Source organism: Lactobacillus sp. X-49 (assembly GCF_057063645.1).
This window is the reverse complement of sequence record NZ_JBXSQM010000008.1, coordinates 1-57,671: the sequence shown is the minus strand read 5'-3', so window position 1 is coordinate 57,671 and position 57,671 is coordinate 1. Positions and strand designations below refer to the sequence as shown.

Genomic DNA, 57,671 nt, shown 5'->3' with positions numbered 1-57,671 from the left:
TAGATCATATTCATTGATTAAACCGCCTCGGGCAGTGTTAATGACAATGACGCCAGCTCTCATTTTGGTAATGGCAACAGCATTAATCATTTCAGTGGTTTGTGGAACATGGCCCGTATAACTCTTCTAAATTTACCTGTTTAACATAGTCAGGGAGATCAGTTTTTATTCGATGATTATAAAAAATAATTTTCGGAAAAAAGTAATTGTAAAAAGATTTAAAGATATCTTTATTTTATAGATCAAAATATTAATATTATAATAAAATAACTTTTTTTACGATTTTAATACTGCTAAAATAATTATAAATATTTATATTAGAGGGAGATCTTATGAAATATAAAAAATTTTTAATTATTTTAACTAGTGTAATGCTACTAGCAGTTAGTGCAATTACAGTAATAAATTGTTCACTGCAAGCACCAATTTTTGCAGCTAAAAATACTGATTTCAGCACCATATACTATCTTGAACAAACTAAAGATACAAAGGCATGTGACAAAAATGGCAAACCACAAAATAATCAAATTTTTCGACTAGGTAAAAAGTTTATTGCTTATAGTTATTTCATGATTAATGGTAAAAAATACTACTACACTGATAAGGATTATGAAACTCATCAGGAACGTTATATCCCAGCAAATACGGTCAAAATTATTACCAAATATAAGGCTAAGTATATTTGGCGAGGTGTGGTTTTAACTAAAGACTCTTATGTTTACGACTTAACTGGTAAAAGGACTAATCATGTACTAATTAAAAAGGGCACCCCGCATATTGCATATTCAATTTTAAAAATTAACGGTAAAAAATATTATCAACTCGATAATTTAAATGGGCATCGTATGAATAAATTTGTTAGAGTTGCTAACACCAAGCCTGGCTTGCGTGGAACCGTCGACAATGTATCTGATGATCCTAACGAAGCAAGCAAATGGGGCAATCCCGATGCCAAGCAAGTCAAGTGGCTGTTTAAACATGGTGCTGTCTACTTCACTAACGAGCAAATTAATCAAATTCAAACTGTACTTTGGCAAAAAATTCAAGACTATCGTATTCAGAACGGCTATCAGGCTTACAAGAAGAGTCCGGAGCTAGATGATTTTGCTAAAGACAATATCAGCAATTCAATGAATGGTATGTATAAATACCAAGAGCCAATTGATTCTTGGTTTTCTGATAAAATGGCACCATATCTGCCTACTTTGGCTAAAGCAGGCATGGATAGCGAAAAAGGCTTCGCATTGCCTGAATTTTATGGTCCTAATAGTCCTTATAATCTAGATTTTACTTTGACAGACCGCAATCCTGATCACGTTGCTAAGCAAATTTTTTCTGCATTATTAAAAAATGATACCACCCGACGTTCACTTGTCGGTAAAAATGATGATGAAGCTTATGGTACGCTCGCATTGCATTATTTTTTTGATGGATTAGATTCAGCTCTTGGTGTTGCCTTTATTCAAGTGTCTGGCCATAGTAAAGATTGGCATAACTATTACGTAGCTAATTAATATAAAAAATTTTATATAAATTATTTTTGATTCACTATAATAAACTTTTTTAATACGCCTTACATTCTAAATATTAGAATAAGTAGTTTCAATTTAATTACCTACAAATACTTTATGCTAAAGCGCTTGCTTATAAGATAAAATTATGTATCATACTGCTTAGAAGCGGATCTGTTAGAAATAGCTTTGAGTTAGACAGATTAGATTTAATTGCACTTATTCAAGGAGTCTTTGAAGTGTTGGATGTAAACACTTCAAGCCAATAGAAAACATTCTTATTGTAAATAAGTATAAGAACTCTTAAGAGTTCCTATTTTTTTAAAATTAATAATAGTTGCAGAATCCGTAAATGACTTATTAATAGCAGGCTGGCAAGAGCATATCAGTAAATATTAGCTTTGATTAATAATAGTATAATTATAATAAAAATTAAATATGATAAAATTTATATACCTGTTAAATTATGTGTATTAATTTTAGAGATCAAATAAATTCCTTAAATATAAGCTTTATCTTTGCTCTTTAATGTTGAATACTAATAACACTTAGCATAAAGTATTAATTTATTAGCCAAAAAAACTCAGTTATTAGTTTAACTGAGTTTTTATTTTGTCTATTGCAGTTATTTAGTTAACCACGTTCTCTTCACGGCCGTTTAAAAAGGCTTGTAAGTTAGCCATTACAATTTTAAGTAGGCGGGCGCGCGTTTCGCGTGGTGCCCAGGCAGTATGGGGCGTAATGTAACAGTTTTTGGCAGTGAGCAAGGGACTATTAGCTGCAATTGGTTCAGTTGTGGCCACGTTGATGCCAGCAGCGGCGATTTTGCCATCATTTAAGGCATTAGCAACTGCGGCATCATTGATTAATCCGCCCCGTGCAGTATTAAGTAGAATAACTCCATCTTTCATTTGGGCAATTGCTTGTTGGTTAATCATCTTTGTCGTTTCAGGTGTTTGCGGCACGTGCAGGCTGATAATGTCTGCTTTTTGGTAGAGCTCACTTAAGGTAACCTGCTTGACATAATTTGGTACACCCTCTTTGGGGCGATGATTATAAAAAATCACCTTCATTGAAAAGGCGTGGCCGATCTCTGCGACCTTTTGCGCAATGCGGCCAATGCCGATTAGGCCTAGTGTCTTATCTTGCAGCTCCATCAATGGCTTAGCCCAAAAAGTAAAATCGGGATTAGTCGTCCAGCGACCTTGATGAACTAATTGGTTATGTAGACCAACGTGGCTAGTGATTTCGAGTAGCAGTGCGAAGGTAAATTGTGCAACCGCATCGGTGCCGTAAGTGGGGATATTGGTAACAGGGATATTATATTTACGGGCTGCTTTGGTATCGACAACGTTGTAGCCAGTCGCAGTTACGCCGATGTATTTTAAGTTGGGTGCTTTACTTAAAACAAATTGGTCTAGCGGAGTCTTATTGGTCAAGACAATTTCAGCATTACCAATCCGTTTCAAAATTTCACTATCATCATCAACAGGCGTGCGATCATAAAAGGTGCAATTGCCCAATTTTTCTAACGGCGACCAGTCTAAGTCGCCGGGATTTAGGGCGTAACTATCTAGATTTACTATTCTCATTTTTGGATAACCTCATTAATTAATTGTTAGTTATTTTTAAGTTCAGTGTACTACAGACTAAGCGAAGTAGTACTTTATAAAATTATAGCCGCTGCTTGACAATATATAGTTATGAGAATATTTGACACTGTTTTTATTTAAATTTACAATTGATAAGTATTCTGTTTTTTTAAGTCAAATAATTTGTGACTTAAAAAACGTAGAATCTTGAGTGGGAGTTTATTTATTGTTCTGCTAAAAGTTATTATATAAGAAGCTGTAACTTTTTAATTTTGCAGAGCGATAAATAATAATGGAAAATTTGGATAATGAAGAGGGAGTATTGATGAAAAAATGTCCTAATTGTGGCGCCTTAATGGAGGAAGACGTCAATTTTTGCACGAAGTGCGGTCAAGACTTGGCCACTATTGCTACCGAAGTAAAACAAGAAGCTTCAAATCAAACTCAGGTAGTCCAAAAGGAAAGTATTGATAGTCAATTTAAACGTTATTGGCAATGGTGCACTGAATCATGGAAGCATCCAGCTACGAGTACAGTGGAGGCTGAACAGTGGTATGGCTATTTAACGTTAATAATTGAAGATATCTTGCTTGTATTAAGCCTTTATTACTTTGCTAAATCAATTTTAGCAGATGCCATGGGAATAGCAGGTCATATGGGTGTTAATACTGGCAATTTAAGTGGTGTTGATATTCCTTTTAATGTTGTTTTAACGGCGCTACTATTCATAATCGTTTTTCAAGTTATTGTTATTGGCAGCCATTATTTAGCTTATAAATTTATTTACGATCGTCAACCTAAGCTACTTGACTTTGTTAATCGCGGTGTTCATGCTAGCAACTTTAATTTGATTTTTGTTACATTGTTCTTCTTATTAATGCTAATGGGGTTAAACAGTATTAGGTTTGCGACAATTCTGTTAGTTTTAATAATTGCCTTATTCTTCATGGGTCAACAAGTTATTTTACTTGCTGATAAAGATGCTAAGCGCGACCGGATTTATGGCTTTTTAATTGCCTTTGGCATTATTTTTGTTTGTATGATGGTGTTAAATTCAATTATCTATAATTCTGTGCTTCACACAGTTATTAACGAAGCCTTTTCAGCAATACATTAAGGGTGATTTAAAATGAATGAAAGAAAATTTTGCCCTAATTGTGGCGCTAAAATCAAGGCTGATGCAACTTTTTGTCCGAGTTGTGGTACTAAATTAACTAAGCAAGAGCAGAGTAAGCAAGAATATCGGACAAAATCTTTGCAGGCGTCAGCGCCCAAAACTGTTCCAGTTAAGCAGCAAGTACAGGTTAGACAAAGACGCGCACCAATGAAGAAAAGAAATAAAATTATCCTTATTTCTTTACTCGTAATCGTGGCTTTGGGCGGGGCTTTTTATGCCTGGGGCTCTAACCACTTCCAACGCAACAATCAGGTTGCTCAACTAACGGCTTATTTAAAAAATCCGCAGCAAAATTTAGCCAATTATGCTATGGGTGATAATCCTGATGTGAAGATAACTGCAGCTGCACTCAAACCAACGCAGAAGTATTATGCCGAACACAGTAACGAGGCGGATAAAATAGCAGATGCACTTAAATATAGCGATAATTACAATAATGTTAAACTAGTTGAATCAGGCCATTATTTGTTGATTTTTCCTAAATATAAGTTGCAGTTTAAGACGTTTGCGCCACATATAGAGACCAATCACGCTAACTCAACTATTTTTGTTAATGGTAAAAAGATTGGCGGTGTTGATGGTAGTGGTGAAGATTACTATAAAAAAGTAACGCCACTATTTCCAGGTAAGTACCATATTGCGGTTAAGTCGATTGCTTCTGGGCATAAGTTGGCTGCTAATAAGAATGTTGACATTTTTTCTAACCAAGCAATCAATATGGACATCAAGACGGTCAACTTTATGATTAAGAGTATACCTAAAGCTACGGTTTATATTAATGATGAGCAAGTTGGCGTTCTCAATAACAATGGAACTAAGACCTTTAACGACTATCCAGTTATTAATGATATGAAAATCTACGTTGAGACTAAAGTTGACGGCAAAATGATCAGATCAGAAACGATTAATTATGATGACTTAGGTTTTGCAGATGATGATGATAGTGAAGATAATGTTGTTAAGCCAAGTTGGAAAGGTCTGATTGATAAGAAAGAAGCCGAACAGATCTTGGAAGATAATTTCAACTCACCAGATGAAGATAATTTTGTCGGTGGTGCCGAAAATAAGAGCTACCAAGACTTGCACACGCAAAGTTCCAATTTTGCAGACGATGATGATATCATCGATACATCGATGGAGTGCAGCGTTGTTTCTATCATGCCAGCGCCAAACAATAGCAGCAGCGTAACTTATAAGATAACTTATACCTTTGAACATGAGGATTTTGAACACAAGCAGGTGTTGCTATATACTGGTGGTCTTTTCCACCGTGTGGGTGATGAGGATGACGACGATGCCCAAAAGATAAGATCGATTGGTAATGGTAAAGTAATTAGTGACAAGAAGTACAACAATTAATGTTTTTATCAGAGCGAACTCATTTGAGCTTGTTTTTTGTTAATTATCTTTCGCAAACAAAATATTTGTGCTATTATTTTTCTTGGTTAAATGATAGTAGAAGGGAGTTAGTAAGATGAAAAATTTGGTCGGTTTAAAAACAATTTTTTCATTACTAACTTTTACTTTTATCCAAGTCATACAATCGTTTTTATTTTTAATTGTTGGATTCAATAAAAGACTTAATTTTTCACTTTCGTGTTAAACATTAAGTCTTTTTTATTGGTCAATTTTTTGCAAAGCTCGGGAGGAAATTATGTCAAAAATAAGAAAAGTGCTCGTCACTATAGTTGCGATGCTCAGCGTGGTTGCCTTAGCAGGTTGTTCGAATTCAAACAAGAAAGAGAACGCAAGTGGCACACCCAAGTCATTGAACGTTCAATTCGTGCCAAGTGTTGCAGCCGACAAGATGGAAGGTCAGGCTAAGCCGATTGAAAAAATGCTTTCAAAGCGTCTCGGCATTCCAGTTCATGTCACCGTGTCGACTGATTATAATGCGGTCATCGAAGCAATGAAATCTAAGAAGGTTGATGCAGGTTTCTTGCCAGCCGATGCTTACGTGCAAGCACATAAGCAAGGTGCAGCTGATGTTTTATTGCAATCAGAACGTTACGGCTTGAAGGCGCCCGAAGGTACTTGGACCAAGGAGTTAGTTCATACTTTGCGCTCAGAAATCTTAGTTAGAAAAGGTTCGCCGATCAAGAGCTGGAAGGATCTGAAGGGGAAATCAATTTCAATTCAGAGCCCAACTTCGACCACGGGTTATATCTTCCCAGTAGCAGAATTGAAGCAAAAAGGATTTGACATTAAGCGTAATTGTAAGTTGGTCACAGTTACCGGACATGACCAAGGCGTGCTTAATGTCTTAAATAAAGATACCGATGCCGCGTTTGTTTTTGAAGATGCGCGTAACAATGTTTTGAAAGATAATCCGAAGATTAAGTCACAAGTTATTCCAATTTATTACACGCGTCCGGTTCCTAATGACACGATTTCGGTTGTACCAAGTATGTCCAAGTCTTTTCGTGAAAAATTGGCTAACGCTTTCATAGAAATTGGTAAGTCTAAGGAAGGTAGAAAAGTGATTGAGAGCGTTTATGATCAAGAGGGCTACATTCGAGCTAAGGATAGCGACTATAATATAGTTCGTAAGTACCAAAAAATTGCCGAAGAAGTCAAAAATTAGTTAGGTTGTATGCAATATTATAGTAACTGACAAAGCTAGTTTGGTGAAAATCAGGCTAGTTTTTTGTTTGTAAACTAATTTCGTGTAAGACAAATGTAAGATAAACTAGTGGTATATTTTTGTAAATATTCGTTTTTACCTATTAAAAAGTTTGAAAATGCATTATATTTTTACTTAAGGTAAACAAAATTAAATAAATGTAGTAACCACTACTAGTCTTCTTATGTTTATCAAACATGTTCAAACATTGACAAACAAAATAGAACAATTATACTAAAAGATGAACTAAGTTAGTTGCTTAATCTAGTTTAAAAAGTAGGTAACCATGTTAAAAAGTGAAAGATTAAAGACGATTTTACAGATAGTAAACACGCAAAAGTTTGTAACAGTCGATGAATTGGCTCAAGCACTCAAGGTGTCTGATATGACAATCAGGCGGGATTTAAATGAATTGCATAAGTCCAACAAGATTATGCGTATTCACGGTGGCGCGCAGCTTTTGTCAGACCAAAGCCGTATTGAAAAAAGTTACAAACAAAAAAGAGAGATTCATAGTAAGGAAAAGATTGAAGTTGCCAAGCGCGCCTGCAATCTAATTCATGAAAATGATTCAATATATGTTGGTCCGGGCACTACTTTAGAATTAATGGTTGCTAACCTTAAAGTTAAGCATCTCAGGATAGTGACTAATTCACTGCCAGTTTTTGAAGTAGCTAAAAACAGTCCTAATAATTATGATCTGATCATGATTGGCGGTTCTTATCGGAGAATCAGTGGTGCTTTTTTAGGAGCTCTTGCTAATAGTGAACTTGCAACAATGTCTTTTTCAGTCGGCTTTGTAGGTGTTAATGGCATTAAAGATACTTCTATGACAACAGCTAACTTAGAAGAGGGTCAAACCGAAGGAATCGGATTGGATCATTCACAAATTAAATTGATAGTGGCTGATTATTCTAAATTGGATCACAGCGATTTTCATCAATTTTATGACTTGCGCAATGTTGATGGTTTGATTACTAATCGTGGTATCGATCCTGAATTGGAAAAACATTATAGTCAATTTACAACTATTTATAAGTAGTTGTTTTGAGAGGAGTTTTAGCTATGAAAGTTGTTATTGGTAGCGATCAAGCTGGCTTTGACTTAAAGGAAAAAGTCAAGCAGTACTTGGAGGATCACAATTATGAGGTCTTGGACGTTACACCAAAAGCAGCAGCAGATTTTGTTGAATCTAGCTTGCTTGTTACACGTGAAGTGCTGAATAACGGTATTAAAAAAGCCATCATGTTTGATGAATATGGTGTAGGATCAGCAATGGCCTCTAACAAGGTCAAAGGGATGGTCACTGCAAATGTAAACGAGGAAAGAACTGCTCACATGACAGCAATGCACAATGGTGCTAAGGCGATCGCTTTGGGTAGTGGTATTGTTGGTGAAAAGTTAGCTTATTCGATTGTGCAGCACTATCTTGATACTGACTATGCTGGCGGACGGCATCAAATTCGACTAAATATGTTAGAAGAAATGATCTAAAGGAGGGCTAGAAATGTTAGATAATGATCGACCACAACCAGAATTTGTTGATCCTAAAATTGATAAGCATATGGTGATTGCCTTGGGTAATGACCATATTGTGACTGCCGTAAAAATGGCAATTTCTGATCATCTTAAGGATGAAGGCTATCGTGTAATTGATGAGGGTACACATGACAACACACGAACCCACTATCCAATGTATGGTAAGCGTGTGGCAGAGGATGTTGCTGATGGTCGCGCTGATCTTGGCATCGTTCTTTGCGGAACGGGCATCGGTATTTCAACGGCTGCTGATAAAAATGAGGACATTCGAGCAGCGATGGTTGGCGACGCTACCCAAGCTGAATATGCCCGCCGTGAATTAAATGCAAATGTTATTGGCTTCGGCGGTATTGTGCTTGGACGTGATTTCATTTTTGATATTGTAGATTCATTTTTGAACGCTAAGTATGTCCCAACTGACGATAACCGCAAATTAATTACCAAAATTGATGGTATTGCAAAGCCAAATCCTGATCAAAAGGATAATGTTCACTTCTTTGATGAAGAAAATAAGAAGTGGGCCGAAGGCGTATACCACGACTAATAAAAGTAAATAAAAAACAAAATTTAATCGCACACAAAAGTCCATGGTCAAACAGAATCATGGGCTTTTTTAATTAAAGCGGTAAAGTTAAGTAAACCACTAACTCATGAAGTTTTTGACATTCTTATTTACTGAAATTTGTAAAATTTGTTGCAATTTTGAATCCGATTACATATAATAGCAATAGACAAGCAAACAAAATAAAACATTTTCAAACAAAAACGAAAGTGCTTGCCTAGTATGGAAAAGGAGTCTGAGCTGTGAAAGTAGATAGCTTGTTTTCACCAAAAGCTGTATTTGTCAGCGATGCGATTGATTCAACCGCGGTTTTAAAGGAAGTTTCAGAGAATTTGCTGCAACAAGATCTTGTTAAGGCTGATTTCTTTACTGAAATCGCCAAACGAGAGGCCGATTACCCGACTGGAATTGACACGTCACCGATTGCAAAAGAACTGCCTAATATTGCAGTACCGCACACTGAAGGAGAATTTGTTAATACGCGTTTAGTAATTCCGGTTGCCTTGAAGTCGACGGTTGGATTTAAAAATATGATTGCGCCTGATCAAGAATTACCAGTGAAATTCTTATTTATGATTTTAAATAATGATCCGGAAGGACAGGCAAATATCTTGGCACAAATCATGGACTTTCTTCGACTTACGTCTGTTTCAAAACTACAAGAGTTATTCAGTCTTACTGACCCTGATAAAATTTATCAGTTTTTAAGTGAGTATTTTAAGCAATAGGGGGTATTTTTATGAGTAGAGAAGTTAAATTTATTGCTGCATGTGGGGCAGGGGTTAACTCATCGCACCAAATTAAAGATGCAGTTGAGGAAGAAATGAAAAAGCGTGGCTATAACGTTAAGGTTGATGCTTACATGGTTAAAGATGTCAATGAGGAATTATTGTCACACTATGATGGCTACCTAACAATCGCCAAGACTGATCTTTCATTTACACCGAAGATTCCGCTGATTGATGCCGGTGCTATTTTGTACCGGATACCAACAATGGCCAAACCGGTTTATGACAATGTAGAAAAAGTAGTTAAGGAAATTAATGCAAAATAGTTTTATTTGAAAGGAACTAATAATGAACGGAATAATTAATTTCGCTAATTCACTTTTTAAACCACTGATTGATATGGGTGCAGCCACGATAATGCTAATCGTGTTAACACTTATTGCTTTACTCTTTCGGGTTAAATTTTCTAAAGCGCTCGAAGGTGGTATGAAATTAGCGATTGCGATTACGGCGATCGGTAATATTATGAATATGCTAACTACGGCATTTCAAAAGCCAATGATGCAGTTTGTTAAGCACACTGGAATTCATATGGATATGCAGGATATGGGTTGGGCACCATTAGCAACAATTACTTGGGGTTCGCCTTATACCCTTTTTTACCTCTTAGTATTAATCATTTTGAACGTTGTTTTACTAGTAATGAACAAAACCAACACTTTGGACGTTGATATTTTTGACGTTTGGCATTTAGCCTTTATCGGCTTATTCTGTGTTTATGTCGGAGCACCATTATGGCTTTCGACTCTACTGGTTATCTTTATTGGAACAATGAAGATCATCAACTCTGATTTGATGAAACCAACTTTCAATGACTTACTTGATGCGCCTGAAGGTAACCCAATGACGACCACGCACATGAATTACATGATGAACCCTATTATCATGGTCTTTAACAAGTTCTTTGATAAGTGTCTTCCGTGGCTTGATAAATTCGACTTTGACTCAACTAAGTTGAATGAAAAAATTGGCTTTTGGGGCAGCAGATTTGCCATTGGTGTTTACCTTGGTGTCTTTGTTTCCTTACTTGCAGGCAACAACTTTGCCACTGAACAGGGATGGAAAGATATGTTTACGCTATCCTTTGTTGGTGGTTCATGTATTGAACTCTTCTCCGTTATTGGCTCATGGTTTATTGCTTCGGTTGAGCCGCTATCACAAGGAATTGCAGACTTCGCTACCAAGAAATTTTCCGGTAGGTCATTTAACATTGGTCTTGACTGGCCATTTCTTGCTGGTCGGTCTGAAATTTGGGCAGCTGCCAATGTCTTGGCACCAATTATGATGCTTGAAGCAATGGTTTTGCCAGGTAACAGATTAATGCCACTCGGTGGTATTATTGCTATGGGAGTTACGCCAGCTTTGTTAGTTGTTACTCGCGGTAAAATCATTCGGATGATTATTATCGGTACGGTTGAACTACCAATCTTCCTTTGGGCAGGCACAATGGTTGGTCCATTTGTAACCAACATGGCTCACTCAGTTGGTGCAGCAATTCCGGCCCACACATTGGTTTCTGATACCACGATGGAAGGCCCAGTTGAAAAATTCTTGGCTTATCTAGTTGGTAATGCATGGAAGCAACACGGTATGTTTATTGTTTATGCAATTGCCGCTTTGGCAGTTTATCTTCTATTATTCTGGTGGTATGCACGTGAAATGAAGAAGAGGAATGTAGAATATGCCGCAGCTAAAAAGCATAGTTAATTACAATGATTCTGGTAAGGATGATTTGAATGAAAAAAGAAAAGGTTACACCAAAAGAAGTAGCTAGACGTAATGGTCTTTTTATGTGGACTGTGTTTGTAATCGTGATTAATCTTGTGCAAGTACTTTTCAAAAATTGGTTAACCAGTTTAGTTGCAATGGTGGGAACAATTTATGCATTGTATCGGGTAGTAGTTTATAATAACCCAAAAAATCGCCTCAGCCAAAAGTATTACGATTGGCGCGGTAATAAAATAAATAAATAAAATCATAACGAAAGTCAGTAAGGTGAACAATCTTACTGGTCTTTTTTATGACTAAAATGTTGCGAATGCTGTTAAAAGTGAGTGCATTTCAAATAAGTACTGATGAAAAGATAAAATAAGCTAAAATTAGATTGCAATTAACCGCTTTCTTTGCTACACTCAAATCATAAGTGGTATCAACCAGTTAGAAAGGAAGAAAGACAATGCAAAAACCGCTTTATCAGCGGGTGATTACTGATTTAGAAAAACAAATCAAAAAGATGAAGCCAAATGCCCGCTTACCAAGTGAGCGTCAACTTTTAATTAAATACGGTATTAGTCGTAATACTATTAGATTAGCGTTGCAAAATCTAGAAGAGCGCGGATTAATTTATCGTCTTCATGGCAAAGGAACTTTTGTTGCGAGTGTCGTTCTTGATCAACCTAATATCGGCGGGATGTATTCTTTTTCTGAGGAATTGAAACGGGCTGGTCAAAAAGCCTCGACTCAGAATCGAAGTTTAGAATTAGTTACTCCGAATCAGCATATCATCGAACAACTGAATTTAACCGAAGATGAACAAGTTTATGAGTTGGTACGCATACGTTTAGCCAATAACCAGCCACGGATTTTTAGTAAAAGCTACTTACCAGCCAGGCTTTTTCCAGATCTTAAGATTACTGACCTGCAAGATCAGCAGCTGTACGGCGTTTTCAAACAAAAGTACAACCAAATTGGTGTAATGGCGTTTGAGGACGTGCAGGCTGTTAGTTTAAGCAAGCAAGAGGGTCAGTATTTAGATGAAAAAGCTGGTTTACCGTGTTTGAAAATTTTCCGTAAAACTATCAATGAAAAAAATATTCCGATCGAGTTTACGATATCACTAGCCCGCGGTGACAAGTTTATTTATCGTTCGCGCCAATACAATAAGTTATTTTGATTTTTAATAGAAGGGGAAAATAAATGTTTACTAAAACAGATGCAGAATTAGAACAAATGAATGCTAAAATCACGGCTCGTGAAATTGAGCAACAACCTAAATTATGGCTGGAAACATGGGAAATATACCAGGATAAAAAAGATGAAATCTCGGCTTTTTTAGCCAAAATTAACCAACAATGGAGTAAGGTACGGGTTATTTTCACTGGCGCTGGAACTAGTGCCTATGTTGGCAATACCGTGATGCCATACTTGCAAAAGCACGGCGATCGCAGCAAGTATAACTTCGAAGCTATCGATACCACTAAAATTGTATCTACGCCAGAAGATTACCTTGAACCAGAAACACCAACGATTTTAGTTTCGTTTGCACGCAGTGGTAATTCGCCTGAATCGGTGGCAACGGTTGAATTAGCCAAAAAAATGGTCAAGCACTTGTATCAAATTGCCATTACCTGTGCGCCTGCTGGCCAGTTAGCCCAAGACCTGATTGGTGATCCATGCGGACTAGTATTGCTAATGCCGGAAAAATCGCTCGACCAAGGCTTTGCGATGACCGGCTCATTTACGTGTATGAGTCTTGCAACCCTGCTCGTTTTTGACCAAATGGCTGATAAGCAAAAGGGTAAGATAATTGAACAGATTGCCCAAATGGGCGAAAGTGTCATTGAACGGGAAAGTGAAATACAAACGATCGTTGATACTAATTTTAACCGTATCACTTATATCGGAAGTGGTAGTCTTGGTGGCCTTGCCGAAGAAGCACGGCTGAAAATTTTGGAATTATCTGCTGGTAAAGTAGCTGCCCTCTTTGACACGTCAATGGGGCTTCGTCATGGTCCAAAGTCATTTTTGGACAAAAAGACAATTGTTTTTGATTTTGTCTCAAATAATTCTTATACCAGACAATACGACTTGGATATCTTAAATGAGATCAAAGATGATCAAATTGTGCCGCTTGTCATGGCAGTTGGTCAAGAAAAAGAGGGCCAAAACTTTGACGGACAATCATTCACTTTTGCTGAAAAAAATTTGCTACCCAATGCCTATTTGGCCTTGCCAGATATAATGTTTGGTCAGACGCTAGCACTGTTGACCTCAATTAAAGTGGGTAATAAGCCAGATACGCCATCGCCAACTGGCACAGTTAACCGAGTCGTTAAAGGGGTGACAATCCACCAATTTTAAAAGGCACTTCAATGAGTGATTGTAAGAATTTTTTAACCAGTAAAATGTTAAGACTTTAATTATTATAAATTATTTGTTGACAGAAACTGGTTGGTACCTTATTATGTAATTGTGGAAGCGCTTTATAATAATGTGAGGGTTTACTTAGTATAGATGGAGGTATATATGAATATTGTGGGTGCAAGAGTTGATGAGCGCTTGGTTCATGGTCAAGTAGCCAATCTTTGGACTCCTAAGTTGCAGGTAGAACGAATTATCGTTCTTGATGAAGCGGCGGCAAAGGATGACATTCAAAAAAGTGGTTTAAGAATGGCGACGCCAATGACAACTAGATTAAGCGTTTTACCAACTGAGGTTGCGGCGGATCATTTAAATAAGGATCGTTATGGTAATCAGCGAATTTTCATTGTTGCAAAAAAGCCACAAAAATTTCTCAATCTTCTTAACTTAGGTGTTAATCTTGAAACGATTAATGTTGGGAATATGTCTAAAAAAGAGGACACTACTGAGTTAACCAAACAGGTTAATATCAGTTCAAATGATGTTGAAATTTTTAAACAAATTGCCGCTAAAGGAGTAAATTTAATAGCTCAAGTTAATCCAAGCGTTGATGCGCATGATTTAATGAAACTGATTGATGAAAAAATGAAGTAGGAGGAAGAAAATGGTTTGGTGGCAAATATTACTGCTTACAATATACGCAGGTTTAGAAATTCTTGACGAGTTGCAGATTTATTCATCATTGAACACTCCTGTTGGTGCAGGTTTGATTGCAGGAATAATTATGGGCGATTTACAAACTGGATTAATCATTGGAGCATCAATGCAGTTAATGGTTTTAGGAGTAGGTACTTTTGGTGGTGCTTCAAAGATAGATGCAACAACAGGAACAGTTTTAGCGACTGCATTTTCAACTAGCGTTAAGGGCATGAGCCCCCAAACGGCTATTTCATCAATTGCAGTACCAGTTGCAGCAATTATGGTTGAGTTGGATGTTTTGGCAAGATTTGCTAATACATATTTTGCGCATAGAATTGACCATTTGATCGACCAGGATAAAATAAATTATAGTGCGGTTGAAAGAAATGTTTTATACGGTGCAATCCCATGGTCATTATCTCGTGCAGTACCAGTATTCATTGCCTTGGCGTTTGGACGTGGTTTAGTTCAAACAATTGCTAATGCACTAAATGGTGATTTAATGTGGTTAGGTACTGGGTTAACTGTTGCAGGTGCCACACTTCCAGCAGTTGGATTTGCGATATTGCTACGCTATCTTCCAGTTAAAAAGCATATTGCTTATTTAATACTAGGATTTACCATTACGACTTTGTTCTCTGTTATTTTCTCTAACATTCAAGCTTTAGGTGCTGGAGTTGCTGCTGCAAATAAATCATTCACTGCCACTTTCAATGGACTTCCAATGTTAGCAATAGCCATGATAGGATTAGCTTTAGCAATTCTGCACTATAAGAGTATTCCAATTAATAAAGCGGCTGCTAAGAATGTCGTGGCCTCAAGTGATAATGCAAGCTCAAAAATTGATGATAATAAAGGAGAGATCACTGATGACGAACTCTAAACCAAAGTATCAGTTAACGGATAAAGATTTTAAGCAAATTAACCGTAGGTCATTATTCGGTTTTCAGCTGGGGTGGAATTATGAAAGAATGCAAAATAGTGGTTATTTGTACACAATTTTACCGCAGCTAAGAAAAATTTATGGTGATGATAGTCCAGAATTGAAAGAAATGATGAAAACTCATATGCAGTTCTTCAATACCTCTAACTTTTTTAATACAATTGTCACTGGTATTGATTTGGCTGTAGAAGAGAATGAAGGAATTGAGGGTAAGGATACAGTTACAAGTTTGAAAGTTGGATTGATGGGTCCGTTTGCTGCTATTGGGGACTCGATCTTTGCTTCCCTTGTTCCAACTATCTTTGGTGCTTTGGCAGCTTCAATGGCTGCGCAAGGCAATCCCATCGGTGTTGTTATCTGGGTAATTGCCAGTTTATTAATCTGTGTTTTCCGGTGGAAACAGCTACATTTTGCTTATGATAAGGGAGTATCCCTCGTTACTGATATGCGTGATAGTTTAAATGCTTTAACTGATTCTGCTACCGTATTGGGAGTATTTATGGTCGGTGCGCTAGTGGCTACAATGGTTAATATCAAGTTTGCTTGGGTGCCACAAATAGGCAAGGTTACCATGAATGTTCAAAATAATCTTGATATGATTATTCCGAAACTTTTGCCAGCGGCTGTGGTAGCCTTTGTATATTGGCTGCTTGGAAAGAAAGGGATGACTTCAACTAAGGCAATTTTAATTGTATTAGTACTTTGTGTCATTTTAGGCGGTATTGGTGTTATTGCAAAAATTTAATTATTAAGGAAAAAGAATATAAATGGCAAAAAATGAATTGATTTTAATTAGTCATGGAAACATGGCCGAGGGAGTAAAAGCTAGTGCTGAGTTAATTATGGGCGAACAAGAACATGTTCACGCTGTATGTTTACTTCCATCAGAAGGACCAGATGATTTTAAGCAAAAATTTGAAAAGGAAATTGCTGGTGTCAATCCAGAAAATATTACGGTATTTGCTGATTTAATGGGTGGTACACCAGCTAATGTGATTAGCCAGCTGATTATGGCTGGTGAACAGTTTCATTTGATTGCAGGAATGAATTTACCCCTAGTTATTGAATGGCTGGATAGCCAAATGAACGGTATGGATTCTGATTATATTACGGCTGGAAAAGCTGGTATGGTCGACATTTCCAAAATGTTAGCAAAAATGAAAAAATAAAAACTTAAATAAAAATAAAACCTGATTTGAAAAGAAAATCAGGTTTTATTTTTACACAAATTAGAACAATAATTGAATTGTTTCGAGTGGATTAAGTTTGGTGGAAATAGTAGCAATATTATTTTCGACTTTAATTGATAACATTTTACAAATAAAGGATTTTCCTTTTCGTTTAATAACGGTTACCTTATCTTCAGATAAAGGATGAGACAAGTGCCATCTAATTTCTTTGTAACTGTCTAAAGTAAAGTTAGCTAACCACGCAATTTTACCATCATCTTGAATATTTAATTTAACATTGGGCATATCAATTAAATAATCAACGGAATGAATCTGATTAATCATTTGCTGCAAAAGTTCTTGCTTATAAGTAGTATATTGAGATTCCCAACCGTATTTAGGATCTTGATCCATCGGTAAAATGATTGTTCTCTTGTTAACTATAGTCATAAAATTACCCAGTTTTTCTCCTACTGAATTGTATGCATTAGAGCAGATTTCAACAGGAGAGTTTTTTTCATAGTCAAGTTTTAAGTAATTACCAGTATGTTGAAGCATCGTGATTCGTGGATTGGCAACATTATTAATTCGATATCCGTCTGCTTGTTCGTATGATTGATAAGCTGTTCTACATTTGTGCCATCTTGCTTTTTTAATATGTAATAAACTATTTAAGCCTCGATCTAAAAGTACTTGTACGCTTTCGCCATCAAGTAAAACAAAGTTATTGCGTAATAGATCAATAATTTTTTCATTAGAAAAGTTACGCAGCAGTTGTCCAGATATAGCAATAGTTTCATTATTTAGTTGACTTTCCGAATTAACGGTAGTGATTGTTGTGGCGAAACCAAAAGATCCAAGCAAACTGGCCCAGTTTTTTTCATGGGGCAAAAGCTCAGTGATGTCTTTACCTGTTGGGGTTTGAAGACTGTAACTAGAATCTTGATCGACTAATACCTTAATGCCGCGTAAATGGTTTATGGACAAGCGGTTATTTGAAAGCTCAGTTATAAACGGCTTGATTTCAGATAGCATTTCAGCATAATGCCAAGAGTCGTTAATACCATTGCCCATCATATCAAATAGGTTGAGCAAAATACCTTTGCTACCCACTAAAATAGATGTGATAATCTGAAACTTTGTAAAAGATAGTGATTTGACTAGTGGTGAGTACATATAGTTTTCTAGTTCAGGATAAAGGTCAGTTTCTTCTCCTAAAAAAGCCGCAGTAATTCGAGTATATGCTTCAAAATCACGCCCATATTTTAATGGTGCTACTTCGTTATAAGCTGGCAGATGAGGACGAGCAATTGGAGTATGTCCTGAGCCAGCTTGTGTAATAAACAATTTTTGCCAATCACGTCCTTCAAGCGCGTGCCAGTCAGGATAGGAAGTCATTTGAGCCAAATCGGTTTCTGGACTAACTCTATGCACTGCCTGTTCAATTAAATGCTCATTTTCAATCATTTCTTGGCGAGCTTGGTCAAGATAAACTTGTCGCTCTTTGGTAACTTTTCCTGGTTGGAGAAGTTTTTTAACGAAATCTGTGCGTGATTCTGTAAAACCTAATCTTTGTTTGTATAACTTCATATGGTATGGACAAAAGCACATCAAACCGAGTGGTGAGTGATTGTAATGACGAAAATCGTCTTCAAGCCAAAGACGATGGGGATGGATACTGGCATATTGAGCGTAAATTTTACAAATATATTTGCGCCAATGGGGGTCAGCAGGACAAGCCATATCTTTTGCTTTATTACCATTAAGATCAACAAAAGTCTTGAATCCAATTGTTGGATTGACCTGATAACCTCTATCTGAATGCATAATTGTAGTCCAAGGATTTAAACTAGTTGTGACGCCTAATCTCGTTAACTCTTTTTGCATAGGTTTAATTGCATCAAGCCATACTTGAGTCTCATTTGTAGTTAGGTGACTATGGTTCAACTCTTCTCCATTAATAAAAAACGCAACATCATCAATTTTTGCTTTTTTAACAAAATTTAGTAACTTTTGCCTCTTTTCTGATGTATTTGTTTGTGGATCCAACATGTATCTTAGCGTATAGGTAAATGTCATAAGAAACACCTCAATCTTGTTTGTGTTAACTTTTTATTAGTTAAATTCTAACACAAAATAAATATTCAAGTCTTGTAAATTTTAGGAATAAAAATGTTGAAATTCAAATAGATTAGATACAGTATTGAGTAAAGTTTTTCTAAAATAATAAATCATCTGTAAAGCTTTACACAAAGATTGGTACCGCTTTTAAAGCTAGCAATTTGAGTATATAATAATTGTGTGCGATTAAAAAATTATCAAAGGAGATATATAATGAGAACAATTACTTCTACTGTTGCTAAGCATATGGCTAATTTATCAACTAAAGATGGTGTAATTAGTGCCTTAGCTATTGATCAACGGGGATCACTAAAAAAAATGTTGGCTGCTGCGGCTAATAAGCCAGCAGATGAAACAACAATCGTTGATTTTAAAAAGGCAGTTTCAAGTGAACTAACGCCTTATGCTTCTTCAATATTGACAGATCCTGAGTATGGTCTTCCGGCTACTAAAGTTAGAGATAAGAATTGTGGATTGCTTTTATCATATGAAAAGACTGGATATGACACTACTGAACCTGGTAGAATGCCAGATTTAATTGCCAACCAGTCAGGGCTGCGCATAAAAAATGAAGACGGTGATGCTATAAAGTTCTTGGTTTACTACGATCCTGATGAGGGTGCGGAAATTAATGACAAGAAGAAAGCATTCGTTGAAAGAGTTGGTGCAGAAGCCAAGGCCAACGAATTGCCATTATTTTTGGAATTATTAACTTATGATTCCAAGATTACTGATGCTAAGAGTGAAGATTTTGCTAAAGTTAAGGCTGCTAAAGTTATTGCAACCATGCAAGAATTCTCAAAACCTCAATATAATGTGACGGTTTTAAAGGTGGAAATTCCCTTTAATCTTAAGTATGTTGAAGGCTTTAATGGCAATAACAACGTTATTTATACTCAAGATGAAGCTAAAAAATTATTGAAAAAACAATCCGAAGCAACCGATCTACCTTATATCTTTTTATCAGCTGGTGTAACAAGCGAGGAATTTATTGCTGAGATTAAAATGGCTGAGGATGTGGGGGCAAAATTTAATGGTGTTCTTTGTGGCCGAGCTACATGGAAACCAGCAATTACACCATTTGCAGGCGAAAGTGAAGAAGCAGGGCGCAAATGGCTTGCAACTAAAGGCAAAGAAAATATCGAAAATTTAAACAAAGCACTCAAAGGAGCAAAGTCTTGGCATGATAAGTTAGAAGTTGAATAATGTTATAAAAGCTTCTAGTTAAGAACAGATATTTTGAAATTTACTATATAAATTACTAGCACGAAGTTATTTAAATAGCTTCGTGTTTTTTTATTTGTTTTTATAAAAGTCAGTTCTAACAGAATAAGCGTCACTAAAAATACGTGTCATAATTTGCAAAGGTAAACGTGAACGCACCTCATATTCAGGAAAGTAATTTGTTTTTGATATATATCCGATAAATGACAGGGTGGAATAAGACATGATACTTCCAGCTGGATTGGTAGTAAAAGTTAAAATTGGTATTTCATTTTTATTCAAAATGGCTGCTGCCGCAACTAACTCTTCGGTTTCGCCATTTAGGGTAATAAAAATGGCAAGTGCATTAGGCTTAATTTTACTAGCCATAGTTTTAATAATATTTGGGTCAGAATGAAATTCACAATATTTCCCAGTTAACTGCAACTTAACCATTAATTCATTGGCAATTGATTCTGAGAGACCGCGAGCAAAAATAAAGACAATTTTTGCTTGTTTAGTCAATGAAATACTGTCTTCAATTGTGCTATAGCTGAGATTATGGAGAGTATTGTTCATCTCAATTTCGTTTTTAGTAATAACATGACGGATTTTATCGTCAGCGTCATTTAAGACGCTAAAGGCAGAGTTTGATTTACTCTTTAGTTTCAAAGATTCACGGTAAGAAGTATAACCGCTATAACCCATTTTTTGCATTGTGCGTACGATTGTAGCAGTAGATACATTTGCGAATTGACTTAATTTAACTATTGACATTTTTGCAATTTGTTCAGGATTATTTTCGACAATATTCCATAAGTGAAGTTCAGCAGAACTGAGTTCTTTAGTTGGCATTGATTTACCTCATTTGTAAAACTTTTTCTGTTTATTATAGTAAACGCTATCATTTAAGAAAATCGTTACACTAAATTATCTTTATAATAAAGCAAAAGGCAAGAAAAAGGAGAAGAGAGCTTTGATTTATACAGTAACTTTAAATCCTGCAATTGATTTAGTAATTGTGACAAGGAAGTTAAAACCTCAAGTTGTTAATCGAACAGAAAAATTCGAGTTACAACCTAATGGTAAAGGAGTTAATGTTTCATTTGTTTTAAAAAAGTTGGGTATCACTAGTGTTGCTACTGGTATTGGCGGTGGTTTTACATTGGATTATATCGTTTCTGGATTAAAAGAAAAAGGTATACAAACTAATTTTTTTAAAGTTAAGGAACCAACTAGAGTTAATGTTTTTACAAATGTCATTGACGAAAATACTGAATATAAAGAGGTAAATCCAGGACCTGTAATTAATCAAACCGTTCAGAATAAATTTTTGCAGTATCTAACCACTAATTTAGTAACTAATGATATTGTAGTGATTTCTGGAAGTTTTTCCAAGGGAATTAAACCCAATATTTTGGTTAAGATTGCTAAAATTGCTAAGAATAAGAGAGCTAAGTTGGTTATTGATAGTAGTTACCCGGCAATTCTTGATACTTTGCAATTTCAGCCATTTTTGCTAAAACCGAATGATGCAGAATTAGCAAAACTTTTTAACTGCAAAGAAAAATTAACTAAAAAGAAGATCGTAGAATTGTCACAAAAATTATTGGCGGGTGGTTGCAAAAATGTTTTGGTTTCTTTAGGGGCGCAAGGAGCAGCATTGATTAATAATAATCGTATTTTATTTGCCAATGCGCCCAAAATCAAAGTAGTCAATTCGGCTTGTGCAGGCGATACAATGCTGGGAACTTTTATTGCTCTATTAGAAAAAAACAAACCAGTTGAAGAAGCTTTAAAGATGGCGGTGGCGGCAGGTAGCGACACTGCAAGCAGAATTGGCTTAACTGAGTTTGATTTAGATGAATTATTACCACAGATTTCAGTAAAAGAAGGGATGAATTAATATGACAAAATATGATTTGGTAGGTGCAACAGGTTGTGCTACTGGTGTTGCGCATACTTTTATGGCCGAAGAGGCCTTGGAAAAGGCCGCAAAAAAGCTTGGCTATACGATCAAAATTGAAACTCATGGACAAACTGGGGTTGAAAATCATTTGACAGCTCAAGAAATAAGAGAAGCTAAAGCTATAATTGTTGCGTCCGATATAGATGTTGATACTGATCGTTTTGCAGGTAAAAAGTTAGTTGTGGTTCCTGTGGCTCATGGATTAAAGGAACCCGAAAAGTTGATCAATCGTGCATTGAATGCTCCTATTTATAAAGAAGGTCAAAATTCGAGTAATTCTGATATGATTAGTGAAAATAACCAAAGTGTAGGAAATAAATTGTATACATCACTAATGAATGGTGTATCGCATATGTTGCCATTTGTTGTTGCAGGCGGTGTTTTGATCGCAATTTCCTTCTTCTGGGGAATTAATTCGGCTGATCCTAAGAGTAGTGAATACAATCAATTTGCGGCCATGTTAAACACGGTCGGTAGTACGACCATGAATTTGATGGCCCCAGTCTTAGGAGCGTATATTGCAGAAGCATTGGCTCAACGAACAGGTTTTGTTGTCGGATTAGCTGCTGGTTTTATTACATTTAATGGTGGTGGTGGATTTCTGGGCGCCATTGTTGGTGGATATTTAGCAACAATTGTGGTTTGGGGATTACAAAAATTATTTAAACCATTACCAGATGATAAATTTCGCGGCTTAAAATCAATTTTTCTATTTCCAGTTCTAGGAGTTTTAATCACTGGTTCTATCATGTATTTATTAAATACACCGATTAAAGCGATTAATGTAGGTATGATGACATGGCTCAAGGGTTTTGAAAACACTAATCCGATTTTACTTGGAATCATTGTCGGAATAATGTGCGCATCTGATTTTGGTGGACCAATTAATAAAGCTGCCTATGTAACGGGAACTGTTTTACTTGCACAAGGTAATTATTACTTCATGGCTGGTGTTTCTGCTGCATGTATTGCCCCACCACTAGCCACAGGATTTGCTGTTTTAATGAATCCTAAGCATTATTCTAAGAGTGAAAAAGCTGCTGGTTATGTTAATTTCCTACTTGGTTCAACCCATATTACGGAAGGAGCTATTCCATTTGCTGCTAAACATCCTTTATGGAATATTCCCGCATTTATGATTGGTTCAGCTGTAGCTTCTGTTCTTACCTATATTTCCAGGATAAGTGTGCCTGCACCTCACGGCGGTTTTATCGTTTTACCATTAGTTAATAAACCACTTTTGTGGGTTTTGTGGATTGTAATAGGTTCAATTATTTCCGGTGCTTTATTGGCATTGATTGCTTCTCGTTTTGCCAAAAAGGATGCAATATCCACTGAAAATGTTGTGATACCTACTTCTTCCAAAATAAAAAATGAAACAACAGCAACAAATGAGAAAACATTTGATCCGAGTGATATCTTAGAAATAAGAAATATTAAAACAGATGTTGATATATCAAATCGTGATGAGGCTTTAAAATATTTAGCTAATTTTGCAGTTAACAATAATTTAGCTAATGATAGTGAAAAAGTTTATGCTAGTTATGCTAACCGTGAACAAGAAGGTTCGACGGGTATGACAGATGGTTTTGCAATTCCGCACGCTCAATCAGCTGCAATTGAAAAATCAGCAATGCTAATTCTTAAATTAAAGCATCCAATAGACTGGCAATCATTGGATGGGCATAAAATTGATACGGTAATTTCATTTTTAATTCCACAAGTTGACAGTAATGAGCACCTAAAATATTTATCAAATACGGCCAAATTACTAACTCATAAAGATTTTATTACTAAGCTAAAGGCTGCTAATACGTCTCAAGATATTTTTAACTTGTTTAAAAATACTAAATTTTAATTGATCACATGCTAAAAAGCGGTTAAAGGTTTAATTTTCCTTTAGCCGCTTTTCCATATTTTTTATTTCAGTGTGTTTACAATAAAAAATAAGTGCTCTCATGTTAAACAATAAAATTTTGAGAAACTCTTACTCTTCTATTTTTTTAGCATTATCCAGTGCCTTCATAATTGAAAGATTCTTAGTATGACAATCTTTGATCATTTGCCAGTCTTTTTCATCCAACTTAACGAGATATTTACTCATTATTCTCCCTCCTTCAGTAAAACTTTTAGCTTAACTATAGCACTTTAAATAAAAAACAACGATAGTTTTGTAAAGGTATTTTTCAATTGTGTTGCAAAAATAGTTACCTTCATACTAAATTGCTTAATGCAAATACGAGTCTTTAGACTAAGCAATTGTATCTCAAATCATTGTTCTTGTGCGTTTTTGCTTAAAAATATGCTTATAAATTAAATGTTACAAATGTGACAAGAATTTTTAACAGAGTAATCTTTTCTTAAAGCGGGAGTGATAGTTCTGTTATTGTTCTGCAATTAAAACACTGTAATATATAGACAATCAAATTGATAAGTAGATTTCTGTTTTTCAATTTGATGGGAATAGTATAGATATGAAACTTTATAAGGAGAGAAATTTTTTGAAGGTAAAATCGATCTTAGTTAAATCAGCAGCAGTAGCAGCATTATCCGCTTCAGGCGTTGCTGTGATGAACAGTGCAAAAACAAACACAGTTCACGCAGCTATCGTTGAAAATGATGCAGCAGTTGTAACTGTAAATTATGTCGAGGGAAATCAAATTCGTGTATGGAACAGTTATGAGCAACCTGAAGCTACTGGACAAGTTTTACCAAGTAATTCTTCTTGGAAAGTCATTAAAACGGCTTATGATCAGTATGGTCATAAGTGGTATGACTTGGGCAAGAACCAATGGGTAAAGGCAAAGTATGTTAACCAAGGATATTACCCAGCACAAACTCAAACGCAATCTCAAGAAGTAGTTGCGAGTGACAATGCAAATAATAGTGTTAACTATACCGCAGTTGCATCTGATTCAGAATCCAGTGCTAAAGCTTGGATTGCTAACCGCGAATCTAGTGGCTCATACAGTGCACAAAATGGCCAATACATCGGTAAGTATCAATTATCATCATCTTACTTAAATGGAGATTATTCCGCAGCTAATCAAGAACGTGTAGCTGATAATTACGTGGCAAGTCGCTATGGCTCATGGGTAGCAGCTAAACAATTTTGGCAAGCTAATGGCTGGTATTAATCATATTTCCATTTCGTTTTAAATAAATAATATATAAGTAGGCACTAGTCGCTAAAACTGGTGCCTTTTTTGTAAAAATAATTATATTTTAAAATGCGTAAATTAATTGCTATTAATAGTAATTAAGTTTTAAAATTGTCTATAAAGTTATAAACGTCAATTAACTGAAAGATATTCTTGGGGAAGATAAATGAATAAAAGCAAAATAATGCTTGTAATAACTAATGTTTTCTTATGTATGACTATTTTGCAAATCATGGTGAATCAAGCACAACAGGTACATGCTGCAACAGTTAAAGGATATGTTGTAGTTAAATCCCAGAAGAAACCACGACTATATAATGAATCAGGAAAGATCTCCGGTTTTTATGCTAGTGCTAAAACGTCTTATCCGTATAGTATTAAAAAGAGAATTGGTAAGAAAAAAATTCTCGCATACAAGATTGGTAATAATTCTCATTGGATTTTAGCAAAAGATGTCAAGCAAAAAAGAAAACAAAGTTCACCGATTTATATTAAAGCTAAGTTGAAATTACCTTCCGGATATACTAAGGCGGAAGTATTGCGAGCATATCAAGGAAAGCCAAGTAAAGCTTTTATTGATGCATCAATGCGGGGAATGAAAGTTAATGACTTCAGCCACGTTAAGTCGAGTGAATCAAAGACAGACGATTTGATACAAGTGAATTTGGATGCAATAACTTCTGATCAAATCAAAAGTTTAACTGAGTTTAGCTTGCGTCTAATCAATGATGCTAGAAGCGACTTGGGGCTTATGCCTTGGGTTAATAGTATAGGAACATCTAAATTGGCTCAAGATATTGCCGTTGAGTATGCTAGAAATAATCAAACTATTAGAAATAGTCACTATATTCCTGGGATTGTTCGAGCCTGTAAAACTAACGGACTGAATTTGGATAATAATTATGTTGAAGATATGGCTGGATTTTACAATCCTACCCAAACTATGACAATGACGCAACTTAAAAAAAGTATCTATTTTGGCCTGAAACAAATGCTGTTCGGATATACTGGTAGTGGAGAAGATGGTCGCAATAATCGTAGTTATTATCAGGAATGGGACCATGCTGGTGACTTATTAAATACGCAAGGCTCATTACATGATGGCGATTATAATTATTTTGGCTTCAGTATTTCACATACTAGTAATATTTGTTCTTTGCACTTCATTAGTGTGCCGACTTATGTAGTAAAAAGCAAAAAGTATAATATTGGATTTCAACCATAACACTTTAAAGTAATCTAATAAGTTAGTTTTATTTTTGTTCTTAAAAAGTGAGGACAGGACAATGGCAATATATATTAGACTGGCTGAAACTAAAGATTTGGCAAAAATTATGAATATTATCACTGATGCCAAGAAATTGTTAAAGAATGATGGTAATCCACAATGGCAAAACGGTCGTCCTAATCAAGCAATGATAAATGAAGATATTATCAAAAAACAAGCATACTGTTTAATAAATGATTCTCAAGTTGTGGGTGTAGCAATTCTGCAATGCGGAATTGAGCCGACTTATCAACAGATTGAAGGTTCTTGGCGAACCACGAATGCTCCATATGCGACCATCCATAGGGTAGCAATTTTATCTGTCTTTCGAGGACAACAATTAGGGAAAATTTTGATATCAAATCTGATTTCACGTGGTATGTTGTTAGGAATACATAACTTTCGAATAGATACTCATGCTTCTAATTTGAGGATGCAGGGATTAATTAAGGCAACAGGATTTGAGTATCGTGGTATCATTCATGTCGATAGCGGTCAAGATGGTATGCGTTATGCTTACGAGCTTAATTTATAACTTTAAAAAAATAAATTTTTTCTTGACTCGCAGTCAACAATTTTCTATACTAATAATGTTGAGCGATGAGGAAAAGCTCAGTTTGATTGGGTTATAGCCAAGCGGTAAGGCACTAGTTTTTGGTACTAGTATGCGCTGGTTCGAATCCAGCTAACCCAATTGTTCATACGAACACCCAACCCAGAAAGAAGCAGTCGTTTGACTGTTTTTTTTATCAAAAAAATTAAAAATATTTTTGCTTTTAGGTATCAAATTTGTACTAAAAGGTTTAACATTATCCATTGTACTTCTATATTAAAAACTAATTATTTGAGGTTCAAAATATATAAAAATGGAAAAAGTCAAAAATAAAACAATTGTCTTTGGTCACCGTGGTTATCCAGCCAAGTTTGCTGAAAACTCGCTTGCTGGTTTTGCTGATGCTGTTAAAAATGGTGCCGATGGTATTGAATTTGATGTACAACTAACTAAAGATATGATCCCTGTGATTATGCATGATGAGCGTGTTGATCGTACTACCGATGGAATAGGTTATCTTAAAGATTTCACTTTAAAAGAATTGCGTCAATTGCATTTGGCAAATGGTGAGCCAGTTCCATTGCTACAAGAAGTATTTAAATTAGTTAATAATCGAGATATTGTTATTAACCTTGAATTCAAAACTGGTGTTATTCACTATTCAGGAATTGAAAAAATTGTATTAAATTTGGCCAAAAAATACAGTTTTAATCATCCCATTATCTATTCTTCCTTTGATTACGTTACGCTGAAAAACTGTCAGGAAATTGATCCTAATCAAATTTATTGTTATTTAACTGATGAAAAGGTCGCTAATCCCGCCAAATTAATTGCGGATAATCATTTTGCGGGTATTCATCCTAAGCAATTATTACCTACAACAAAGGCGATTTCACAACGTATTTGGACAGTGGACGATCCAAAAGTTGCTCAAAAGTGTTTTGAGTCTCATGTAGCTGGGATTTTTACAGATAATTATCCTTTGATGACAAAAATAAGGAATCAGGTACAGGATTAAAAACTAATTTTATTAAAAAGACGCAATGTATGCGTCTTTTTTGTTAATTAAAAATTAAAAAATATAGCAAGTTTTATTAATAAAATGTATAATTTATTAATAAAAGCGAAAGGAATAATAAAAATGATTAATTTAACTAATTATATGAGAAATGGTTTAGCCGATACTCCTGAAAATCCAATTTTAAAGTTTGCGACGTATGCAGGTCAAATTCCCGACGTGGTAAAATTTACTCTGGGTGAGCCAGATTTTAATACTCCAGATCATATTAAGGAAGCTGCACAAAAGTCAATTACTGATAATCATTCGCATTATGCTCCGTCTAATGGAACGATAGGTTTAAGAACTGCGGCCAGTATATTTTTAAAGAAAAAGTATGGTCAAACATATGATCCTGCTACTGAGGTTTTGGTTACTAATGGTGTAAGTGAAGGGATTTTTGATACAGTGGTTGCGGTTTTAAATCCTGGTGATGTAATGGTTGTACCAACGCCAATATTTTCGTTATACATGTCTGATGAAGCAATTATTAATGAAGGAATTGAGGTGGTTGAAATTGATACATCTCAAAGTGATTTCAAATTGACACCTAAACAACTACAGCAAGTCATTGATCAATATGGTGACCGGGTACGAATGTTAGTTATGAATTACCCCACAAATCCAACAGGTGTTGTATATACTCAGTCTGAACTTGATGCTTTAGCAGATGTAATTCGTGATCGGCCGATTTTTGCTTTATGTGATGAAATTTATAGTGAGTTAAATTATGATCAGCCGCATGCTTCAATGGAAAAATCATTGCATGATCAAGTAATCTTAATGAATGGTGTTTCTAAGTCTTGGGCAATGACTGGTTACCGAATTGGAATTGTTTGTGCACCAAAAGAAATTTTGACTCAAATTGCTAAGGTTCATCAGACAATTGTTACAACTGAGCCAACTCCGATGCAAGATGCTGCTGAAGAGGCTTTCAAGAATGGGATGGATGATGCACAGCAAATGAAATTGGAATTTCAAAAAAGACGTGATGTTTTATATGAAGGATTGACTAAGCTTGGCTTTGTTTGTGCTAAACCTGAAGGTGCGTTTTATATTTTTGCTAAAATCCCAACTGGCTTTGAGCAGGATGATAGTAAGTTTATTTACGATTTGGTAGATAAAGCACATGTGGCTGTAACTGGTGGATCATGTTTTGCCAAGGGTGGCGAAGGCTATATTCGTTTTTCTTACGCCGTGGCAATGTCTCAAATTGAAGAAGGGCTTAAACGGCTTGAAAAATATGTAAAAGAAAATCGAAAATAATCAAATTTTTACTTGCATTTACGTATGTTTTTAGGTAAGATAATTAACGTGCGTAACGGAGGAGTAGCGAAGTGGCTAAACGCGGCGGTCTGTAAAACCGCTCTCTCTGAGTTCGGCGGTTCGAATCCACCCTCCTCCACTATCACTGGGTTATAGCCAAGCGGTAAGGCACTAGTTTTTGGTACTAGTATGCGCTGGTTCGAATCCAGCTAACCCAATATCAATACTAAATTTAGGCAGCTGTAATGGTTGCCTTTTTACTTGCTTTTATCAACTAAATTTTAATTTAATAATATTTATTGTTTTAAAGCTGATTTTAGCTATTCAGTGATGAAGATAGTACAATAGTAGCTGGCTTACTTTTCATCAAGAAAGGATTTTTATGGCAAGATTAGTTAAAGTGGGGGCCGGTGGCGGCGAAATTGATTGGCACGATGCATTGAAAGATTTGCGTGCAGATGACGTCCTGTTACTAGAACCGGGTTTTTACGAAATGCCACCAGATATATTGCTATCAGATATTACAATTAAAGGCACAGGAAATCTTCCAGAGGAGACAACCATTTTGGGTTATTTAAATTTAGCGGCTGATAGTCAGTTTGTTAATCTGGAAAATCTATGTATCAATACTAATGATGATTCTAATAGTCTATTCGTGCCAGCCGAAGCTAACACGTATTTAACCTTGCGCAATTGTCTTGTAAAAGGCTATGGTAATGATACGGCAGTTTTGGCGGCCAATGGTAAGGTTACTTTAGAATTATATTCAACTGTTATTTTAAATGGCTCTGTTTCTTTATTTGCAGATTCTGATTTTCGTTTAGAGATGAACGATTCTTCAATTGAAAATATTGCTGAAGATTTTAGTGCTTTAGCTTTAGAAGGTCACGGTACAGCAATTATTAGTAATTCACGTATTTATGGTAGTATTGATACTTTTACCAAAAGTAATGTGGAACTTGATTTGAATAATTCAGTTGCGGACACAATGTTATTACAGGGACAGGTTTGGCTGAATATGCTAAATAGCAAAATTTTATCGCATGATGATACTAGTTTGTATATCACGGATGAGTCATGGGTTAATATTATTGCTAGCAACTTTGAAGGGGGAATTTATCTTGACAAAAAGCCCTCTGTTATTATTCAAAATAGTCGCATTAGTCGTTTAGTTGCAGTTAATGATACACAAATAACATTGATTAATACGATAATTTTAAATCATGCTGATTTTCAGGATAATGTAAAATGTAATGTGCGTCGAAGTACATTCAATGGAGGTAATGAGTATCAATACTTTCTGGCGTTAAGTGATCGTGCTCAACTTGAAGGACATGATCTAATACTTAATTCTAATGGTGCTGATTTAGCAGTAAAGGATTGGGCAAAAATGCATGCCAGTGTTCTTGCTACCAGTGATGAGTCAATTCTGGTGGAATGCAGCCGCGATGCCAAGGTTCAAATCTTAGGTATGAAGTGGACCACTAGAAAAAATTAGTTAGAGAAATCAATTAATTTTACTTTATCATAACTAGACCAATTTGAGTTATAATATAATAGGAGGCATGCTGATGGAAGAACCAATGTATATCAAAATTCATAATCAAATTAAGCGTGAAATTGAAAATCACGTTTATCGGGTTGGTAGCAGAATACCAGCCGAGCGACAGCTTGCTCTAAAATTCGGCGTTTCGCGTATGACTTTGCGTCAAGCAATTAAAACACTCGAAGATGAAGGAATTTTAGAACAACGTTTAGGTAGTGGCACATATGTTGCTAATCAGAAGGTTCAAGAGAAGATGTCGGGCATCATGTCATTTACGGAAATAACCCATGCTAATGGTCAGGTTCCGTCAAGCAAATTGATTTCGTATCGAGTGGGCAAGCCAACATTATCTGAGAGTGAGCGGCTTGGGTTAACGGATAACCAAGAAATTCTACGAATGGAACGAATTCGCTATGCAGATAATATACCAATTTGTTATGAAGTTGTGACAATTCCGCAGCAACTAATTATGGGAATGTCCAAGGCAGATATTTCGGCACATTTGTACCATACATTGAAGAAGAATGGTTATCAAATTGGTCGGGTAACCGAACATATTTCTGCAGCGATCGCCAATGAAAATACAGCCCGTTTACTTGATGCAAAAAAGGGTGAAGCATTGATTACTCGTCTTCAGGTTACTGAGTTTTTGACTGGAGAACCATTTGAATATACCAGAGCAAGCTATGTGGCTGATCGCTTTGAATTTACATTTTCAAAATAATGATGTGATTATGTATTGGGTTTACAAACGAATTAATGAAATTATTCTCTGTTAGTTTAAACTAACTAGCAAAGAGCCTATAGTTATAGTGATTTTGGGGGATTGCTTAAAAACAAATATTATTAGCAGTTAAAAGATAAGTTGAGTTTGATATTTGTAATTCTTACCATCATTAAATTTAAAACTGGTAAAGTATGCTACAGGATTATTGGCTTAAATAATTTATTATGAAATATGATTTTAAGAAATAATGTTTAAATCAGTTTGGTTGGCAAAAATTTGATAACGAGTTTGACATTTTTATTATATTTCGAAACAAAAAGACGAGAATCGAATTCGATTCTCGTCTTTTACTTTAAATCATTTTTTATTTTGCTAGTTGAAACACCTGGTGTTCGAGGCAAGTAAATAACTTCGCAATATGGTTTTAAAAAGTCAAACTTGCCCTGCCAGTCGCTTCCCATGACAAAGGTGTTAATATTATACTTTTTAATATCTTGGATTTTTTGTTCCCAATCTTGTTCAGGAATCACCTCATCAACGTAGCGAATGGCTTCTAAGATGTATTTACGTTCTGCATAGCTATTATACGATTCCTTATGCTTTTGTAATTCGTTAAATTCGTCTGTTGAAAGTCCAACAATTAAATAATCACCTAATTCTTTAGCACGTTTCAATAAACGAATGTGTCCATAATGTAACAAATCGAATGTTCCATAAGTAATAACTTTTTTCATATATAGCGCTCCCGTTAATTTAACAAAATAATAGTATCATATTTATAGAAAAGGTAAAACCTGTCCCTCAAAACCTAATAGTTTGCTAAAATAAAGTAAATCGGACATGAGGGAGATAGTCATGGATAAAGTAAATGTTTTAGGCGTTAATTTTGATAATAAAAGCTTTAACCAGTTTCAAAATAAATTTATTGGACGAATTAACAATCACCAGTCTACGTTGGTGGTGACCGCTAATCCTGAAATTGTGATGACTGCGAATGAAAATCCTGAATTTATGAAACTCTTAGGTTATGATGCGGATTATATAACAGCAGATGGGATTGGTATTATTAAAGCAGCTAAAATTTTAGAGACACCATTAAAAGAACGCGTAACTGGCTATGATTTGTTTTCTTGGCTAATGACCTTGGCTAATGATCGTGGTTTGCGAGTTTACTTAATTGGTGCCAAGCCTACCGTTATTCATGCTATTCAAGCTAAGATTGCTCGGGAATACCAAGATATTCAATTGGTTGGTGCGCAAGATGGATATTTTAATGAAGATTTAGAACTAGTAGCATATCAGATTGAACGTACTGAACCCGATTTGGTATTTGCTGCTCTAGGGTCGCCACGACAAGAACAACTTTTAGCTTTATTGCGTAAAAATCTTTTGCCAGCTTTAATGATGGGCGTTGGTGGTAGTTTTGACGTCTTTTCAGGAGAAGTTAAGCGGGCACCACAGTTTTGGCAAAAGGCTCATTTAGAATGGTTTTACCGTTTATTAAAAAATCCGACACGTTGTAAACGAATGTTGGTTTTACCCAAATTTGTCCTGAATGTTTATCAGGAAAAAAGGAACAAAAAAAGATGAAAGTTTTGCATGTTAACGCCGGTCTCGAAGAAGGTGGCGGCTTAACTCATATCATTAACTTGTTAAGAGAAGCAAAGATTGAAAATCAGGACTTTGCATTATTATGCTTTGCTCAGGGGCCAGTTGCCCATGCTGCTAAAGCTGCAAGTCTACCTGTTTTTGTATTAGGAGCGCGAAGCCGATATGATTTAGGTAGTTTAAAACGTTTAGTCACTTTTATTAATCAAGGTAACTATGACATTGTGCATACACATGGGGCTCGCGCTAATTTGTTTTTGTCATTGATTAAAGCAAAAATTAAGGCTAAATGGTGTGTAACAGTTCATTCTGATCCCTACTTAGATTTTGCCAATAGAGGTTTACTTGGTCATGCTTTTACAGTAGCCAATATGCGTGCACTAAAAAGGGCAGATGCCATTTTTGCAGTAACACAGAAATTTGCTCAATTGTTGATAACTAAAGGTCAAATTATACCTGAAAAAGTTCATGTAATATATAATGGTATTTTTTTTCATGAGAATCAATACTTTTCGTCTAAAGAAGACCACGTAGCTTTTAATATTATTAATGTTGCTCGTACGGAAAAGGTTAAGGGTCAAGAACTATTGTTAAAAGCAATGAAACGTCTTAATAAAAGCAATATCCATCTTTATATTGCTGGAGACGGCTCAGAATTAATTACATTAAAAAAATTGGTTCAGGACTTAAAACTGGAATCGCAAGTCACTTTTGAAGGCTTTTTGACACACCAGCAACTGGAAAAACTATATCGTAAAATGGATTTAGCTGTTCTAAGTTCCTATTCGGAAAGTTTTCCGTTGGTTTTACTAGAAGCAAGTGATAATTTGGTACCAATTATGTCTACAAATGTTGGTGATATTAGGATGATGATTCCTGACGAAAGACATGGTTTTGTGGCTCAAATTGGTGATCTTGATTCAATTACTCAGACGCTAAAATCAGCTATAAATCTACCTGCTAAAAAGCTCACGCAAATGGCACTTTGTGAAAAAAAATATTTAGCTCACAATTTCTCTTTAGACAAGCAATTATCAAGTCTAATGGGGGTTTATCATTCATTACTCAAAGTCGACTAAATTGTTTAAACTAATTGAAATGTTTATAATAGAACAAAATTTGTTTGAACTAAATTAAGAGGATAGAATGTTTTATCAAGAATTAGATCAGGATGATTCCTTGACTTTACATACAGATTTGTATGAACTCAATATGATGTATACGTATTTTAAAAAAGGAATTGCTCAGCGTAATGCTGTCTTTGAAGTCTATTATCGTCAAGAACCTTTTGGCAATGGTTATGGTGTTTTTGCTGGCCTACAACATGTTATTTTGTATTTACAAAATTTGAAATTTAAAGAGAGTGATCTGCAATATCTCAAAGAGGAAGTGGGTTATGATGCTGATTTTATCGATTATTTGCGTAACTTCAAATTAAAGTTAACAGTACGTTCGATGCGTGAAGGTGAAATTGTTTTTGCCAATGAACCATTAATGCAAATTGAAGGCCCGTTAGCCCAGTGCCAATTAGTTGAAACAACGATCTTGAATATTATTAATTATCAGACATTATTAGCAACTAAAGCGGCACGTGTAAAATTAGCGGTTCAAGGTGACGGTGTCATGGAATTTGGAACGCGTAGGGCCCAAGAAACGGATGCTGCGCTTTGGGGAACAAGAGCGGCATATATTGGCGGATTTGATTCTACTAGCAATGTCCGTGCAGGGAAACTATTCGGTATCCCAATTTCTGGTACACATGCACATTCTTTAGTTGAAGCTTTTGGTAGCGAATACGAAGCTTTTAAAGCTTATGCACAAACGCACCGAGATTGTGTCTTTTTAGTTGATACTTATGATACGGTAAGAAGTGGTGTTCCAAATGCCATCCGAGTTGCCAATGAAATGGGCGATAGAATTAATTTTCAGGGAGTTAGGATCGATTCCGGTGATATGGCATACATCTCTAAACAGGTGCGTCATGAACTTGATGCAGCTGGTTACCAGAATACTAAAATTTATGCATCAAATGACTTAGATGAAACAACCATTACTAGTTTGAAAATGCAGGGGGCTAAGATTGATGTTTGGGGAATTGGTACCAAATATATTACAGCTTATGATCAGCCAGCTTTGGGAGCAGTTTATAAACTTGTTTCGGTTGAAGATGGCAATCAGCAAATGCAAGATACGTTGAAAATTTCTTCTAACGCAAGCAAGGTTTCTACCCCGGGTAAAAAACAAGTGTGGCGTATCTCTGCCAATACTCAAAAGAAAAATGAGGGTGATTGGATAGCACGTTCGGGCGTTGACCCACGGACATTTGATTCGTTGTTTATGTTTCATCCCGAATATACCTACATCAACAAAGTGGTTTCTAATTATACAGCTGAACCGCTATTGAAGGATATTTTTAAAAATGGAATCTTAATTTATCAGCAACCAAAGTTGACGGCTATTAGGAAATTTTGTGCTGCTAATTTAGATGGCTTATGGGATGAATATAAAAGAAGTTTAAATCCGCAAGAATATCCAGTTGATTTATCTCAAGAATTATATGACAGTAAGATGAAATTAATTAAGGATATTCGTCAACAAATTGCCAAAAGGAGATAATTAAATGAGACCATTACAAAAGAAAATAATTGCGTATGAACATGTTTTGCCAGAAATTGACCCTCAAGTAGAAATAAGACGTTCTGTTGACTTTTTAAAGAATTATTTAAAAGCAAATCCCTTTTTAAAATCATACGTCTTAGGAATTTCTGGAGGTCAAGATTCCACTTTAACTGGTAAACTATGTCAGATGGCAATTACTGAAATGCGCCAAGAGACTGGGGATGACTCATATCAATTTATTGCTGTTCGCTTGCCTTATGGGGTTCAGGCGGATGCTCAGGATGCTGCTGATGCGATTTCTTTTCAAAAGCCAGATCAGGATTTAATTATTAATATTAAAGACGCTGTTGATGCTACAGTGTCCAGTTTGAACGCAGCTGGTCAAGAAATAACTGACTTTAATAAAGGCAATATTAAAGCACGTGAGCGAATGATTGTTCAATATGCAATTGCTGGCGCACATAACGGTGCTGTTGTCGGCACCGATCATGCAGCCGAAAATTTTAGTGGTTTTTATACTAAATATGGTGATGGAGCTGCTGATCTAACTCCATTATTTAGATTAGATAAGCGTCAAGGAAAACAAATGTTAAAAGAACTAGGCTGTCCAAAACATCTATATTTAAAAACACCCACTGCTGATTTGGAAGAAGATAAGCCTGATTTGCCAGATGAAATTGCTCTTGGAGTCAGTTATGATGATGTTGATAATTATTTGGAGGGACGAAAAGTTTCGCCTGAAGCAGCTGAAAAGATTGAGGCATTATGGCGAAAGAGTGAGCATAAACGCCATTTACCGATAAGTGTGTTTGATAATTTTTCTATTAACAATTAATAAGTTGTTTGAGGAGATAAAAATGATTCGACTAGCTAAAGTGGCCGATGCAGAGCAAATTCAAAAAATTAATCAAGAGCAATTGGGCTACGATTATCCGGTTAAACAGACTGAGGAAAATTTGTCAAGACTTTTAGCTGATAGTAAGCACCATTTGCTTTTGGTTTTTGAAAATGATGGTCAAGTTATTGGTTATGTTCATACCGAATTATTTGAAGAAACCTATTTTCCGCCAATGTATAATGTGCTGGCATTAGCTGTTGCAAAATCAGCGCAGCAAAAGGGTATTGGTACACAGTTAATGAATGCAGTTGAACAGTTTGCTAAAAAAGCGAAAATTAATGAAATAAGATTAAATTCTGGTGAAGAGCGGTATGGCGCACATCAGTTTTATGAACGATTAGGGTATCATTGTAGTAAAAAACAAAAACGATTCGGTAAACGGTTAGATTAATATAGATGGATAATGGAATTATTGACAAAGATTGTGCAAGTAGTACAATTATTTTTAACTTAAGATATGTTTTTTAAAATGACGTTTCAAAGAGAGAGCCGGATGCTGAGAGCGGTTTATGGTCATTTAAAAGATGCTCCTTACAGTTTTTACAAAATAAGATAATTAAGAGGTAACAAGCACTGTTGCAATTGAGGTGGTACCGCGTTTTATGCGTCCTTAAGTATAGCAACAGTGCTTTTTATTTTGAAAAGGGAGAAAATAATGAAAAAACTGACGAGTTCTGAATTTAGACAAATGTTTTTGGACTTTTTTAAAGAACACGGTCACATGGTAATGCCGAGTCAATCATTAATTCCACAAGATGACCCAACTTTACTTTGGATCAATTCTGGTGTAGCAACGATGAAAAAGTATTTTGATGGATCGGTTGTGCCTAAGAATCATCGTATCACAAGTTCACAAAAATCAATTAGGACTAATGATATTGAAAATGTTGGTAAAACTGCACGACATCAAACATTCTTTGAAATGTTAGGTAACTTTTCCGTAGGTGATTATTTTAAAAAAGAGGCAATTACTTGGGCTTGGGAGTTTCTTACTAGTCCGAATTGGCTTGATTTGGATGAGGACAAACTTTATTGTACGGTTTATCCTAAAGATACCGAAGCACAGAAAATTTGGCTTAAGGTAGGGATGCCTCAAGATCATATTGTTAGATTAGAAGAGAACTTTTGGGATATAGGTGAAGGTCCATGTGGTCCAGACTCTGAAATCTTTTATGATCGAGGACAAGAAAATAATGATATTTCAGAAGATGATCCTGAAAATTTTCCAGGAGGTGAAAATGCTCGCTACTTGGAGATTTGGAACATTGTCTTTTCACAATATAATCACCTGGCTAATGGAAAATATGTTGATCAACCGCATAAAAATATTGATACAGGAATGGGCTTAGAACGTGTGTTATCAATTTTGCAGGGAGCTCCAACTAACTTTGAAACAGATTTGTTTATGCCAATGATTCATGCTACTGAGGAAATGACATCGGGTAAGAAATATGGTCAAAATGGATCTGATACCACCGCATTTAAAATTATTGCTGATCACGTTCGAACGGTTAGCTTTGCTATAGCCGATGGTGCACTTCCTTCAAATACAGGTCGCGGTTACGTATTGCGTCGGTTAATTCGTCGTGCTGACTTAAATGGTCAGCGCTTGGGAATTAAGGGCTCATTTCTTTATAAATTAGTTCCTGTGGTAGGCAAAGTTATGGAAAGTCACTATCCAGAAGTAACTAAACAAAAGGATTTTATTGCTAAAGTTATCAAAAATGAAGAACAGCGTTTCCAGCTGACACTTGATTCAGGGTTAACCTTGCTTGACAAGTTAATTGCTGATGCTAAAGAAAATGATACTAAGACAATTAGTGGTGAGGATACTTTCAAATTATTTGATACTTATGGTTTTCCATATGAATTAACTTTTGAAACTGCACAAGATGCTGGCTTAGAAGTTGATAAAAAAGGTTTTGATAAAGAGATGGAGGCCCAAAAGAAACGTGCGCGAGAAGCACGCGGTAATTTGCAGTCAATGGGAGCTCAGGATGAAACCTTAATGAACTTGAAAGACAAATCTGAGTTTGAGTATGGTATTTATGAAGAAAAACATGCCAAATTGATAGATATTATTGTTGACGACAAGTTAGTTAATCAAGCTGATGGTGAACAAGCAACTTTGATTTTTGATAAAACACCATTTTATGCAGAACGTGGTGGTCAAGTGGCTGATCATGGTTCAATTTATGATCATGAAGGTAATCTTGTTGCCCAAGTTGTTGATGTTCAGCATGCACCTAATGATCAAAATCTGCATTACGTTGACGTAATTTTACCTCTAAAAAAAGGTGAATACTATATTTTAAAAATCGACCGTGCACGCCGTGAAGGATTGCGCCACTCACATACGGCTACTCACTTATTACATGCAGCTTTGCGCAGTGTTCTTAGTGAACATACCCACCAAGCTGGTAGTTTGGTAGAACCTGATTATTTGCGGTTTGATTTTACTGCAATCGAACCTTTAACCGACAAGGAAATCAAATCAGTTGAAACATTGGTTAATCAAAAGATTTGGGCAGCAATTAATGTTAAGACCACTATTACTGATCCAGAACATGGAAAAGAAATGGGTGCATTAGCCTTATTTGATGGTAAGTATGGTGACCAAGTTCGCGTTGTACAAATGGATGACTTTTCAATTGAATTTTGTGGTGGCACTCACTGTTCTAATTCTAATCAAATTGGAATTTTCAAAATAATATCAGAATCAGCTATTGGTGCAGGTTTAAGACGAATTGAAGCGGTTGTTTCTCAAAAGGCTTACGAGTATTTAGCACATCGTTCAGAATTACTTGATGAAGTTCAAAGCAGTGTGAAATCAACGAAGCCTGAAGATGTAATTAATAAAGTTGAGAGTTTGGAAGAAGAACTTCATTCAACTCAAAAACAAGTTGACGATTTGAACATGAGAATTAACCAGGCAAAAGCAGCATCAATTTTTAATAAGGTTCAACAAATAGGCAGCTTAACAGTTATTGCTGAACAAGTTGATGTCAATGGCATGAACGACTTGCGCGAACTTGCAGATGCATGGAAGAATAGTTCTAAGTCTGACGTTCTTGTTTTAGGTTCAGCCAAGAATGACAAAGCTAACATGATTATTAGTTTGGGACAAAAAGCTCTCGATGCTAATCTTCATGCAGGTAAATTAATTAAGCAAGCTGCGCCAATTTTTGGCGGTGGTGGCGGCGGTCGTTCTAACATGGCTCAAGCTGGTGGTAAAAAGCCTGAGGGGTTAGGCAAAGCTATTCAAACTGTTTTGAACTTAATTTCTGTAAATTAATTTATTGAGTTTATGAAAGTTTTCAAGTAAAATTACGTCAGGAGGAATGATTATGAGTTCATTAGGTAAAACAATGCATTTCGACTTTAATGAAAATAAGGGTAAAAATGTTTATGATACGCTACAAGATGTTTACAATGCACTTGAAGAAAAGGGCTATAATCCAATTAATCAGATTGTTGGCTATTTATTGTCAGGCGATCCAGCATATATTCCCCGGCACAATGATGCTCGTAATTTAATTTTAAAGCACGAACGTGATGAAATTATTGAAGAACTTGTAAAAAGTTATCTAGGTAAAGATAAATAATGCGGTTAATTGGGCTAGATATTGGTTCTAAAACCGTTGGGGTCGCAGTTAGTGATGAGTTAGGAATAACCGCTCAAAAAATTGAGACGATTTTGATAGATGAAAAACGACATAATTTTGGTATGAGACCCCTTAAGAAAATTGTTCGTCAATACAATGCGGATGGCTTTGTATTAGGTCTTCCTAAAAATATGGATGGTTCATCAGGTGCTTCAGTTATTAGAAGTAAAGCATATGGTCAAAGATTACAAGACAAGTTTAAGTTGCCTGTTTATTATTCAGATGAACGTTTGACAACTGTCGAATCTCAACGAATTCTAGTGGAAGAAGCTGGAATTCATGATCGGCATCAGCGTAAGAAAATTATTGACCAAATGGCTGCTGTCTTGATTTTGCAAAATTATTTAGATCAAAACCGAAAGGATTAATATGACACAAGAAGTTCACGGTGAAGACCGTCAAATCACCTTAATAGATGATCAAGGTAATGAAGAATTATACGAGGTTTTATTCACATTTCATTCAGATGATTATGATAAATCATATATTTTACTATATCCAGCCGCTACCAATAAAGATGAAGAAATTGAGGTGTTGGCTTTTAGCTATGACGCTGATTCAGAAGGCGATGTAACTAGTAGCGATTTGCATGAAATTGAAGAAGACGAAGAGTGGAATATGGTTCAGGGAGTGCTTAATACGTTCTTGGATGATGACCGCTTAAGTGGTGAGTAAAAAAAGACTGGCTTAGCCAGCCTTTTTTAGTAATAGAGAATTTGTTAATGATGAATAATAAAATATTAGAAACTTTAGAATTTGCCAAGATTACTGATAAATTGCAGCAAATGGCAATTACAATGCCAGCTAAGAAAAAAGCCGCTACATTAATTCCAAGTAGCGATTTTAAGAAAGTTGAATTTGCTTTGCAACAAACTCTTACTGGTGTAAACCTGCTTAGAGTCAAGGGTCAATTACCACTTGTGGATTTTATGGATGTCGTGCCAAGTACAAAGAGGCTTAAAATTAATGCTAATTTGAATGCGGCCGAATTAGGCAATATTTTTTTGGTGTTGACTCTTGCAAATGAGGTTAATCATTTTTTAGACCAAAGTGAATTGTCACAAATAGATTTAACAGCAATTACCGATATTTTGTCTAACCTTAAGGTTCCTGCTAATTTGTTATATGAATTAAAAAAATCACTTGATTTTGATGGGACAATATTGGATACTGCATCGAGTGACTTAATGCGATTGCGTCGTGAGCTTAAAAAGAATGATGAAGAAATTAAGATTCGGATGGATGATTATGTTAAAGGTGGTGCTAATAAGTATCTCTCAGATCAGATTGTGACTATTAGGGATGAACGCTATGTTATTCCGGTGAAGCAGGAGTATCGTAATAAATTTGGTGGTGTTGTTCATGATCAAAGTTCTAGTGGCCAAACTTTATTTATTGAGCCAAGCGCAGTGTTAAATTTAAATAATCGTCAGCAAAACCTTCTTGCACAGGAACGCCGTGAAATTCAACGTGTTTTACATCAATTATCGGATATTGCACGCAATGATGTGAAGCAGATCGATCAAATTGCTTTAGCTCTCGTTGAACTTGATTTTATTCAAGCCAAGGCCATGTTAGCCTCTTCATTAAATGCAAGTGAACCTAAATTAACTAAAGATCAATCTTTGTCTTTCTTGAAAGCAAGGCACCCTTTAATTACGCCAGACAAAGTTGTTGCTAATGATATTTATCTTGGTCAAGACTTTGATACTATGTTAATTACGGGACCGAATACTGGTGGTAAGACTATTACTTTGAAGACAGTGGGGCTATTGCAATTAATGGCACAATCGGGTCTATTTATTCCAGCAGCTGAAGGAAGTAAAGCAGGGGTATTTAAAGACATTTGTGCTGATATTGGCGATGAACAGTCGATAGAGCAGTCACTTAGTACTTTTTCATCACACATCAATAGTATTATTAAGATAATGAAAAAGGTTGATGATCACACCTTGGTTTTAATTGATGAAATTGGTGCGGGAACAGATCCTGAAGAAGGTGCTAGTTTGGCAATTAGTATCTTGGATTTTTTACGTAAAAAAAATGCTAAGATAATTGTGACTACACATTATCCAGAGTTAAAGCTTTACGGTTATAATCGACACAAAACAACTAATGCATCAATGGAATTTGACTTGAAAACTTTGTCACCAACTTACCGTTTGCAAATTGGTATTCCCGGTCATAGCAATGCGTTTGCGATTGCACGTAGGTTAGGTATGCGTGAGGATGTAGTCAAGGATGCACAGGAAATGATATCTGATAGCAATGTTGATGTTAATCAAATGATTACGGAACTGACTAAGCAAACTAAGGCAGCTACTCAGGCTCGTAGTCACTTGCAATCAAGCCTTGATCGAAGCCGAAACCTTGAACTAGAGTTACAACAGGCACTTGATTGGTACAACCAGCGAGTACAGAAGCAATTGGAATTTGCACAAGAGCGGGCAAATGAAATTATAACCAAAAGTCGTAAAAAAGCTGACCAAATAATTACACAGTTAAAGCAACAAGGAAGTATTAAGCAAAATGAGTTAATCGCTGCTAAAGGTAAATTAAATCAGTTAGAGCAACAAAATGAAAAATTGGTCCATAACCGTGTATTACGACGAGAGAAAAAAAGACATCATGTGCAGGTTGGTGATAGGGTAAAAGTTTTGTCCTATAATCAGTTGGGTACAATTACTAAAAAACTTGGTGAGCATCAATATGAAGTGCAGTTAGGTATCATTAAAGTTAAAGTTAGTGACCGAGACATCCAAAAAGTAGGTACTGAAACTAAGTCAAAGAAAGTTACACTCACTCATGCAGTTAGCTCTAACCGTCGTAGTAATGCTAGGAGTGAACTGGATTTACGAGGGCAACGATATGATGAAGCCTTAAATAATCTTGATCGTTATATTGACTCAGTTTTGTTAGCTGGACTTGATGTTGTAACAATTATTCATGGTATTGGTACGGGAGCGATCAGAAAAGGGGTATGGCAATATTTACATGCAAGTAAACATGTCAAAAGTTATAATTATGCTCCAGCTAACGAGGGTGGGAATGGTGCTACAATTGTTCATTTGAAATAATCCCCCTTGCTTGTAAAAAGTAAGTTAAATTGCTATACTTAATCTATTAATAAGAAAACTCCTTATTTATATGAAAGAGGAATTATTTATGGTTGATGAATTAACAGATCAAAACTTTGAAACTGAAACTAAAAATGGCGTAGTGCTAACTGATTTTTGGGCTACCTGGTGTGGTCCATGTAAAATGCAATCACCGATTATCGATGAGTTAGCACAGGAACGCCAAGATGTAAAATTTACTAAGATGGATGTTGATCAAAATAAAGAGACACCTAGTTCATTAGGAATAATGGCAATTCCAACTTTAATTATTAAAAAAGATGGTAAAGTTGTTGATCGTCTTACTGGTTATACTCCTAAAGCCAAACTTGATCAAATTCTGAGTCAATATACTGACTAATTAAAAAAATGGGGTTAACCTCCTCACGCTTTAACCAAAACAGAACGCAAATCGCTTTTAGATGATTTGCGTTCTGTTTGTTCGTCCATAGTTGTCATCAATAAAAAGGGAATTTATTTTTTTGGCAGGTTTGCGTGATGGTTAGAGCTTAAGTAAAAGTTCTGTGAAAAAGACGTTGAGTAAGAAAACTCGACGTCTTTTTTGTCTAGTAAACAGTATTACATAGACTTTTTACTTATTTTTTTCTTTTAGTAAATCACAAATTTGTTTCAAGTAATCTTCAGTTGTAGGACCAGCAGATTGCTTAGCTGGGTGGGTAACTTTGTTAACGGCTTTAACAAGTAGGAAAACAATAAATGCAATAATCAAAAAGTTAATTACTGTGTTAATAAATTCCCCATATTTAAACGATGCATTACCAACTTTAAACATCAAATTAGATAAATCAATTCGGCCGATAAATAAGCCGATTAGCGGGTTAATCAGATTTTTTACTAATGAATTTACAATATTAGTAAAAGCCCCACCGATAATAACACCAACAGCTAAATCGATAACATTGCCACGTTCGATGAATTGTTTGAATTCTTTTAACATCTTAATTCCTCTCCTCTACATTAATAACATTGCAAAAATGGTAAAAAGCTCAATTAATATACTCAATAAATTAATTGAGTTTAGCAATTAAACGAACTTTTTTCTTTTTATTATCAATTTGTAACTCACATTCAGCTGTGCGTCCAGTTTCTTTTTGTATTCCTTCGGCAATAATGCCTGACTCTAAAGAAAATTCATGGCTACCACTATTTAATCGATCAGTTACACTCTGACCACTTAATTCTAGTATAATTTCTGTACGTCGTTCCTTAACTTTAGTTAAGGTACCAAATTCAGTTGTGGCAAAAAAACTATTGATATCATCAAAACAAGTTAAATCGTATTTACGTGCTATTCTTTTGCCACCCCAGTAAAGAATTTCTTCATTATCCTCGCCTAGAATTTCTGGTAATAAAAAGTCACGATATAGCTGATTGACAAAATATACATGTTCACTATGTTGATTATTACTTTGCATTAAGAAGTCATCCCTTTTATTTTCTTCTATTTTACCGTAAAATTGATAAAAGTAGAAAATATTTAAGGAGATTTATAATATGGATAAGAGACCAATCGGTCTTTTAGACTCTGGTGTTGGTGGGTTAACAGTAGTTAAAAAGTTTATTCAAAAAATGCCGAACGAGTCAACTATTTTTATCGGCGATAATGCGCATATTCCGTACGGTAACAAGTCCAAAGATGAAATTATTGCGTTAACTTGGCAAAGTGTAAAATTTTTGTTGCGGCAGAATGTTAAGATAATTGTTTTTGCTTGTAATACTGCAACAGCAGTGGCAATGAGGACAATTCAAAAGCAGATTGGTGTACAAATTGTTGGAGTTATTCAATCAGGAGCTAAATCGGCAATAAAAGCAACTAGAAATAATAATGTTGCGGTCATAGCAACACAGATGACGACAGCAATGCATGCGTATCAAGAAGCAATCATTAGTCAATGTCATGATATCCGAGTAAATGAATTTGCAGCACCGAAGTTGGTTCCACTTATTGAAAAAAAAGCAGGACACAATGCATATCTTAAAGCCATTAAAGAAACATTTGTGTCACTTAATGGGTTAGATATTGATACTCTTGTTTTAGGATGCACACATTACCCGATTATTCAAGCAGAATTTAACCAGTGTATTCGACCTGGAATTCTGTTAATTGATCCAGCTGACCAAGTTGCCCAAGATACTTATGATATTTTACAACATGAGCATTTGCTAAATGAAACTTCTCTTATTGGCAGACATGAGTATTACACTACTGGCGATGTTAATTTAGTGAATGAATTAGGAAAACTTGTGCTCAATGAACCTGAATTTCATGCACAGCGCTGCATTTATTAGAAAGTGGGTAATAATCAGTGAAAGTATTATTTGCGACAACTAATCAAGGAAAGGCAATAGAACTAAAAAAGGCTTTTGAAAACGCCAATATTAATATAAAGATAATCACCAATGCGGATCTAATTAATCCGCCATTTGTGGATGAATATGGGACAACTTTTGAGCAAAACGCCAAATTAAAAGCGCATGCTCTTGCAAATTTTAGTCACTTGATAACAATTGCTGATGATTCTGGATTAATGGTTGATGAATTAGATGGGGGTCCAGGAGTGCACTCTGCTCGTTACGCTGGTGAGGAGCACAATGATCACAAAAATAATGCAAAGTTATTAGCTGAATTAGGTGGGGTACCTTTGTCAAAAAGAACTGCTAAATTTAATACCACGATTGTGGTTTCAATGCCGAATGCTTTTGAACAAGACTTAGTGGTTTCTGGGCAATGTTCAGGACGTATTTTAACTATGCCACGAGGTAAAGATGGATTTGGCTATGATCCATTATTTTATGTTGATAAAATGGATAAAACTTTTGCAGAAATGTCAGTAGATGAAAAGAATAGTTTATCACATAGAGGTAAGGCACTTCAAAAATTGCTTAAACTTTTTCCAAGTTGGTTAGCTCAGTTTAATACTAAATAAAAAGGTGGTTAGTCTGATTAGACTACCACCTTTTTAGCTAGCAAGAGTAATTTCGTTTTCTTGTAATACTTTTAAATATGTCGCTAAATATTGATCATGTACTTCTTTTTCTTTTCCAGGTATAACTTGAAAGTGAATAACATAGTTTACTGTTTGAGCGACTTGAGCAGTAATTCCAATGATTTGAGGCTTTTGAACCAATACTTTTTTAATTAGCCCAGCATTATGGTTTACCTGTTCAATTAGTTGTCGAACCTTTGTAAAGTCATTGGTTACTTTTAGTTGAAGTTCAATGTCAAGACCAAACCCACCATGGGCTAAATTCTGTACGATTGAGATATTACGATTGGGAATATAAATAATTGATCCGTCAGCGGCTTTGAGTCGAGTAGTTCTTAGACCAAGTTGAATTACAATACCAGTTTGGTTATTAATTTGGACAATATCACCGACATCAAACTGGTCTTCACTCAAAATAAAAAAGCCGTTGACCAAATCACTCACAAAGCCCTGTGCTCCCATACCTAATGCTAGGGAAAAAATTCCCGCACTAGCTAATAAAGTTCCGATTGGAATTCCAAGAATTGATAAAACAGCAAATAAATAAAAGAACAAAACAGTGTATTCGAAAATACTGTTAATTAAAGCTGTTACCGTCATCGATCTTTTAGTTTGTAGACGTTTGCCGTGTTTTAAATAATGACCGATTATTTTTTTCCCAAGGCGGTAAATAATATAAAAAACTAGAGTCGAAACTGCTAGTTGCCACATCATAGTGAGGACTTGTTCTCCTAATCTGTCCCAATTAAAAGTTAAAGCTCGTTTATTAATTTGGAATATTTTGTTCATGATTCTTGCCCTTTCTTACACTCTATGTTTTACTATATCAAAATATCACATATGGTTTGAGATTAAAGTGTTTTCATGCTAGACTTTTTTTAGGTACAGAATTGGAGGTAGAAGATGACAATTTCTTATGGTGCATTAGCAGGACTAATTGCTGCCGTTGCATTATTAATTTTAGTACTTTTTATGATACCGGTACTTATCAGAATTGCAAAGGCGACCAAAGAAGCAGATAAAACAATCCAGGTTACTAATGAGTCAATTCAGCAAGTTACTAAGGAGATTGAAGGGTTACTTGATCAAACTAGTGATTTGTTAGATAAGACGAATGTTCTTCTGGCAGATGTTAATGTGAAGATGAAGACTATGGATCCAGTAGCACAGGCAGCTGCAGATGTGAGTGAAAGTGTTTCAGATGTTAATGCATCCACACGCAGACTAGCAAAGAGAATTAGTGGTTTTCATTTGAAACGTAACGGTGTTATGTCTTCTGCTTTAACATCAATGTATGCACGGCGTAGACGTCGTAAGGGCGCAGATTAATAAAAGGAGATACTTTTATGAAAAAAATTACAAGTTTTATATTGGGGACAGTTATTGGTGGTGCAGCAGGCTTTTTGGCTGGTTCACTACTTGTTACCGATAATCAAATTGATGAATTAAAACAAAAAGTTAAGAATAATGAAACAGTTCAGGATTTGAAGAAAAAGTACGATAACGGTACAGAAATAGTTAAGAATCAGCTATCATCATTTCCAAAGGATGTTGATGATGATTCAGAGATAAAAGATTTTGATGATATTGTAATTGACAATTCATCAGATGATAGTTCAATTGAAAATCATTTTGCAGATTCTGTTGATGATTTGCAAAATGCCGAAAATCCTTCTGATTTCAATAACCAGAACGAGTTAAATCATCCGGAAGATAAGGTTATTGGTTAAATAAAATTATCTATTAAAAAATGCATTAATGGAAATCATATTTTCCATTAATGCATTTTTATATTTGGTTACGAACTTTAGCTTAATCTTTTAAATCAAGGATACGTAATTCTTTGCTGGTATGGGTAAAAGGTTCATAACCATTTTTGGTAACTACACCGCAATCTTCAATTCTGACGCCAGCTACATTTGGAATATAAATGCCGGGTTCAATTGAAAAGCACATGCCTTCCTCAATGATTAAATCATTGCCTTGTACGATTGATGGATATTCATGAACTTCTTTGCCAATACCATGACCGAGACGATGAATAAAGTATTTACCATAACCAGCTTTAGTGATGATATCGCGAGCAACGCTATCAAGTTCAGAAGCAGTTATCCCTGGTCTAACAGCTTCAATTGCTGCTTGTTGAGCTTCTCTATCGATTTCATAGATTTCTTTTTGTTTGGCGGTTGGCTCACCGTAAGCAACTGTTCGACTAGAGTCGGATGCATAACCATTATGCATAGTTCCCAAATCAAATAGAACTAATTCGTGGGGGTTGACTTTATCCATTGTTGGTCCTAAATGTGGGTTGGCAGCGTTGGTACCCGTTTGTACGATTGTTTCAAAACTTTCATGCATTACCCCTTTTTGAATTTTTAATTGATACTCAATTTGTCCAGCAATGTAGCGTTCACTTACGCCAGTTCTAATTGCATCAAAACCAATCTGAAATGCAAAATCAGCCTCACGGCCAGCTGCTTGTAATTGCTTGATTTCTTCTGGAGTTTTATACAAACGAATTTTGGCAATAAAATTTGAGATATCACCATCAAAATTAGCATCGGGGAATTGTTCATGGATAAGCTGATAATGAGCTACAGACAAATTATTTTTTTCTAACGCCCATTTTTGGTATGCTGAAGTACGGCTTTTTATTTTATCAGCAATAACTGCCCAAGGATTTTCAGAATCGAGATAGCCATAAACATCGCCATTCCAAGCGGAATTTTTCGCTTCTTCGATGTTTAGAGCGGGAACAAAAACAAATGGTTCCTGATCTTTGAATGCTAATAAGCAGAAAATTCGTTCATGAGGTTCCATTTCATAACCGGTAAAGTAAGCAATTGTGGTTGGATTGGAAATATAAGCCACATCGTTACCAGAACTTTGCAGCCATTCTTGTAATTTGGTTAAATTCATTTTTAATCCTTTCAAATTAATCAATTAATTAGGAAAATTATATCATGTTCTTGACCTGAAAAAATGAAAGAATAGTTGGAAACGCTTGCAATTAGATAAAAAGCATGCTAAATTTGATACTAGTATTTAAGATTAAGATAGGGGAATGAGGATGCGTAAACAAGATATTACAATTTATGATGTTGCTCGTGAAGCTAAGGTGTCAATGGCCACAGTTTCACGGGTTGTTAATGGTAATACTAACGTGCGCAAAGATACGCGCGATCGAGTAATGGAAGTAATTAAGCGGCTGCATTATCAACCTAATGCCGTGGCTCAAGGGTTGGCTTCCAAACGAACCACAACTGTTGGCTTAATTGTACCGGATTTAACCAATCTATATTTTGCTGAATTGTCAAAAGGAATTGATGATATTGCCCTTTTATATAAGTACAATATTATTATCACAAGTATTGAAAATCGTTTAATGAAAGAAGATCAAGCGATTCAGAGCTTATTGAATAAGCAAGTTGATGGTGTAATTTATATGTCAGACAATCTTCCAGATGAAGCAGTTGAAGCTTTTAAACGAACAGCTACACCGGTAGTCTTGGCTGGAACCAAGGTAAAACATGATGAATTTCCATCTGTAACTATTGATTATAAAAAAGCCGACACGGAAGCCTTAAATTTGCTGTATAACGATGGAAAAAGAAATTTAGCCCTTGTTTTGGATAATTCCAGCACAGTTGTTAATACTGATAACCGCATTGTTGCTTATAAGAAGTTTATGGCAGAGCATAATCTGGGTAAGGGACATATTTATAATAATATTAAAGATTATTCAGATGGTTATAACCTGTTTTCTCAATTAATGCGTGATAATATTAACGGTGTTATTGTTACAAATGATATTACGGCTGTTGGAATTTTAAATTCAGCAATTGATGCGGGAATGAATGTTCCGAAAGATTTGGAAATTATTACGACCAGTGCAACTCAAGTTGCATCGGTAGTGCGGCCAGCTTTAACAGCAATTCGTCAACCTCTGTATGATATTGGTGCAGTTGCGATGAGATTGCTAACAAAGATGATGAACAATGAAGAAATTAGTGATAAACAAATAGAATTACCATACGAATTGCTCAAAAAGCAAAGTACAACAAATGAATAATTTTAGTTTTGAACCAATAAAAAGCGATTTACAGTATTAGTAAATCGCTTTTTATATTGCTATGTGATTAATTATATTTAGTTGTTGCTTAATTGAAAGGACTGCTGGTGGTTCAACTGGTTGATAAGCAGTTAGTGCAATATTGTTGTAGCGATTCATTCGTGGTAATTGGCGATATTGTTGCCAAGAAGTGTCGTCGAAGAATCCGTAAAAGAGAATATCTTTAGCTCTAATCCAACCAGATGAAATCCGTAGCCACATGCTTTTAGGACTGCCATTAAAGTTCTGGATTTTATAGAGTCGATTTGCAGGAAGTTTTTGAGATGTCTTTGCTTGATTTTCTGGGTAACGGTAAATCATTACGGATGATTTAGGTTTTGCTAAAATTTGTTTATTCTGATAAGGAGCCACATCCTGTGGTTTTAAATCGAGGTTAACAAATTCAGCAGAAATAAATGTTTGATTTGCAATTTGATAGTAGAGCTGATTGTGAACGCGAACACCGTACATCACATTTACATTTTGTCCGGGATATACATACTTATGCTGTTTATGTCGAACATAAGGATTCATCATGGTTGCAGTTCTTACTTTACCAAAATAGATTCCTTTACGATGAATATCATATTTTCGAGATCCTTCTTTAGCAAGTTTATACTTAAAGCCAGTACTTGGAAAATTAGTAACCACACCATCAATATTTTTATTAATAAGCCAATGCCACAAGCTGGGGGATTCATCCATTTCAGTCCAAACAAAGACCTGCTTATTTAATAAATGCAGCCAATGTATCAGCCAGGGGTGGTTTAAAATCAAATCAGAAGAAACGTTAACAGCATTAACTTGTGGTAAATTACTAAAATTCATTCTTTTAAGACTGCCAACAATTAGAATTAGATATGAATCAGGCAAAATTTCACGAAAATGAAAAAGGCTTGCTGCTGAAAATGAGTGAATCATTATTCGTTTTTCCATGTGATATTTTTTGACAGTAGCAGCAATTTCATCTTCAAGCATATAAGATGAATCAAGTGAATGATCAATTTTGGTTTCCAAAATAAACTTAGCTTGCGGTCTATGCTGATAATGTGCAAATAACTCAGCCAGACTTAATACATGTTCGCCATTATCATAAGTTAATTGACTAAGTGCGTGCCAAGTATTTTGTGATACAATGGCAGGAGTATGGGTAACTCGGAATAAGTCATCGTCATGCGATACCACAGCCACACCATCTGAGGATAAATGAAGGTCGAGTTCAACGTAATCAGCGCCTGAGTTAAAGGCGGAATCGTCACTTTGGATAGTTTCTTCAGGATATTTGCTAGGGTCGCCTCGATGACCGACAACGGTGAAACCGCTAGTTGTTAAAAAGATTATGCTAAAAAAGAGAGCTGCAATCAGCAGGCTTTTATGTTTCATGTGTACACCTCTATTAAATATTACAATAGCATGGTTACACATTTTTTGCTATATATCACTGTTTAAGTTTATGTAGGGATAGTTAATGAATCAACAATATGAAGAATTGGATTTAATTGAAGAAATCACTCGTAATGATGGTAGTAAATATTTTGAAATTTCCAATATTGATCAAAACGGAATTGCTGAGTTAGCCGTTGATCGAGGATTAATCAAAAATGTTAGAATTTTGCAATTAAATATACCACGTACAAAAGCCTTAATCACTTACGAAGAATATATTAATAAAAATTACAAATTAGAAACTTTAACTAATGAAGCTGATTGGAAGAATCCCAACTGGGTAGAATGGGAAAAACCAGAGGGAAAAATTTTAGATACATATAATTTGATTTTAAGATCAAATAAAATAGGATAGAGAACATAAAAATGGAAAAAATTCGTATTTTGCATACAAATGATTTGCATTCGCATTTTGAGCATTTTCCTCAAATTGGACGCTATCTGCATGCGGCTCAACAAGATCGATCGGTTGATCAAGTGTTGACATTTGATGCCGGTGATTTTTTAGACCGTTCTAATCCACTAACGGATGCTACCTTGGGACAAGCAAATATTAAATTCATGAATTCGTTTAAGTATGATGCTGTTACAATTGGTAATAACGAAGGGATTTCCAATTCACATGAAGTTGTTGAACATTTATTTGATCATGCTCAATTTCCAGTGCTACTTGCAAATTTACGTGAGGAAGACGAAAGTATGCCACATTGGGCACATGATTATAAGATTATGCGGACAAAAAAAGGAACACGAATTGCATTAATAGGACTAACCGCTGCTTATCCGCTTTCTTATAAACCGAATCACTGGCATGTAAAAATGCTGCGAGAAACAATGGATCGAGTTTTGCCTAAAATTACTGGGAAATATGATATTTTAATTCTTTTAACACATGTTGGTTTGAATATGGACCGTTTTTTAGCTAAAAATTATTCTCAAATTGATCTGATTATTGGTGGACATAGTCATGATTTGCTAAAGCATGGTGAGAAGGTTAATGGAGTTTGGATTACACAAACTGGTAAGTGGGGAAATTTTGTTGGTAATACGTACGTTGAAATTGATGATCAGCACCATATCCAAATGATTACACCATCTGTGGAGTCAACTAATCTAATGGAAACTAAACCATGTGATAAAGAATTGGTGCATGGATATTTTGAACACGGTCGAAAAATCTTGTCGCGTGAACCAGTTGCAAAATTACCGCACAAATATGAAGAAAATAATGATGCCGCTATTCATGTTTCGATGGATGCAATTGCAAACTTTGCGGGCACAAATTTAGCGATGCTTAGCTCAGGATTATTCTTAACACCATTTAAGTCAGGTGTGATAACTAAGTATGATTTACAAAAATCACTTCCACATTCAATGCATGTGGTGCGAACGAGGCTAAAGGGCTGTGATTTATGGCGCTTAGTGATGGAAATTGAAAAGAACCGTCATTATTTAGATCGTTTTCATCTTCAAGGAATGAGCTTTCGAGGAGAAGTATTTGGTCAAATGCATTATCGTGGCATTAAATTTGATCCAATCAATCGTACTGTTTTTGTAAATAACCAAGAAATTGATCCAGTTAAGGAATATGAGCTTGCTGTTTTAGATCATTATGTTTTGGTTCCCTTTTTCCCTACACTTGCAATTGTTGGAGAAAATGAATTTTTGTTCCCACAATTTTTACGTGAAGTTGTGGGTAACTATTTGGCACAAAAATATCCTTTAGCTGGGAGCAGAACTTATGACAGATAAAGTTAATAATGATAATAAATTTACCAAACAACAACCGTTGAGACATTCACTGGCTTCAGTGACCTTAAATGGTGACCATTTAAAAATTAATAAACAGCTCTACCAAATTCTTGTAAATAAACAAGAAGCTATCAATTTAGACGTTTTGCGTAAAAAATATGATCCCTACTTAGATCAGTATGATTTTTTAGTCGGGGATGTTTCTAGTGATCATTTACGGCTTAGGGGTTTTTATAAAGACAACGTTCAAACTGCTATTGATCGCAAGCAACGTGCAATAGCAGATTATTTAATGGAATTTTGTAATCCCGGGGGACCGTATTTTGTTTTACAATTATTGACCCCTGTTCATCATTATAAAACTGGTAGTCGAAAAAATTGGGGAAGCACTAAAAAGCATAGACAGAGTGCACGTCTTCGAAAGGATAATAATTTGTCCTATCGTCATCATCAACCAATGGTTCATTTTAAAAAACGCGAAACTGGGAAAATGTCAAAAGAAGTTGGAATTCACCATTCTTTTATTATAAAAAAAAGAAAGAGTAGTAACTAAGTGAAGGATTACCGTTTATTTTTAGTTGATCTTGATGGAACCATTTATCGCGGAAACTATACAATTGCAGCAGGAGTCCGTTTTATTAAGCGACTTGATCAAGCAAAAAAAGATTATATTTTCTTAACCAATAACACTACACGAACACCGCAGATGGTAGTTAAAAAATTGGCTCAACACGGTATAAAAACAGATACAACTCATATTTATACTCCTAATATGGCAACAATTGACTTTCTTTTAGATCAAGAAAGAGACCGAATTGGTAAAATTGGTGTTTATTTGATTGGGCAAGTTGGACTTTGGAATGAGTTTTGGCAACATTCACAATTTGAATTCAATGAAGAAAATCCAAATTATGTAATTGTGGGAATGGATACTGATTTGACTTATCATAAGGTTCAAGTTGCAACTAATGCTATTAGAAATGGTGCAATCTTTATTAGTACAAATGGGGATTTGAATTTGCCTAGTGATCAAGGACTAATGCCTGGAAATGGTGCGCAATGTGCAATGATAGCGGCTTCAAGTGGAAAAAAACCACTTATAATTGGGAAGCCATCCAAAATTATTATAGATAAATTACTAGTGAAAATGCATTGTCTTAAGGAAAATGCATTACTAGTTGGTGATAATTATGAAACTGATATTAAGGCAGGCTTTAATAGTCATGTTGATCAATTGTTAGTTACTTCTGGAATTACACAAAGAAAAGATATTGTTGATCAAAAACAGCCGACATTTGTCGTTAACAACTTGGATGAGTTTAAATTATGAAAATCAAAAGTGGTTTATTGACGTTTTTTTATCATTTTATTTTTGCAATTACCAGTAGTGTAGTTGGAGCGTTATTTGCAAGTTGGCCTTTACTAGTTGTTTTTGTAATTGTTCAAAAGACCAACCGAACTGTCAATTTGTCATTGGGTCAAGTTATGGCAAATTATAATCAATTGCTGAAGTATTTGGTTTGTCCATTTGATAAGAAGCTAGTAATGACTAATTTTCGAACTTCACCAATGGCTGCTCAACATTTTGCAGAAGTTAAAAGGTTGTTTATTTTAGCCATTGTGGCTTTTTTATGTTGTTTAACGATTCACTTTTTTGTTAATCACAAAAACAGTAAGGCACTTAAATTAAATAAAGTTTCAGCACTTTTATTATTGGTTTTACCAATAGTCGTATTGCCATTTGCATTAGCAAATTTTGATCAATTTTTTGTAACTTTTCACCACCTGTTTTTTTCTGGAAGTAATACTTGGTTGTTTGATCCGGAAACTGATCCCATTATTAATGTGCTTACAGAAGGTTTTTTTGCAGCCTGTTTTGCAGTTTGGGGAATAATTTATGAACTGTATTTTGCTGATCAGTTGTTACAACGTTAAAAAAGGAGCTCCTTAATGAAGCTCCTTTTTTTGATTGAATTGTTTTTTTAAAGCAATAATTGCAATAGGTAAAACCGAAATCAGAATGATTGCAATAAGCAACAGAGAAAAGTGCTCTTTAACTAGTGGAATATTACCAAAAATAGCGCCAATGATTGTGAATAATCCACTCCAAACAATCCCACCAACTATATTATATAGTGCAAACTTGCCATAATGCATCTTGCTACCACCAGAGATAAAGGGCACAAAAGTTCTGATAAATGGGATAAATCGACCAATGACAATCGTAATTGGTCCATGGCGATTAAAAAATTGTTCTGCAGCTAAACGATTTTTTTGGTTGATTAATCGGTTAAACCAAGAATGTTTAGAACCGGCATTAACTGAATATGCACCAATTTCGTAATTGCAGGCATCGCCTAGAATTGCCGCCAATAAAACGGCTAAATAAATTAACCAAATGTTAAGGTTGTATTTTTGATTGATGGCCATGGAACTTGCTGCAAAGATTAGTGAATCTCCTGGTAAAAATGGGAAGATTACTAAGCCAGTTTCGACAAAAATAATGCTGAAAATAATCAAGTAAGTCCAGTTACCAAATTGATTAACTATTTCTATTAAATGATGATCAATGTGAAGAATAAAATTGATTATGGGCATAAGGCTACCTTCCTATAAACTTGTTGAATGAACTGTTAAGGCTTTTTCAGGAAAGAGGAACCGCATGATGGAAGTAACTGCGATTTGAGCTTCTCCAAAGCCGAGCGCAATTACAGGAACGCGACCAGGATAGGTCACAGCATCACCAATGGCGTAAATATCGGGGACGTTAGTGGTCATTTCGCGTGAAACCTTAATTTGACCATTAACTAAGTTAATTCCCCAGTTGCTGACAAAATTGTTATTACTACGGAATCCATAAGCAACAATAATTTGATCAAACTGATGACTAATAATTTCTTTATTACCTATTTGCTTTAGCTCCACTTCAAGTTGATTATTCCTGATTGCAATAGAATTAGGAAGATACGGCGTTATAATTTCAACATTTTTTAAACTTTTTAACTGTTGAACGTTTTTTTCCAATCCGCGAAATTCGTTACGCCGATGAATTATTTTTACGTGAGTATTATTTTCGCTTGCTAGTTCAAGTGCCCAATCAAGAGCAGAATCCCCACCTCCAAAAATGCCAATGGTTTGATTAGCAAATAGATGTGGCTCTTTAATAAAATAATGAACCTTTTTTTCAACTGCTTCACTCATTTTTAGTGGGAACTTTCTTGGTGAAAACGCACCATTACCTGTTGCAATAATGACACTTCTCGTTTCAAATTCATTGTCAATAATAAAACTATTCTCGTGCTTTTGAATTGCTCTTACCTTATGCTCTAACACAAAATCGCTATTTTTCTTAGCAGTTAAATGCAGTTGTTCAATAAGAGCGGCACCAGTAATTTGATTAAAGACAGGTATATCGAATATTTTTTTAAAAGGATACAGCATTTGAGGCTGTCCACCAACTTTCTTTAATGAGTCGAAAGTTACAGTTTTTAAGCCATGTAAATTTGCAAAACTAGTACAAAATAGCCCAACAGGTCCAGCGCCAATAATTGCTAAATCAAATTTTTTTATTTTAAAAACCTCCTATAAACGTTGATATAACAACTTTATCATGAAATGCTTTGCAAGTCACTTCAATAAATTTCAAAAAAAGCTTGCAAAAGAAGAAAAAGGTTGCTAATATAAATAACTGTCGTCGGGCGAAAGTCAAAGAGACAGAAGCGAAGAGGACAAAAAACATTTGAAAGAAAAGCTTGACAAAGGAAAGCTGATTTAGTAAGATGATAAACGTTGCTGCTTGAGAGAGCAGAGAGCGGACAGAAAAAAGTTCTTGACAAAGAGAACAAGATCTGATAAATTATAAAAGCGCTCCTGACAAAGGAGAGCAGGTAGTACC

At 35.3% G+C, this 57,671-nt stretch carries 60 protein-coding genes and 3 tRNA genes (1 of these 63 running past the window's edge); 51 read left to right on the top strand and 12 right to left on the bottom strand.

Features of this window, described 5'->3' with window-relative positions:
- Positions 1-90: the 5' portion of an NAD(P)-dependent oxidoreductase gene (locus ACYIAQ_RS05370; protein WP_483562784.1), read on the bottom strand. 219 nt of this gene lie to the left of the window's left edge; only the first 90 of its 309 coding nucleotides appear in the window; its start codon is at positions 88-90; its stop codon lies beyond the left edge, outside the window.
- A gap of 242 nt (positions 91-332) precedes the next feature.
- On the opposite strand from ACYIAQ_RS05370, the gene ACYIAQ_RS05365 reads away from it, so the two are divergent.
- Positions 333-1,514, top strand: coding sequence for an SLAP domain-containing protein (locus tag ACYIAQ_RS05365; protein ID WP_483562783.1), 1,182 nt, complete (start codon positions 333-335; stop codon positions 1,512-1,514).
- A gap of 626 nt (positions 1,515-2,140) precedes the next feature.
- Here the strand turns inward: ACYIAQ_RS05365 and ACYIAQ_RS05360 are convergent.
- On the bottom strand, positions 2,141-3,103 hold the full coding sequence (locus ACYIAQ_RS05360; protein ID WP_483562782.1) for a D-2-hydroxyacid dehydrogenase: 963 nt from the start codon (positions 3,101-3,103) through the stop codon (positions 2,141-2,143).
- Positions 3,104-3,428: 325 nt separating this feature from the next.
- Here ACYIAQ_RS05360 and ACYIAQ_RS05355 point away from each other — a divergent pair, with 325 nt between their 5' ends.
- The 16 genes from ACYIAQ_RS05355 (at position 3,429) to ACYIAQ_RS05280 (ending at position 16,683) form a co-directional block, all read left to right on the top strand.
- A complete protein-coding gene (locus ACYIAQ_RS05355; RefSeq protein WP_483562781.1) occupies positions 3,429-4,220 on the top strand; it encodes a DUF6574 domain-containing protein in 792 nt (263 codons plus the stop codon).
- Between the two features lie 12 nt (positions 4,221-4,232).
- On the top strand, positions 4,233-5,639 hold the full coding sequence (locus ACYIAQ_RS05350) for a zinc ribbon domain-containing protein (protein ID WP_483562780.1): 1,407 nt from the start codon (positions 4,233-4,235) through the stop codon (positions 5,637-5,639).
- Positions 5,640-5,934: 295 nt separating this feature from the next.
- Complete coding sequence (locus ACYIAQ_RS05345; protein WP_483562779.1) at positions 5,935-6,864, top strand: phosphate/phosphite/phosphonate ABC transporter substrate-binding protein; 930 nt, start codon at positions 5,935-5,937, stop codon at positions 6,862-6,864.
- 325 nt (positions 6,865-7,189) lie between these two features.
- Positions 7,190-7,945, top strand: coding sequence for a DeoR/GlpR family DNA-binding transcription regulator (locus tag ACYIAQ_RS05340; protein ID WP_122017777.1), 756 nt, complete (start codon positions 7,190-7,192; stop codon positions 7,943-7,945).
- A 23-nt stretch (positions 7,946-7,968) separates the two neighbouring features.
- Complete coding sequence (gene lacA / locus ACYIAQ_RS05335; RefSeq protein ID WP_483562778.1) at positions 7,969-8,397, top strand: galactose-6-phosphate isomerase subunit LacA; 429 nt, start codon at positions 7,969-7,971, stop codon at positions 8,395-8,397.
- A gap of 70 nt (positions 8,398-8,467) precedes the next feature.
- Complete coding sequence (gene lacB / locus ACYIAQ_RS05330; protein ID WP_483562812.1) at positions 8,468-8,986, top strand: galactose-6-phosphate isomerase subunit LacB; 519 nt, start codon at positions 8,468-8,470, stop codon at positions 8,984-8,986.
- A 260-nt stretch (positions 8,987-9,246) separates the two neighbouring features.
- A complete protein-coding gene (locus ACYIAQ_RS05325; protein ID WP_122017780.1) occupies positions 9,247-9,732 on the top strand; it encodes a PTS sugar transporter subunit IIA in 486 nt (161 codons plus the stop codon).
- 11 nt (positions 9,733-9,743) lie between these two features.
- Positions 9,744-10,058 carry a PTS sugar transporter subunit IIB gene (locus ACYIAQ_RS05320; RefSeq protein ID WP_122017781.1) on the top strand — a complete coding sequence of 105 codons (315 nt, stop codon included), beginning with the start codon at positions 9,744-9,746 and terminating at the stop codon, positions 10,056-10,058.
- Positions 10,059-10,080: 22 nt separating this feature from the next.
- A complete protein-coding gene (locus ACYIAQ_RS05315) occupies positions 10,081-11,499 on the top strand; it encodes a PTS galactitol transporter subunit IIC (protein WP_483562777.1) in 1,419 nt (472 codons plus the stop codon).
- Between the two features lie 29 nt (positions 11,500-11,528).
- Positions 11,529-11,765 (top strand): hypothetical protein, encoded by a 237-nt coding sequence (locus ACYIAQ_RS05310; protein ID WP_483562776.1) that lies wholly within the window; start codon positions 11,529-11,531, stop codon positions 11,763-11,765.
- Positions 11,766-11,968: 203 nt separating this feature from the next.
- On the top strand, positions 11,969-12,685 hold the full coding sequence (locus ACYIAQ_RS05305; protein ID WP_122017784.1) for a GntR family transcriptional regulator: 717 nt from the start codon (positions 11,969-11,971) through the stop codon (positions 12,683-12,685).
- Between the two features lie 23 nt (positions 12,686-12,708).
- Positions 12,709-13,872: an SIS domain-containing protein gene (locus ACYIAQ_RS05300; protein WP_122017785.1), complete on the top strand. Its 1,164-nt coding sequence runs from the start codon at positions 12,709-12,711 to the stop codon at positions 13,870-13,872.
- A 165-nt stretch (positions 13,873-14,037) separates the two neighbouring features.
- A complete protein-coding gene (locus tag ACYIAQ_RS05295) occupies positions 14,038-14,526 on the top strand; it encodes a PTS sugar transporter subunit IIB (protein ID WP_483562775.1) in 489 nt (162 codons plus the stop codon).
- 10 nt (positions 14,527-14,536) lie between these two features.
- A complete protein-coding gene (locus ACYIAQ_RS05290; protein WP_122022649.1) occupies positions 14,537-15,454 on the top strand; it encodes a PTS mannose/fructose/sorbose/N-acetylgalactosamine transporter subunit IIC in 918 nt (305 codons plus the stop codon).
- On the top strand, positions 15,441-16,259 hold the full coding sequence (locus tag ACYIAQ_RS05285; RefSeq protein WP_122017788.1) for a PTS system mannose/fructose/sorbose family transporter subunit IID: 819 nt from the start codon (positions 15,441-15,443) through the stop codon (positions 16,257-16,259). The genes ACYIAQ_RS05290 and ACYIAQ_RS05285 overlap by 14 nt, the downstream gene beginning before the upstream one ends.
- Before the next feature lie 22 nt (positions 16,260-16,281).
- Positions 16,282-16,683: a PTS sugar transporter subunit IIA gene (locus ACYIAQ_RS05280; RefSeq protein WP_483562774.1), complete on the top strand. Its 402-nt coding sequence runs from the start codon at positions 16,282-16,284 to the stop codon at positions 16,681-16,683.
- Positions 16,684-16,743: 60 nt separating this feature from the next.
- On the opposite strand, the gene ACYIAQ_RS05275 is transcribed toward ACYIAQ_RS05280, so the two are convergent.
- Complete coding sequence (locus tag ACYIAQ_RS05275) at positions 16,744-18,762, bottom strand: hypothetical protein (protein WP_483562773.1); 2,019 nt, start codon at positions 18,760-18,762, stop codon at positions 16,744-16,746.
- 255 nt (positions 18,763-19,017) lie between these two features.
- Here ACYIAQ_RS05275 and ACYIAQ_RS05270 point away from each other — a divergent pair, with 255 nt between their 5' ends.
- A complete protein-coding gene (locus ACYIAQ_RS05270) occupies positions 19,018-20,010 on the top strand; it encodes a tagatose 1,6-diphosphate aldolase (RefSeq protein WP_483562772.1) in 993 nt (330 codons plus the stop codon).
- Between the two features lie 90 nt (positions 20,011-20,100).
- Here the strand turns inward: ACYIAQ_RS05270 and ACYIAQ_RS05265 are convergent, their stop codons facing one another.
- The gene (locus tag ACYIAQ_RS05265; RefSeq protein WP_483562771.1) at positions 20,101-20,862 is read right to left on the bottom strand and encodes a MurR/RpiR family transcriptional regulator; all 762 of its coding nucleotides are present in this window, start codon (positions 20,860-20,862) and stop codon (positions 20,101-20,103) included.
- A gap of 121 nt (positions 20,863-20,983) precedes the next feature.
- Between ACYIAQ_RS05265 and pfkB the strand changes: the two genes are divergently transcribed.
- From pfkB to ACYIAQ_RS05205, 12 genes are all read left to right on the top strand, one after another.
- Positions 20,984-21,913: a 1-phosphofructokinase gene (pfkB, locus tag ACYIAQ_RS05260; RefSeq protein ID WP_483562770.1), complete on the top strand. Its 930-nt coding sequence runs from the start codon at positions 20,984-20,986 to the stop codon at positions 21,911-21,913.
- A gap of 1 nt (position 21,914) precedes the next feature.
- Positions 21,915-23,834 carry a fructose-specific PTS transporter subunit EIIC gene (locus ACYIAQ_RS05255; RefSeq protein WP_483562769.1) on the top strand — a complete coding sequence of 640 codons (1,920 nt, stop codon included), beginning with the start codon at positions 21,915-21,917 and terminating at the stop codon, positions 23,832-23,834.
- Positions 23,835-24,477: 643 nt separating this feature from the next.
- Positions 24,478-25,113 (top strand): aggregation-promoting factor, encoded by a 636-nt coding sequence (gene apf / locus ACYIAQ_RS05250; protein ID WP_483562768.1) that lies wholly within the window; start codon positions 24,478-24,480, stop codon positions 25,111-25,113.
- A 190-nt stretch (positions 25,114-25,303) separates the two neighbouring features.
- Entirely contained in the window at positions 25,304-26,362 is a 1,059-nt protein-coding gene (locus tag ACYIAQ_RS05245) for an SEC10/PgrA surface exclusion domain-containing protein (RefSeq protein ID WP_483562767.1), read from the top strand.
- A 61-nt stretch (positions 26,363-26,423) separates the two neighbouring features.
- Entirely contained in the window at positions 26,424-26,939 is a 516-nt protein-coding gene (locus ACYIAQ_RS05240; RefSeq protein ID WP_483562766.1) for a GNAT family N-acetyltransferase, read from the top strand.
- Positions 26,940-27,026: 87 nt separating this feature from the next.
- Positions 27,027-27,098 (top strand) — tRNA-Gln (locus ACYIAQ_RS05235).
- 172 nt (positions 27,099-27,270) lie between these two features.
- The gene (locus tag ACYIAQ_RS05230) at positions 27,271-27,975 is read left to right on the top strand and encodes a glycerophosphodiester phosphodiesterase family protein (protein ID WP_483562765.1); all 705 of its coding nucleotides are present in this window, start codon (positions 27,271-27,273) and stop codon (positions 27,973-27,975) included.
- A 123-nt stretch (positions 27,976-28,098) separates the two neighbouring features.
- Positions 28,099-29,280, top strand: coding sequence for an aminotransferase class I/II-fold pyridoxal phosphate-dependent enzyme (locus tag ACYIAQ_RS05225; protein ID WP_483562764.1), 1,182 nt, complete (start codon positions 28,099-28,101; stop codon positions 29,278-29,280).
- A gap of 57 nt (positions 29,281-29,337) precedes the next feature.
- Positions 29,338-29,419 (top strand) — tRNA-Tyr (locus ACYIAQ_RS05220).
- Between the two features lie 7 nt (positions 29,420-29,426).
- Positions 29,427-29,498: transfer RNA gene (locus ACYIAQ_RS05215), tRNA-Gln, on the top strand.
- A gap of 164 nt (positions 29,499-29,662) precedes the next feature.
- A complete protein-coding gene (locus ACYIAQ_RS05210) occupies positions 29,663-30,778 on the top strand; it encodes a hypothetical protein (RefSeq protein WP_483562763.1) in 1,116 nt (371 codons plus the stop codon).
- Between the two features lie 73 nt (positions 30,779-30,851).
- Entirely contained in the window at positions 30,852-31,550 is a 699-nt protein-coding gene (locus ACYIAQ_RS05205; RefSeq protein WP_483562762.1) for a GntR family transcriptional regulator, read from the top strand.
- A gap of 350 nt (positions 31,551-31,900) precedes the next feature.
- Here ACYIAQ_RS05205 and tagD read toward each other — a convergent pair whose 3' ends face one another.
- The gene (tagD, locus tag ACYIAQ_RS05200; protein ID WP_122017802.1) at positions 31,901-32,287 is read right to left on the bottom strand and encodes a glycerol-3-phosphate cytidylyltransferase; all 387 of its coding nucleotides are present in this window, start codon (positions 32,285-32,287) and stop codon (positions 31,901-31,903) included.
- A gap of 121 nt (positions 32,288-32,408) precedes the next feature.
- On the opposite strand from tagD, the gene ACYIAQ_RS05195 reads away from it, so the two are divergent.
- From ACYIAQ_RS05195 to trxA, 11 genes are all read left to right on the top strand, one after another.
- Positions 32,409-33,143, top strand: coding sequence for a WecB/TagA/CpsF family glycosyltransferase (locus tag ACYIAQ_RS05195; RefSeq protein ID WP_122017803.1), 735 nt, complete (start codon positions 32,409-32,411; stop codon positions 33,141-33,143).
- Complete coding sequence (locus ACYIAQ_RS05190; RefSeq protein ID WP_483562761.1) at positions 33,140-34,240, top strand: glycosyltransferase; 1,101 nt, start codon at positions 33,140-33,142, stop codon at positions 34,238-34,240. Before ACYIAQ_RS05195 ends, ACYIAQ_RS05190 begins: the two co-directional genes overlap by 4 nt.
- Positions 34,241-34,307: 67 nt before the next feature.
- The gene (locus tag ACYIAQ_RS05185; protein WP_483562760.1) at positions 34,308-35,777 is read left to right on the top strand and encodes a nicotinate phosphoribosyltransferase; all 1,470 of its coding nucleotides are present in this window, start codon (positions 34,308-34,310) and stop codon (positions 35,775-35,777) included.
- Positions 35,778-35,781: 4 nt separating this feature from the next.
- The gene (gene nadE, locus ACYIAQ_RS05180; RefSeq protein WP_483562759.1) at positions 35,782-36,615 is read left to right on the top strand and encodes an ammonia-dependent NAD(+) synthetase; all 834 of its coding nucleotides are present in this window, start codon (positions 35,782-35,784) and stop codon (positions 36,613-36,615) included.
- A gap of 22 nt (positions 36,616-36,637) precedes the next feature.
- On the top strand, positions 36,638-37,069 hold the full coding sequence (locus ACYIAQ_RS05175) for a GNAT family N-acetyltransferase (protein ID WP_483562758.1): 432 nt from the start codon (positions 36,638-36,640) through the stop codon (positions 37,067-37,069).
- Positions 37,070-37,333: 264 nt separating this feature from the next.
- Positions 37,334-39,973, top strand: coding sequence for an alanine--tRNA ligase (alaS, locus tag ACYIAQ_RS05170; protein WP_483562757.1), 2,640 nt, complete (start codon positions 37,334-37,336; stop codon positions 39,971-39,973).
- A 52-nt stretch (positions 39,974-40,025) separates the two neighbouring features.
- Positions 40,026-40,283, top strand: coding sequence for an IreB family regulatory phosphoprotein (locus tag ACYIAQ_RS05165; RefSeq protein WP_122017809.1), 258 nt, complete (start codon positions 40,026-40,028; stop codon positions 40,281-40,283).
- Positions 40,283-40,711 carry a Holliday junction resolvase RuvX gene (ruvX, locus tag ACYIAQ_RS05160; protein WP_122022663.1) on the top strand — a complete coding sequence of 143 codons (429 nt, stop codon included), beginning with the start codon at positions 40,283-40,285 and terminating at the stop codon, positions 40,709-40,711. The genes ACYIAQ_RS05165 and ruvX overlap by 1 nt, the downstream gene beginning before the upstream one ends.
- Before the next feature lies 1 nt (position 40,712).
- A complete protein-coding gene (locus ACYIAQ_RS05155) occupies positions 40,713-41,018 on the top strand; it encodes a DUF1292 domain-containing protein (RefSeq protein WP_122017811.1) in 306 nt (101 codons plus the stop codon).
- 50 nt (positions 41,019-41,068) lie between these two features.
- Positions 41,069-43,420, top strand: a complete 2,352-nt coding sequence (locus ACYIAQ_RS05150) for an endonuclease MutS2 (protein ID WP_483562811.1) — start codon at positions 41,069-41,071, stop codon at positions 43,418-43,420.
- An 88-nt stretch (positions 43,421-43,508) separates the two neighbouring features.
- Entirely contained in the window at positions 43,509-43,820 is a 312-nt protein-coding gene (trxA, locus tag ACYIAQ_RS05145; protein ID WP_483562756.1) for a thioredoxin, read from the top strand.
- A gap of 231 nt (positions 43,821-44,051) precedes the next feature.
- On the opposite strand, the gene mscL is transcribed toward trxA, so the two are convergent.
- Together mscL and ACYIAQ_RS05135 are read right to left on the bottom strand one after the other, a co-directional pair.
- Positions 44,052-44,417 (bottom strand): large-conductance mechanosensitive channel protein MscL, encoded by a 366-nt coding sequence (mscL, locus tag ACYIAQ_RS05140; protein WP_122022664.1) that lies wholly within the window; start codon positions 44,415-44,417, stop codon positions 44,052-44,054.
- A gap of 70 nt (positions 44,418-44,487) precedes the next feature.
- Positions 44,488-44,895, bottom strand: a complete 408-nt coding sequence (locus ACYIAQ_RS05135; protein WP_122017814.1) for a YslB family protein — start codon at positions 44,893-44,895, stop codon at positions 44,488-44,490.
- A 79-nt stretch (positions 44,896-44,974) separates the two neighbouring features.
- On the opposite strand from ACYIAQ_RS05135, the gene murI reads away from it, so the two are divergent.
- A complete protein-coding gene (murI, locus tag ACYIAQ_RS05130; protein WP_483562755.1) occupies positions 44,975-45,769 on the top strand; it encodes a glutamate racemase in 795 nt (264 codons plus the stop codon).
- A 17-nt stretch (positions 45,770-45,786) separates the two neighbouring features.
- A complete protein-coding gene (locus ACYIAQ_RS05125) occupies positions 45,787-46,407 on the top strand; it encodes an XTP/dITP diphosphatase (RefSeq protein ID WP_483562754.1) in 621 nt (206 codons plus the stop codon).
- Positions 46,408-46,440: 33 nt separating this feature from the next.
- On the opposite strand, the gene ACYIAQ_RS05120 is transcribed toward ACYIAQ_RS05125, so the two are convergent.
- Positions 46,441-47,256: a mechanosensitive ion channel family protein gene (locus ACYIAQ_RS05120; RefSeq protein WP_483562753.1), complete on the bottom strand. Its 816-nt coding sequence runs from the start codon at positions 47,254-47,256 to the stop codon at positions 46,441-46,443.
- A 114-nt stretch (positions 47,257-47,370) separates the two neighbouring features.
- Between ACYIAQ_RS05120 and ACYIAQ_RS05115 the strand changes: the two genes are divergently transcribed.
- Both ACYIAQ_RS05115 and ACYIAQ_RS05110 read left to right on the top strand, forming a co-directional pair.
- Entirely contained in the window at positions 47,371-47,796 is a 426-nt protein-coding gene (locus ACYIAQ_RS05115; RefSeq protein WP_122017818.1) for a DUF948 domain-containing protein, read from the top strand.
- 17 nt (positions 47,797-47,813) lie between these two features.
- Positions 47,814-48,197: a YtxH domain-containing protein gene (locus ACYIAQ_RS05110; protein ID WP_122017819.1), complete on the top strand. Its 384-nt coding sequence runs from the start codon at positions 47,814-47,816 to the stop codon at positions 48,195-48,197.
- An 82-nt stretch (positions 48,198-48,279) separates the two neighbouring features.
- Here ACYIAQ_RS05110 and ACYIAQ_RS05105 read toward each other — a convergent pair whose 3' ends face one another.
- Complete coding sequence (locus tag ACYIAQ_RS05105) at positions 48,280-49,386, bottom strand: M24 family metallopeptidase (RefSeq protein ID WP_122017820.1); 1,107 nt, start codon at positions 49,384-49,386, stop codon at positions 48,280-48,282.
- Positions 49,387-49,537: 151 nt separating this feature from the next.
- Between ACYIAQ_RS05105 and ACYIAQ_RS05100 the strand changes: the two genes are divergently transcribed.
- On the top strand, positions 49,538-50,539 hold the full coding sequence (locus ACYIAQ_RS05100) for a substrate-binding domain-containing protein (RefSeq protein ID WP_483562752.1): 1,002 nt from the start codon (positions 49,538-49,540) through the stop codon (positions 50,537-50,539).
- 51 nt (positions 50,540-50,590) lie between these two features.
- Here ACYIAQ_RS05100 and ACYIAQ_RS05095 read toward each other — a convergent pair whose 3' ends face one another.
- Complete coding sequence (locus ACYIAQ_RS05095; protein WP_483562751.1) at positions 50,591-51,961, bottom strand: glycerophosphodiester phosphodiesterase; 1,371 nt, start codon at positions 51,959-51,961, stop codon at positions 50,591-50,593.
- An 85-nt stretch (positions 51,962-52,046) separates the two neighbouring features.
- On the opposite strand from ACYIAQ_RS05095, the gene ACYIAQ_RS05090 reads away from it, so the two are divergent.
- From ACYIAQ_RS05090 to ACYIAQ_RS05070, 5 genes are read left to right on the top strand one after another with little or no spacing between them, the layout of a single operon-like run.
- Positions 52,047-52,379, top strand: a complete 333-nt coding sequence (locus ACYIAQ_RS05090) for a hypothetical protein (protein WP_122017823.1) — start codon at positions 52,047-52,049, stop codon at positions 52,377-52,379.
- 11 nt (positions 52,380-52,390) lie between these two features.
- On the top strand, positions 52,391-53,776 hold the full coding sequence (locus tag ACYIAQ_RS05085; protein WP_483562750.1) for a bifunctional metallophosphatase/5'-nucleotidase: 1,386 nt from the start codon (positions 52,391-52,393) through the stop codon (positions 53,774-53,776).
- Positions 53,766-54,329 (top strand): YutD family protein, encoded by a 564-nt coding sequence (locus ACYIAQ_RS05080; RefSeq protein WP_122022670.1) that lies wholly within the window; start codon positions 53,766-53,768, stop codon positions 54,327-54,329. Before ACYIAQ_RS05085 ends, ACYIAQ_RS05080 begins: the two co-directional genes overlap by 11 nt.
- Entirely contained in the window at positions 54,330-55,106 is a 777-nt protein-coding gene (locus ACYIAQ_RS05075) for a TIGR01457 family HAD-type hydrolase (RefSeq protein WP_483562749.1), read from the top strand.
- Positions 55,103-55,711 (top strand): TIGR01906 family membrane protein, encoded by a 609-nt coding sequence (locus ACYIAQ_RS05070; RefSeq protein WP_483562748.1) that lies wholly within the window; start codon positions 55,103-55,105, stop codon positions 55,709-55,711. The genes ACYIAQ_RS05075 and ACYIAQ_RS05070 overlap by 4 nt, the downstream gene beginning before the upstream one ends.
- 12 nt (positions 55,712-55,723) lie before the next feature.
- Here ACYIAQ_RS05070 and ACYIAQ_RS05065 read toward each other — a convergent pair whose 3' ends face one another.
- Together ACYIAQ_RS05065 and ACYIAQ_RS05060 are read right to left on the bottom strand one after the other, a co-directional pair.
- The gene (locus tag ACYIAQ_RS05065) at positions 55,724-56,374 is read right to left on the bottom strand and encodes a VTT domain-containing protein (protein ID WP_483562747.1); all 651 of its coding nucleotides are present in this window, start codon (positions 56,372-56,374) and stop codon (positions 55,724-55,726) included.
- Between the two features lie 12 nt (positions 56,375-56,386).
- Positions 56,387-57,325, bottom strand: coding sequence for an NAD(P)/FAD-dependent oxidoreductase (locus ACYIAQ_RS05060; RefSeq protein ID WP_483562810.1), 939 nt, complete (start codon positions 57,323-57,325; stop codon positions 56,387-56,389).
- Positions 57,326-57,671: the final 346 nt, after the last annotated feature.

Bases quoted from the DNA above. Each gene is read 5' to 3' on its own strand.
- ACYIAQ_RS05070 (WP_483562748.1), top strand. From the start codon at position 55,103: ATGAAAATCAAAAGTGGTTTATTGACGTTTTTTTATCATTTTATTTTT.
- ACYIAQ_RS05265 (WP_483562771.1), bottom strand. From the start codon at position 20,862: ATGCCAACTAAAGAACTCAGTTCTGCTGAACTTCACTTATGGAATATT.
- ACYIAQ_RS05285 (WP_122017788.1), top strand. From the start codon at position 15,441: ATGACGAACTCTAAACCAAAGTATCAGTTAACGGATAAAGATTTTAAG.
- ACYIAQ_RS05225 (WP_483562764.1), top strand. From the start codon at position 28,099: ATGATTAATTTAACTAATTATATGAGAAATGGTTTAGCCGATACTCCT.
- ACYIAQ_RS05290 (WP_122022649.1), top strand. From the start codon at position 14,537: ATGGTTTGGTGGCAAATATTACTGCTTACAATATACGCAGGTTTAGAA.
- ACYIAQ_RS05115 (WP_122017818.1), top strand. From the start codon at position 47,371: ATGACAATTTCTTATGGTGCATTAGCAGGACTAATTGCTGCCGTTGCA.
- ACYIAQ_RS05365 (WP_483562783.1), top strand. From the start codon at position 333: ATGAAATATAAAAAATTTTTAATTATTTTAACTAGTGTAATGCTACTA.
- ACYIAQ_RS05315 (WP_483562777.1), top strand. From the start codon at position 10,081: ATGAACGGAATAATTAATTTCGCTAATTCACTTTTTAAACCACTGATT.
- ACYIAQ_RS05240 (WP_483562766.1), top strand. From the start codon at position 26,424: ATGGCAATATATATTAGACTGGCTGAAACTAAAGATTTGGCAAAAATT.
- ACYIAQ_RS05210 (WP_483562763.1), top strand. From the start codon at position 29,663: ATGGCAAGATTAGTTAAAGTGGGGGCCGGTGGCGGCGAAATTGATTGG.
- ACYIAQ_RS05320 (WP_122017781.1), top strand. From the start codon at position 9,744: ATGAGTAGAGAAGTTAAATTTATTGCTGCATGTGGGGCAGGGGTTAAC.
- alaS (WP_483562757.1), top strand. From the start codon at position 37,334: ATGAAAAAACTGACGAGTTCTGAATTTAGACAAATGTTTTTGGACTTT.
- ACYIAQ_RS05355 (WP_483562781.1), top strand. From the start codon at position 3,429: ATGAAAAAATGTCCTAATTGTGGCGCCTTAATGGAGGAAGACGTCAAT.
- ACYIAQ_RS05085 (WP_483562750.1), top strand. From the start codon at position 52,391: ATGGAAAAAATTCGTATTTTGCATACAAATGATTTGCATTCGCATTTT.
- ACYIAQ_RS05340 (WP_122017777.1), top strand. From the start codon at position 7,190: ATGTTAAAAAGTGAAAGATTAAAGACGATTTTACAGATAGTAAACACG.
- ACYIAQ_RS05230 (WP_483562765.1), top strand. From the start codon at position 27,271: ATGGAAAAAGTCAAAAATAAAACAATTGTCTTTGGTCACCGTGGTTAT.
- ACYIAQ_RS05090 (WP_122017823.1), top strand. From the start codon at position 52,047: ATGAATCAACAATATGAAGAATTGGATTTAATTGAAGAAATCACTCGT.
- ACYIAQ_RS05155 (WP_122017811.1), top strand. From the start codon at position 40,713: ATGACACAAGAAGTTCACGGTGAAGACCGTCAAATCACCTTAATAGAT.
- ACYIAQ_RS05275 (WP_483562773.1), bottom strand. From the start codon at position 18,762: ATGACATTTACCTATACGCTAAGATACATGTTGGATCCACAAACAAAT.
- murI (WP_483562755.1), top strand. From the start codon at position 44,975: ATGGATAAGAGACCAATCGGTCTTTTAGACTCTGGTGTTGGTGGGTTA.
- ACYIAQ_RS05175 (WP_483562758.1), top strand. From the start codon at position 36,638: ATGATTCGACTAGCTAAAGTGGCCGATGCAGAGCAAATTCAAAAAATT.
- ACYIAQ_RS05295 (WP_483562775.1), top strand. From the start codon at position 14,038: ATGAATATTGTGGGTGCAAGAGTTGATGAGCGCTTGGTTCATGGTCAA.
- ACYIAQ_RS05270 (WP_483562772.1), top strand. From the start codon at position 19,018: ATGAGAACAATTACTTCTACTGTTGCTAAGCATATGGCTAATTTATCA.
- ACYIAQ_RS05310 (WP_483562776.1), top strand. From the start codon at position 11,529: ATGAAAAAAGAAAAGGTTACACCAAAAGAAGTAGCTAGACGTAATGGT.
- ACYIAQ_RS05205 (WP_483562762.1), top strand. From the start codon at position 30,852: ATGGAAGAACCAATGTATATCAAAATTCATAATCAAATTAAGCGTGAA.
- ACYIAQ_RS05185 (WP_483562760.1), top strand. From the start codon at position 34,308: ATGTTTTATCAAGAATTAGATCAGGATGATTCCTTGACTTTACATACA.
- ACYIAQ_RS05110 (WP_122017819.1), top strand. From the start codon at position 47,814: ATGAAAAAAATTACAAGTTTTATATTGGGGACAGTTATTGGTGGTGCA.
- tagD (WP_122017802.1), bottom strand. From the start codon at position 32,287: ATGAAAAAAGTTATTACTTATGGAACATTCGATTTGTTACATTATGGA.
- ACYIAQ_RS05195 (WP_122017803.1), top strand. From the start codon at position 32,409: ATGGATAAAGTAAATGTTTTAGGCGTTAATTTTGATAATAAAAGCTTT.
- mscL (WP_122022664.1), bottom strand. From the start codon at position 44,417: ATGTTAAAAGAATTCAAACAATTCATCGAACGTGGCAATGTTATCGAT.
- lacB (WP_483562812.1), top strand. From the start codon at position 8,468: ATGGTGATTGCCTTGGGTAATGACCATATTGTGACTGCCGTAAAAATG.
- trxA (WP_483562756.1), top strand. From the start codon at position 43,509: ATGGTTGATGAATTAACAGATCAAAACTTTGAAACTGAAACTAAAAAT.
- ACYIAQ_RS05080 (WP_122022670.1), top strand. From the start codon at position 53,766: ATGACAGATAAAGTTAATAATGATAATAAATTTACCAAACAACAACCG.
- ACYIAQ_RS05190 (WP_483562761.1), top strand. From the start codon at position 33,140: ATGAAAGTTTTGCATGTTAACGCCGGTCTCGAAGAAGGTGGCGGCTTA.
- ACYIAQ_RS05135 (WP_122017814.1), bottom strand. From the start codon at position 44,895: ATGCAAAGTAATAATCAACATAGTGAACATGTATATTTTGTCAATCAG.
- ACYIAQ_RS05105 (WP_122017820.1), bottom strand. From the start codon at position 49,386: ATGAATTTAACCAAATTACAAGAATGGCTGCAAAGTTCTGGTAACGAT.
- ACYIAQ_RS05065 (WP_483562747.1), bottom strand. From the start codon at position 56,374: ATGCCCATAATCAATTTTATTCTTCACATTGATCATCATTTAATAGAA.
- ACYIAQ_RS05120 (WP_483562753.1), bottom strand. From the start codon at position 47,256: ATGAACAAAATATTCCAAATTAATAAACGAGCTTTAACTTTTAATTGG.
- ACYIAQ_RS05300 (WP_122017785.1), top strand. From the start codon at position 12,709: ATGTTTACTAAAACAGATGCAGAATTAGAACAAATGAATGCTAAAATC.
- ACYIAQ_RS05100 (WP_483562752.1), top strand. From the start codon at position 49,538: ATGCGTAAACAAGATATTACAATTTATGATGTTGCTCGTGAAGCTAAG.
- ACYIAQ_RS05360 (WP_483562782.1), bottom strand. From the start codon at position 3,103: ATGAGAATAGTAAATCTAGATAGTTACGCCCTAAATCCCGGCGACTTA.
- ACYIAQ_RS05305 (WP_122017784.1), top strand. From the start codon at position 11,969: ATGCAAAAACCGCTTTATCAGCGGGTGATTACTGATTTAGAAAAACAA.
- ACYIAQ_RS05150 (WP_483562811.1), top strand. From the start codon at position 41,069: ATGAATAATAAAATATTAGAAACTTTAGAATTTGCCAAGATTACTGAT.
- lacA (WP_483562778.1), top strand. From the start codon at position 7,969: ATGAAAGTTGTTATTGGTAGCGATCAAGCTGGCTTTGACTTAAAGGAA.
- ACYIAQ_RS05345 (WP_483562779.1), top strand. From the start codon at position 5,935: ATGTCAAAAATAAGAAAAGTGCTCGTCACTATAGTTGCGATGCTCAGC.
- ACYIAQ_RS05350 (WP_483562780.1), top strand. From the start codon at position 4,233: ATGAATGAAAGAAAATTTTGCCCTAATTGTGGCGCTAAAATCAAGGCT.
- nadE (WP_483562759.1), top strand. From the start codon at position 35,782: ATGAGACCATTACAAAAGAAAATAATTGCGTATGAACATGTTTTGCCA.
- ACYIAQ_RS05255 (WP_483562769.1), top strand. From the start codon at position 21,915: ATGACAAAATATGATTTGGTAGGTGCAACAGGTTGTGCTACTGGTGTT.
- ACYIAQ_RS05165 (WP_122017809.1), top strand. From the start codon at position 40,026: ATGAGTTCATTAGGTAAAACAATGCATTTCGACTTTAATGAAAATAAG.
- ACYIAQ_RS05280 (WP_483562774.1), top strand. From the start codon at position 16,282: ATGGCAAAAAATGAATTGATTTTAATTAGTCATGGAAACATGGCCGAG.
- ruvX (WP_122022663.1), top strand. From the start codon at position 40,283: ATGCGGTTAATTGGGCTAGATATTGGTTCTAAAACCGTTGGGGTCGCA.
- ACYIAQ_RS05095 (WP_483562751.1), bottom strand. From the start codon at position 51,961: ATGAAACATAAAAGCCTGCTGATTGCAGCTCTCTTTTTTAGCATAATC.
- ACYIAQ_RS05245 (WP_483562767.1), top strand. From the start codon at position 25,304: ATGAATAAAAGCAAAATAATGCTTGTAATAACTAATGTTTTCTTATGT.